General features: G+C 39.0%; 52 protein-coding genes. 18 read left to right on the top strand and 34 right to left on the bottom strand.

All coding sequences use genetic code 11. The annotated features are described in order from the left end of the window. Positions 1–102: 102 nt before the first annotated feature. The 3 genes from B7E07_RS19370 (at position 103) to B7E07_RS19380 (ending at position 3,093) form a co-directional block, all read left to right on the top strand. Positions 103–1,554, top strand: a complete 1,452-nt coding sequence (locus B7E07_RS19370) for an IS1182 family transposase (protein WP_080843532.1) — start codon at positions 103–105, stop codon at positions 1,552–1,554. Between the two features lie 338 nt (positions 1,555–1,892). Next, complete coding sequence (locus B7E07_RS19375) at positions 1,893–2,246, top strand: DUF6054 family protein (protein ID WP_080848459.1); 354 nt, start codon at positions 1,893–1,895, stop codon at positions 2,244–2,246. Positions 2,247–2,361: 115 nt separating this feature from the next. After that, positions 2,362–3,093, top strand: coding sequence for a tryptophan-rich sensory protein (locus B7E07_RS19380; RefSeq protein ID WP_080848460.1), 732 nt, complete (start codon positions 2,362–2,364; stop codon positions 3,091–3,093). Here B7E07_RS19380 and B7E07_RS19385 read toward each other — a convergent pair. The 5 genes from B7E07_RS19385 to B7E07_RS19405 all read right to left on the bottom strand — a co-directional run bounded on the left by B7E07_RS19385 (position 3,079) and on the right by B7E07_RS19405 (position 6,959). Beyond that, entirely contained in the window at positions 3,079–3,711 is a 633-nt protein-coding gene (locus tag B7E07_RS19385) for a response regulator transcription factor (protein ID WP_080848461.1), read from the bottom strand. The two genes, B7E07_RS19380 and B7E07_RS19385, sit on opposite strands and share 15 nt — an antisense overlap. Positions 3,712–3,754: 43 nt before the next feature. Continuing rightward, positions 3,755–4,777, bottom strand: a complete 1,023-nt coding sequence (locus tag B7E07_RS19390) for a sensor histidine kinase (protein ID WP_080848462.1) — start codon at positions 4,775–4,777, stop codon at positions 3,755–3,757. Beyond that, positions 4,774–5,508 carry a cell wall-active antibiotics response protein LiaF gene (liaF, locus tag B7E07_RS19395; RefSeq protein ID WP_080848463.1) on the bottom strand — a complete coding sequence of 245 codons (735 nt, stop codon included), beginning with the start codon at positions 5,506–5,508 and terminating at the stop codon, positions 4,774–4,776. The genes B7E07_RS19390 and liaF overlap by 4 nt, the downstream gene beginning before the upstream one ends. 447 nt (positions 5,509–5,955) lie before the next feature. Then, complete coding sequence (locus B7E07_RS19400; protein WP_080848464.1) at positions 5,956–6,588, bottom strand: PspA/IM30 family protein; 633 nt, start codon at positions 6,586–6,588, stop codon at positions 5,956–5,958. A 20-nt stretch (positions 6,589–6,608) separates the two neighbouring features. Then, positions 6,609–6,959: a lmo0954 family membrane protein gene (locus B7E07_RS19405; protein ID WP_080848465.1), complete on the bottom strand. Its 351-nt coding sequence runs from the start codon at positions 6,957–6,959 to the stop codon at positions 6,609–6,611. Between the two features lie 205 nt (positions 6,960–7,164). Between B7E07_RS19405 and B7E07_RS19410 the strand changes: the two genes are divergently transcribed. Next, the gene (locus tag B7E07_RS19410) at positions 7,165–7,668 is read left to right on the top strand and encodes a hypothetical protein (protein WP_080848466.1); all 504 of its coding nucleotides are present in this window, start codon (positions 7,165–7,167) and stop codon (positions 7,666–7,668) included. 58 nt (positions 7,669–7,726) lie between these two features. After that, entirely contained in the window at positions 7,727–8,653 is a 927-nt protein-coding gene (locus tag B7E07_RS19415) for a VanW family protein (protein WP_080848467.1), read from the top strand. A 36-nt stretch (positions 8,654–8,689) separates the two neighbouring features. On the opposite strand, the gene B7E07_RS19420 is transcribed toward B7E07_RS19415, so the two are convergent. From B7E07_RS19420 to B7E07_RS19430, 3 genes are all read right to left on the bottom strand, one after another. Then, positions 8,690–9,499, bottom strand: coding sequence for an Fpg/Nei family DNA glycosylase (locus B7E07_RS19420; RefSeq protein ID WP_080848468.1), 810 nt, complete (start codon positions 9,497–9,499; stop codon positions 8,690–8,692). Positions 9,500–9,726: 227 nt separating this feature from the next. Next, a complete protein-coding gene (locus B7E07_RS19425; RefSeq protein WP_080848469.1) occupies positions 9,727–10,005 on the bottom strand; it encodes a general stress protein in 279 nt (92 codons plus the stop codon). Positions 10,006–10,073: 68 nt separating this feature from the next. Continuing rightward, the gene (locus B7E07_RS19430) at positions 10,074–11,207 is read right to left on the bottom strand and encodes a trans-sulfuration enzyme family protein (RefSeq protein WP_080848470.1); all 1,134 of its coding nucleotides are present in this window, start codon (positions 11,205–11,207) and stop codon (positions 10,074–10,076) included. A 184-nt stretch (positions 11,208–11,391) separates the two neighbouring features. Between B7E07_RS19430 and B7E07_RS19435 the strand changes: the two genes are divergently transcribed. Then, the gene (locus tag B7E07_RS19435; RefSeq protein WP_080848471.1) at positions 11,392–12,918 is read left to right on the top strand and encodes an FAD-dependent oxidoreductase; all 1,527 of its coding nucleotides are present in this window, start codon (positions 11,392–11,394) and stop codon (positions 12,916–12,918) included. A 229-nt stretch (positions 12,919–13,147) separates the two neighbouring features. Here the strand turns inward: B7E07_RS19435 and B7E07_RS19440 are convergent, their stop codons facing one another. From B7E07_RS19440 to B7E07_RS19450, 4 genes are all read right to left on the bottom strand, one after another. Beyond that, a complete protein-coding gene (locus B7E07_RS19440) occupies positions 13,148–14,446 on the bottom strand; it encodes a globin-coupled sensor protein (protein WP_080848472.1) in 1,299 nt (432 codons plus the stop codon). Positions 14,447–14,573: 127 nt separating this feature from the next. Continuing rightward, on the bottom strand, positions 14,574–14,708 hold the full coding sequence (locus tag B7E07_RS24540; protein WP_257391501.1) for a hypothetical protein: 135 nt from the start codon (positions 14,706–14,708) through the stop codon (positions 14,574–14,576). Positions 14,709–15,289: 581 nt separating this feature from the next. Next, positions 15,290–16,420 (bottom strand): DEAD/DEAH box helicase, encoded by a 1,131-nt coding sequence (locus tag B7E07_RS19445; RefSeq protein ID WP_080849286.1) that lies wholly within the window; start codon positions 16,418–16,420, stop codon positions 15,290–15,292. 257 nt (positions 16,421–16,677) lie between these two features. Continuing rightward, positions 16,678–18,138, bottom strand: coding sequence for an alanine/glycine:cation symporter family protein (locus tag B7E07_RS19450; RefSeq protein ID WP_080848473.1), 1,461 nt, complete (start codon positions 18,136–18,138; stop codon positions 16,678–16,680). Positions 18,139–18,355: 217 nt separating this feature from the next. On the opposite strand from B7E07_RS19450, the gene B7E07_RS19455 reads away from it, so the two are divergent. Then, complete coding sequence (locus B7E07_RS19455; RefSeq protein ID WP_080848474.1) at positions 18,356–19,567, top strand: MFS transporter; 1,212 nt, start codon at positions 18,356–18,358, stop codon at positions 19,565–19,567. Between the two features lie 442 nt (positions 19,568–20,009). Here the strand turns inward: B7E07_RS19455 and B7E07_RS19460 are convergent, their stop codons facing one another. The 3 genes from B7E07_RS19460 to map all read right to left on the bottom strand — a co-directional run bounded on the left by B7E07_RS19460 (position 20,010) and on the right by map (position 24,087). Then, positions 20,010–21,281, bottom strand: a complete 1,272-nt coding sequence (locus B7E07_RS19460; protein ID WP_080848475.1) for a S8 family peptidase — start codon at positions 21,279–21,281, stop codon at positions 20,010–20,012. Between the two features lie 614 nt (positions 21,282–21,895). Further along, a complete protein-coding gene (locus tag B7E07_RS19465) occupies positions 21,896–22,891 on the bottom strand; it encodes a zinc-binding dehydrogenase (protein ID WP_080848476.1) in 996 nt (331 codons plus the stop codon). Between the two features lie 452 nt (positions 22,892–23,343). Beyond that, positions 23,344–24,087 carry a type I methionyl aminopeptidase gene (map, locus tag B7E07_RS19470; protein ID WP_080848477.1) on the bottom strand — a complete coding sequence of 248 codons (744 nt, stop codon included), beginning with the start codon at positions 24,085–24,087 and terminating at the stop codon, positions 23,344–23,346. Positions 24,088–24,355: 268 nt separating this feature from the next. On the opposite strand from map, the gene B7E07_RS19475 reads away from it, so the two are divergent. From B7E07_RS19475 to B7E07_RS19505, 7 genes are all read left to right on the top strand, one after another. Beyond that, positions 24,356–26,092, top strand: coding sequence for a sensor histidine kinase (locus tag B7E07_RS19475; protein ID WP_080848478.1), 1,737 nt, complete (start codon positions 24,356–24,358; stop codon positions 26,090–26,092). Beyond that, entirely contained in the window at positions 26,093–26,821 is a 729-nt protein-coding gene (locus tag B7E07_RS19480) for a LytR/AlgR family response regulator transcription factor (protein ID WP_080848479.1), read from the top strand. It abuts the gene before it with no gap. Between the two features lie 233 nt (positions 26,822–27,054). Beyond that, positions 27,055–28,512 (top strand): carbon starvation CstA family protein, encoded by a 1,458-nt coding sequence (locus tag B7E07_RS19485; RefSeq protein WP_080848480.1) that lies wholly within the window; start codon positions 27,055–27,057, stop codon positions 28,510–28,512. Between the two features lie 67 nt (positions 28,513–28,579). Beyond that, positions 28,580–29,497, top strand: a complete 918-nt coding sequence (locus tag B7E07_RS19490; RefSeq protein ID WP_080848481.1) for a ketopantoate reductase family protein — start codon at positions 28,580–28,582, stop codon at positions 29,495–29,497. A gap of 294 nt (positions 29,498–29,791) precedes the next feature. After that, a complete protein-coding gene (locus B7E07_RS19495; protein ID WP_080848482.1) occupies positions 29,792–31,057 on the top strand; it encodes an ATP-binding protein in 1,266 nt (421 codons plus the stop codon). After that, a complete protein-coding gene (locus B7E07_RS19500; RefSeq protein WP_257391502.1) occupies positions 31,054–31,806 on the top strand; it encodes a DUF3784 domain-containing protein in 753 nt (250 codons plus the stop codon). Before B7E07_RS19495 ends, B7E07_RS19500 begins: the two co-directional genes overlap by 4 nt. 80 nt (positions 31,807–31,886) lie before the next feature. Next, entirely contained in the window at positions 31,887–32,843 is a 957-nt protein-coding gene (locus B7E07_RS19505) for a calcium/sodium antiporter (protein ID WP_080848484.1), read from the top strand. A gap of 52 nt (positions 32,844–32,895) precedes the next feature. Here B7E07_RS19505 and B7E07_RS19510 read toward each other — a convergent pair whose 3' ends face one another. The 5 genes from B7E07_RS19510 to B7E07_RS19530 all read right to left on the bottom strand — a co-directional run bounded on the left by B7E07_RS19510 (position 32,896) and on the right by B7E07_RS19530 (position 39,020). Then, positions 32,896–34,176: an MFS transporter gene (locus B7E07_RS19510; RefSeq protein WP_080848485.1), complete on the bottom strand. Its 1,281-nt coding sequence runs from the start codon at positions 34,174–34,176 to the stop codon at positions 32,896–32,898. After that, positions 34,173–34,643 (bottom strand): ArsR/SmtB family transcription factor, encoded by a 471-nt coding sequence (locus tag B7E07_RS19515; protein WP_257391503.1) that lies wholly within the window; start codon positions 34,641–34,643, stop codon positions 34,173–34,175. Before B7E07_RS19515 ends, B7E07_RS19510 begins: the two co-directional genes overlap by 4 nt. Positions 34,644–35,314: 671 nt before the next feature. Then, complete coding sequence (locus B7E07_RS19520) at positions 35,315–37,393, bottom strand: catalase (protein WP_257391504.1); 2,079 nt, start codon at positions 37,391–37,393, stop codon at positions 35,315–35,317. Positions 37,394–37,621: 228 nt separating this feature from the next. Further along, positions 37,622–38,503 (bottom strand): hypothetical protein, encoded by an 882-nt coding sequence (locus B7E07_RS19525; protein ID WP_080848486.1) that lies wholly within the window; start codon positions 38,501–38,503, stop codon positions 37,622–37,624. After that, positions 38,484–39,020 (bottom strand): RNA polymerase sigma factor, encoded by a 537-nt coding sequence (locus B7E07_RS19530; protein WP_080848487.1) that lies wholly within the window; start codon positions 39,018–39,020, stop codon positions 38,484–38,486. The genes B7E07_RS19525 and B7E07_RS19530 overlap by 20 nt, the downstream gene beginning before the upstream one ends. Before the next feature lie 239 nt (positions 39,021–39,259). On the opposite strand from B7E07_RS19530, the gene B7E07_RS19535 reads away from it, so the two are divergent. Continuing rightward, entirely contained in the window at positions 39,260–40,525 is a 1,266-nt protein-coding gene (locus tag B7E07_RS19535; protein WP_080848488.1) for a sensor histidine kinase, read from the top strand. Between the two features lie 110 nt (positions 40,526–40,635). On the opposite strand, the gene B7E07_RS19540 is transcribed toward B7E07_RS19535, so the two are convergent. The 3 genes from B7E07_RS19540 to B7E07_RS19550 form a co-directional block, all read right to left on the bottom strand. Next, on the bottom strand, positions 40,636–41,106 hold the full coding sequence (locus B7E07_RS19540) for an NUDIX domain-containing protein (RefSeq protein ID WP_080849292.1): 471 nt from the start codon (positions 41,104–41,106) through the stop codon (positions 40,636–40,638). A 61-nt stretch (positions 41,107–41,167) separates the two neighbouring features. After that, positions 41,168–42,115 (bottom strand): SDR family NAD(P)-dependent oxidoreductase, encoded by a 948-nt coding sequence (locus B7E07_RS19545; RefSeq protein WP_080848489.1) that lies wholly within the window; start codon positions 42,113–42,115, stop codon positions 41,168–41,170. A 112-nt stretch (positions 42,116–42,227) separates the two neighbouring features. Next, positions 42,228–42,812, bottom strand: coding sequence for a TetR/AcrR family transcriptional regulator (locus B7E07_RS19550; RefSeq protein WP_080848490.1), 585 nt, complete (start codon positions 42,810–42,812; stop codon positions 42,228–42,230). Positions 42,813–43,122: 310 nt separating this feature from the next. On the opposite strand from B7E07_RS19550, the gene B7E07_RS19555 reads away from it, so the two are divergent. Continuing rightward, on the top strand, positions 43,123–44,802 hold the full coding sequence (locus B7E07_RS19555) for a DMT family transporter (RefSeq protein ID WP_080848491.1): 1,680 nt from the start codon (positions 43,123–43,125) through the stop codon (positions 44,800–44,802). Positions 44,803–45,014: 212 nt separating this feature from the next. Next, positions 45,015–45,896, top strand: a complete 882-nt coding sequence (htpX, locus tag B7E07_RS19560) for a protease HtpX (protein ID WP_080848492.1) — start codon at positions 45,015–45,017, stop codon at positions 45,894–45,896. Between the two features lie 53 nt (positions 45,897–45,949). Here the strand turns inward: htpX and B7E07_RS19565 are convergent, their stop codons facing one another. From B7E07_RS19565 to B7E07_RS19590, 6 genes are all read right to left on the bottom strand, one after another. Next, complete coding sequence (locus B7E07_RS19565) at positions 45,950–46,822, bottom strand: peptidylprolyl isomerase (protein WP_080849294.1); 873 nt, start codon at positions 46,820–46,822, stop codon at positions 45,950–45,952. A gap of 19 nt (positions 46,823–46,841) precedes the next feature. Next, positions 46,842–48,218: a S1C family serine protease gene (locus tag B7E07_RS19570; protein ID WP_080848493.1), complete on the bottom strand. Its 1,377-nt coding sequence runs from the start codon at positions 48,216–48,218 to the stop codon at positions 46,842–46,844. A 166-nt stretch (positions 48,219–48,384) separates the two neighbouring features. After that, positions 48,385–48,669 carry a spore coat protein gene (locus B7E07_RS19575; protein WP_066449808.1) on the bottom strand — a complete coding sequence of 95 codons (285 nt, stop codon included), beginning with the start codon at positions 48,667–48,669 and terminating at the stop codon, positions 48,385–48,387. A gap of 43 nt (positions 48,670–48,712) precedes the next feature. After that, positions 48,713–48,916 carry a hypothetical protein gene (locus B7E07_RS19580; protein ID WP_080848494.1) on the bottom strand — a complete coding sequence of 68 codons (204 nt, stop codon included), beginning with the start codon at positions 48,914–48,916 and terminating at the stop codon, positions 48,713–48,715. Between the two features lie 397 nt (positions 48,917–49,313). After that, positions 49,314–50,738 (bottom strand): HAMP domain-containing sensor histidine kinase, encoded by a 1,425-nt coding sequence (locus B7E07_RS19585; RefSeq protein ID WP_080848495.1) that lies wholly within the window; start codon positions 50,736–50,738, stop codon positions 49,314–49,316. Continuing rightward, on the bottom strand, positions 50,719–51,402 hold the full coding sequence (locus tag B7E07_RS19590) for a response regulator transcription factor (RefSeq protein ID WP_080848496.1): 684 nt from the start codon (positions 51,400–51,402) through the stop codon (positions 50,719–50,721). The genes B7E07_RS19585 and B7E07_RS19590 overlap by 20 nt, the downstream gene beginning before the upstream one ends. 178 nt (positions 51,403–51,580) lie before the next feature. Between B7E07_RS19590 and B7E07_RS19595 the strand changes: the two genes are divergently transcribed. Beyond that, positions 51,581–52,513, top strand: a complete 933-nt coding sequence (locus B7E07_RS19595; protein ID WP_080848497.1) for an aldo/keto reductase — start codon at positions 51,581–51,583, stop codon at positions 52,511–52,513. 371 nt (positions 52,514–52,884) lie between these two features. Here B7E07_RS19595 and B7E07_RS19600 read toward each other — a convergent pair whose 3' ends face one another. The 5 genes from B7E07_RS19600 to B7E07_RS19625 form a co-directional block, all read right to left on the bottom strand. Further along, complete coding sequence (locus tag B7E07_RS19600) at positions 52,885–53,256, bottom strand: hypothetical protein (RefSeq protein WP_080848498.1); 372 nt, start codon at positions 53,254–53,256, stop codon at positions 52,885–52,887. Between the two features lie 139 nt (positions 53,257–53,395). Then, the gene (locus tag B7E07_RS19605; RefSeq protein ID WP_080848499.1) at positions 53,396–54,160 is read right to left on the bottom strand and encodes a MerR family transcriptional regulator; all 765 of its coding nucleotides are present in this window, start codon (positions 54,158–54,160) and stop codon (positions 53,396–53,398) included. A 166-nt stretch (positions 54,161–54,326) separates the two neighbouring features. Beyond that, on the bottom strand, positions 54,327–54,518 hold the full coding sequence (locus B7E07_RS19610) for a histidine kinase (RefSeq protein ID WP_066449825.1): 192 nt from the start codon (positions 54,516–54,518) through the stop codon (positions 54,327–54,329). A gap of 33 nt (positions 54,519–54,551) precedes the next feature. After that, positions 54,552–55,718 (bottom strand): TraB/GumN family protein, encoded by a 1,167-nt coding sequence (locus B7E07_RS19615; RefSeq protein ID WP_080848500.1) that lies wholly within the window; start codon positions 55,716–55,718, stop codon positions 54,552–54,554. A gap of 478 nt (positions 55,719–56,196) precedes the next feature. Next, complete coding sequence (locus tag B7E07_RS19625; protein WP_080848502.1) at positions 56,197–57,174, bottom strand: ring-cleaving dioxygenase; 978 nt, start codon at positions 57,172–57,174, stop codon at positions 56,197–56,199. Positions 57,175–57,671: the final 497 nt, after the last annotated feature.

Raw genomic sequence — 57,671 nt, forward strand, 5'->3', positions numbered from 1 at the left:
GAGGGCACTGAAAAAGTCCATTTAAGTCAGTGAAACATTTACTGTTTCACTGGCTTTTTGTTTTATAATAGAGGTATTAACTTATCGCAGGTGGTATATAAAATGATCTCCAACCAACAATCCCTTAGTTTCAGCCCCTATTTACAGATATACGATCTTGTTGTTCCACAAGATAATATGCTTCGTCAAATCAATGATCTTGTGGACTTCAGCTTTATTCTAGAAGAGTTAGAATCAAAGTACTGTCTAGATAACGGTCGTAATGCCGTTCACCCGATCCGTATGTTCAAATATCTCTTGCTTAAATCCATTTTTAATTTATCAGATGTAGATGTGGTCGAACGATCAAAGTATGATATGTCCTTTAAATACTTCCTTGAAATGGCGCCAGAAGATCCTGTTATTGACCCCAGTTCCCTAACGAAGTTTCGTAGGCTTCGTCTAAAAGATGTGGATTTATTAGATATGCTTATAAATAAAAGTGTTGAAATCGCATTAGAGAAAGACATCATTAAAAGTAAAACGATTATTGTTGACTCAACTCACACAAAATCCCGTTATAATCAAAAGTCCGTTAAAGAATTTTTACAGGAAAAATCAAAGAATGTACGTCGGTCTGTCTACCAAATCGATGAATCGATGAAAGAGAATTTACCGGCCAAAACAACAACGAATAGTGTTGAAGATGAATTACAGTACTGCGAAGATCTTATTACCGCCATCGAATCAGAGCCAAGAATTTCAGAATTACCTGCGGTGAAAGAAAAGTTAAATGTATTAAAAGAAGTCGTTGAGGATTGTACAGAACAGTTGAGTTTTTCCATGGATCCAGATGCCAAAGTAGGACATAAATCGGCAGACTCCTCTTTTTTTGGATACAAAACACATTTGGCAATGGCTAACGAACGGATTATTACGGCAGCGGTGATCACAACTGGAGAGAAAAGTGATGGAAAATATCTTCAAGAATTAGTTGAAAAAAGCATCAAAACAGGAATGGAAATTAAAACGGTTATTGGAGATACGGCCTATTCTGAGAAAGAAAATATTCGTTATATAAAAGAAGAAAATTTGGAACTTGTTTCAAAATTGCATCCACATGTAACGCATGGTACGCGAAAAAAAGAGGACGAATTCACGTTTAATAAAGATGCAGGAATATATGTGTGTAAGGCTGGCCATTTGGCGATCCAAAAGAAATTTGAAGAAAGAAAAGGTCAAGATCGAAATCCAAGAATTAAATATTTATTTGATACGAATAAATGCAACACTTGTCCCTTACAAGAGGGCTGTTATAAAAAAGGAGCGAAAACAAAATCCTATTCTGTCACAATAAAATCGACAGAGCATAAAGATCAGGAAGCATTTCAAAAGACGGTTAAATTTAAAGAGCTATCTCGAAATCGATATAAGATTGAGGCTAAGAATAGCGAATTAAAACATGCACACGAGTATGAAACAGCGAAATCCTCGGGTTTATTTGGCATGCAAATTCAAGGGGCAACCACCATATTTGCGGTAAATATAAAACGAATTCTAAAGTTAATAAAGTAAGAAAATGGACAACATAGTCCAAAATTAAGGGATTCAGACAAAAATAAAGCCAATTTCTTTCTAATAATAGACAGAAATTGGCTTTTTTATCTTTATAAGATTTTACCAGGTTAAAGAAAAACGAAAAACCTTAAGAAAATCAGTGCCCTCAGCATATGCGACGAGGAGGCTCAGCACCCGCCCCGCCGGAAAGCGAGTACCCTGGAGTGGAAATCTAATACTTTTCTTAATCAAGAGCAAATACAAAAATTAATTTTTTCTTTGGAACGTTTTAGCATTTGTATCGTATATACAGACAAGAAATGTATTGGCATATTCAATGATTGGAGTCCAGCAGAATGAAGAAATATAGTGAATTCAAATTAAATTTAACGCCTTTTGACGCAGCCGTGTTATTAACAGAAATTGAAGAGTTAAAAGAGCTACTTGTCTTTCAGGATTATAAGTTAACAGAAGAACAGGGTAACCAAATAAGTATCTTAGTATTTGAAAGGTATTATTTTAGAACATCGAGCTTTACCTCTTTAACTGTAGTTTTTGATAATTTTGAAGGTGAGACCATTATGAAGTGTATTTCTGCCGGGAATGGAGACGGATTGTTTAATTTTGGGTTAGGATCTGGCAAAAACTTCATCAAATCTATCCGCTCCCCGCTGGAAGACTATATCGTCGAAGTGATTCACGAAGATTAACAGCTAATGTATTGCCCTTTTTTAGAGCATTCTCTTGCTTTGTGAAAATCATCACGAAAGGAGGATTAAGAAGGAAAAATATGTGGAATATACTCCAGAGAAGGAGGTTTTCTGCATGATATGGATTAGTTCTCTATCCTATATAGTAATGATCGTTATTAATGCCCTCTCTAATATTCTGCCGATTGGCGGTAGAACAACTGGGGAGATTTCGAATGCACTTGAAGTTCTTTTTACACCGGCTGGCTATGTATTCTCGATTTGGAGTGTAATATACATTGGGCTTGGAATCTGGCTCGTTCGGGAATGGATTCGCTACTATAAAGAACGTTCTCTAGACCGCCGTTTGCATACCCTATTTATCTTCAGCTCTATTTTGAATTCAAGCTGGATTCTCGTATGGCATAACGGATTATTTCTCCTATCTGTTGCTGTTATGATTCTCTTGCTTATCACGTTAATCATGATTTATAAAATAACCACCCATCACTCTTCTAAGATCACTAGATTTCCTTTTTCCCTTTATCTAGGGTGGATTACAGTTGCTTTCCTGGCTAATATCAGCTATTATGCCATCTTCACGGATGTTGGTTTTATTGTTGAAACACAGATGTATTGGACAATCGGATTACTATTAGTTACCGGATTAATTCCTGTTTATGTGAGAAAAACATGGAATGATTGGGTATATCCGCTTGTGTTTGTCTGGGCATTTGTTGGCATTACAGTCAGAAACATAGAAGATGCTCCATATGTAGGCAGTGTTGCCTTAGGACTGGCGATCGCCATCCTAGCCAGCATATTCCTAGTACACTCAAAGTACGACACAAGTTCAGGTTACGAGTGAATGTTTAAAAGCATAAATGACAGCTTGCGTGCGGTCCTGCACTTGGAGCTTACTTAATATATTGCTTACATGTGTCTTAACTGTTTTTAAGGCAATAAAAAGCTCGTCAGCGATTTCTTGATTCGTTTTTCCTTCAGTCATTAAGAGGAGTATCTCCATTTCCCTTCCGGTTAGTTCTTCATGGGGCAGGTACTCCTTTTTTTGGCGCATTTTGACCATCATTTTTCCCGTGACTTCAGGCTCGAGCACTGATTGTCCAGAATAGGTTTGGCGAACTGCTTCTGCAATTTCGCTTGCCTTTGAGGTTTTTAGCATATAACTAGTCGCACCTGCTTCAAGTGCAGGATAAACTTTTTCATCATCCAGAAAACTCGTCACAATAATAATCTTAGCTTCTGGCCAGCGCTCAATGATATTTCTGGTCGCTTCAATTCCATCCATTTCCTTCATTACAAGATCCATCAGAATGATATCCGGGCGCAATTCCAACGCCATCTCAATCGCTGTCCGTCCATTATCTGCCTCGCCAACCACTTCAATATCCGGCTGTGCTGTTAAATAAGAAGAAACCCCTATTCTAACCATTTCATGGTCATCAACAAATAGCACTTTAATCATACTTTCCATCCTTCCTAAGCTAAGCAATTTCTTTTCCGGCTTATCAGATTAATGGCACCTTCACTTCAAGCCTGGTTCCTTTATCTTTTAAGCTGATGATCTTTAGTGTTCCGCCTACTTCAACAGCACGTTCATACATATTTTGAAGACCATAAGAACCTGCTTTTGCTTCCTCTACATCAAAGCCTACTCCGTCATCAACAACCCTCAGAATTGCATACCCATCTCTTTCAATCAGCAGCACCTCAAGCATTTCCGATTTCGCATGACGAAGAGTGTTCGAGACTGATTCCTGCAGTATACGGAATAAGTGATCCTCTACTCCTTTATCAAGAGGAAATTCTTCAAGCTTCCAATTAATATTGATGGTCACTTTCTGCAAAAGCTCAACCAGCAGTTCTTCAACCCCTTCTTTTAGGGATTTTCCTTTTAAAGCCGCTGGTCTCAAATGCAGAAGCAAAGCACGCATTTCCAGCTGTGACTGGTGAATCATTGCTTCTACCATTTTAAGCTGTTTTGCCTGTCTGTCTTCATCCTTTGTCTTTGTTTCTGTTAATGCGGACATAAGCATGGAAGCAGCAAAAAGCTGCTGGCTGACAGAATCATGAAGTTCTCTTGCCAGACGGTTCCGTTCCTGTGAAACAATTTCTTGCATTCGGCTTTCAATATCCTCCGCCTTTTCTGTTGCAAGCTTTTGGGATAATTTTGCCTGTTCAGCAATTTGTTTTTGAATCTTGCCTACACGCTCGGATACAGATTGCAGTTCTCCAGATACCGGCAGCCTGGTCAAATCAAGCTGGCGTCCTTCTTCGAGCTGATGCAGCCATTCATCTGCCGTGTCAATCTGTTTTCTCCAATGAAAACCTGAGAAAACGCCAAAACTGATGCCAATGGCCAAACAAATACTCGGCATAAAAATGATAAAAGGAATATCCATAATATCCAGTTCCCAAAGATCCCGCCAATTGTTTAAAGGGAAAACAGTAAAAAAGGTTAGAGAAAAGGCAGCAAGCAGGAATAATGACAATCCAGCTCCCCACATAATCTGGCGCTGAACTGCACTCATACTCTTTTCACCTCTAAATTCCCAGCAAACATAGAACTCACAATTTTAACCTTTTGATGGGCATTCTCATAATCCGCTGTATGAATCTGAAGAGACTGATTAAACATCTTTTCATCCTGCAAGTCTAAAATTCGGGCTGTACCAGCAAGGGAGGTATGATTCACATAGACTTCCATATCATACGGTACCAGCACTTCGATGTTGCCTATAATATTACGGATAAAAATGATTGTTTCTCCTTTTGGCAGAACGGTGTAGCTTAAATCAATAACTGTATCCCCCAAACCAGCCTGAATATTAATATCATTCCATTCATACACAGCTTGAGGTGTTCTTTGCTTTCCGAAAAACACATTTGTAATCAGCGGTTTTTTCTTAACAAGGTTTTCATCTTTTATAGAACTTTTCGATAGATCAATCACTGGTTTAATATGAGTTGGATTCTTTTTCGTTTGTGAATATTGAATAAGAAAATGAATTAAAATGGCCAGCAATAGAAAGCGGAACGTCAGCATGCTTAATACAGAGATAACGAGAAAGATAATGCCTCCCCAAAAAAGCAGTTTACCAAGCTTTTTTGCCATTCGTTTGCTTCCAATATAAATCATGCCCACTTGTACTAATAAAGAAAAAATGAGTCCCGAATTAAAAAAGGTAAATTCTAAAAAGAGCATGACAATCCCTATGATGACCAGCCAGCTCGTATAATCACTCTTTATTTTTTCTTTCATCGGGCTTCCCTCCTTTATAACAGTGGTGCATTCTATTTTCTTTGATGATGTGAATTTATATTCGTATCGAAAAGACGCAGCATACCTGCGCCTTTAAGATTGGGCTAGCTCTAACGCCTAGCCCCTAGAGGTCTTAAATAATATCTCCAAGAGGTTAAAGAACAACCTTCTAGCCATCTCGCCTTAAGCTTGGGGCCTACAGGATGTGGGTTGTGCAGACGTTGCCACAGGACGTGGCGCTTTTAGTCTGCGTCCCTTAACCTGAGCAAGGCGTTTCCGCTTTTCTTTTTGTCTAGCCACAACGCCTAGCCCCTCGAGGTCTTAAGTCAATCTGTCCAGAAGGTTAAAGAACAACCTTCTAGCCATCTCGCCTTAAGCTTGTCGGGGCTGAGCAAGGCGTTTCCGCTTTTCTTTTTATACTACCATTTTTTTATTCTGTTTTGAGTGTTATTCTGCTTTTTTCATATCTTTTTCAAGCTGAGCGATTTTTGCATCAATGGTGCTGCGGTAGTAGGATGTATTGACTTCATGCTCTAGTCTATCAATGTATGTTTCAATCTCATTAAAGCGGGAATATGGCTGATCTGAATATTCTTCATTATGCAGGACCTTGCTCATCTGGTGATTGGCACGGGTAATATTCTCTCTGCCCATTAATTCCATTCGGCGCAAATGCATATCTTTTAATTTATGCTTCATATCCTCATAATTTCTTTCTAGTTCCAAAAGCTGAGTATTCGTCTGTTTCAGAATTTCCTGAAGGCGGCTCACCCGCTGCTCATAATGTTCATATTCCTGCTGAGCAAAAGCCTGCAGTTCTTGCTCGCCCGCAGCAGCCGCAATTTCAGCTTGCTTCTTTCTTTTCTGTGCAAGATCTGCTGCTTCATTATACTCACGTGTAAATTCTTCTTTTAGTTGATATTGGCGCTCCAGTAGCTTGCGGACCTTTTCTGTTTCTTGCTCACTTTCTCTTAAATATTGATTTAACATTGCGATTGGGTTTTTCTTTTCCTTATGATCCAATGCCTCGTTTAAATCTGCTGCAATCGTATTTTTTATGCGTGTAAATAGATTTGACATAGTGTATGCTCTCCTTTTCGTTACTTTTTATTGATTTCTGCCCATTGCTTTTCAAAATTTGCAAATGGGTCGTTATGATTTTCTTTCGGAAACGTCTGTTTTTGTTTATTCCAGTTCTTATATACTAAATAAAGTACATAAGCAGCAGCAATGCCGATAATTGCGGGAATGTTAGATGCCGATGCAAGCAGTGCCGCTAACCCGATAATCCCCCATCCTGCTTTCTCCAAATTTGAGTTTGCTTTAATAAATTGTTTATAGACGAAATATAAGATGGTGATGCTGATTGCGAGCGCGAGCATTGGACCAATGTTTCCAATCAAGATCAGCGCCGCTATGCCTCCTGCCATTAGTAAACCGAATTTTTTCATTTCGTTTCCTCCTTTCTTGATATCATCTTACCGTGATTTTAAAGCTTCTATAACGAGCCTCAGCTTTATTTTCATATAAGACTTAAGACGTATAAGTCTTTAAGACTGTAACTCATGGAACATTCATCCATGTTCTATTTCATGGTTATTTTCAATTTTGGGAGGGGTAGTAAGAGGATAATCGCACTGTAAGGAGGAGAAAAAGATGTTTGGAATCGAAGACTTTTTTCATTTCATTCAAGCATTCTTCGTGGTGTTTCCTGTTGTAACGATCTTGCATCTAATCGGACATCTAACCTTCGCCTATTTTTTTGGCTGTAAGAAAATGAATGTAGTACTTGGAGTAGGAAAAAAACTATTTTCAGTGCGAAACATAGAAGTCAGAATGTTTTATTTTTGGCATGGCAGCTGCAGCCTTGGACCTTTGAAATACACGAACAAATACTCTCAATGTCTAATCCTGATTGGAGGTTCCTTATTTAATCTACTGGGGATTCTGGTTGTAAATATATTGATCCATGAGAGTATCATTGCTCCTTCTATGCTCACATATCAGTTTATTTATTTTTCCATCTATTATGTTTTCTTTGCTTTATTGCCAATGGATTTTCCAGATGGAACGGCAAGCGATGGAAAAATGATCTATTCGACTTGGAAGGAAAAAGAGTGCAAGCAAACCTCTCAGGATTGTCAAAGTTTTACCAATTAACAAATCACATGAAAGTCCGCGCCACCGCAAATAATAAGCTTCGGAGGTGCGGATTTTCATGATAAAAGCTACTTTATTCGCCTTACTATTAAGCACACATACATATCCTTCAAATGATGATCTTATAATTAATTATCAGAATAAACCGATCGTTGAAATTCAAAGGGCAGAATATGAAATTCCATTATCAAGTATCCCGCTTTTAAATATAGAGCAATATAATACATTACTCCGTTCACTGGAAACGCAAATCTGCGTCCCTCCAGCAAACGCATATATCGGAGAATACGGACAAGTTATTGAAGAAAAAATTGGTGTGAAATTGCATCGGGAAAAATTTGCCCATCTGTTTTCTCACTTTTTCTATAATCATGATCTGAAAGAGATGGATATTCCAACCCTTCCTATTCATCCAAGAGTAGACAGTGATCTGCTGCTGCAAATAAATGTAAAGGTGATCGGCCAATACGTTACATACTTTAATAGCCGCAATAATAGCCGCACCAACAATATTACCTTAGCTGCAAAAGAGATCGATAATACAGTTGTTTTTCCTGGTGAATTATTTTCCTTTAATCAAAGTGTTGGGATGCGAACGAAAAGCCGTGGTTTTCAGCGTGCTCCGGTTATTGTAAGAGGTGAATTATCAGAGGATATTGGCGGAGGAATTTGCCAAGTTTCTTCCACCTTATTTAATGCAGTTGATCAAGCAGGCCTGTCCATCGTCGAACGCTATTCACACAGCAAGCGTGTACACTATGTTCCGCCAGGCCGTGATGCAACCGTCAGCTGGTATGGACCCGACTTTGTCTTCCAGAACCTATACACTCACCCTATCCTGCTTCGTGCAAAGGTTTACGGCGGTCAGATGGTTGTGAAAGTTCTTTCTTCAGATGAAATTGACTTAGAACCGCGTAAAGTTCCTAAAACAGATGAATTAGAAGAAGAACAACGGAAGTTAATACAGTGGATGAATGAAAGATAAGCGGATGCTGCTGCAGCCGCTTATTGTATTTATGTGCTATTTTTGACACCCTGGACAAAAAAATGTCTTTCTGGAGGAAATTTCAGTCTTAATAATCTTACTATGACATCTATTACACTCCATCCCCTCACGATCATAAACAAGACAGTGATCATTATAACCGCCTGTCAGCTGATCTCCTTTATATAAAGGATTTTCCATATACCCTCCAAGCTGAGTGGCATTCGTTAAAACGGATACCATTGCAGAATACAACTTTTCTTTCTCCTCTTTGCTCAGCTCATCTAGCCCGCGATCCGGAAGCAGATAGGCTTCATAGCAGATTTCATCGCTATAGCAATTCCCAATTCCAGCAATCACATGCTGATTTACTAGTGTCGTTTTCAGCATGCCTCTCCTTCCTTCTAATAGCTCCTGAAAAGAATCAATGTTGAAATTATTCTCTAACGGCTCTGGTCCTATGTCTGCAAGCTCTTCTTCAAGTGTCTGTTTGTTATGCAAGTGCAAATAGCCTAATCTTAATCCGATAAAATACAATTTTACGTTATCAAAAGTAAAAGTGATTTGCTTCGTACGCTTTGGTGCATCCTGATCGGTACCCACATACATCCAGCCGCCAAGCATCAAATGAAGCAATAAATATTTACCTGTGCTTAAATGAAAAATTAAATGCTTCGCTCTTCTATCAATTTTTATAATAACCGCTCCATTTAGTTCTTTCATAAATAAGTCACTTGCTACATTTATTGATTTTTCACGCTGAATATCTGTATCGATTATCCTCTTTCCTGCAAGGATTGTATGAAGCTGCTGCTTATACGTTTCCATTTCCGGCAATTCCGGCATAGTTTTTACTCTCCTTTATCACCCTTTTTGTATAGTATGTTGATTGACTTAGGGTAATTATGCGCGAAGGTTGATTGACTTGCGGGATAAGAAGGATACAGCCTTTTGTGAAGTATGAAGAAGATATTCCTTAATCACCTTAAACTAGCTTTCCCGTAAAATTCTTCACATAAAAAAATACACCTATGCTGTAGCATTTCTACAGCATAGGTGCAGTTCATATCATCTTAATATTGTTTTCGTTCTAATCCTGCTTCACCAGGATTTTGTTTTTGCTGCTGCAATAGTGACGACTGGCTATCAACAAAGACAAGAGTCTTTCCCTCTTCAATCTGCTGCTGATAAGTGTCATCTTCTACATGGATCTGCTCTAAGCTTGCATACTGTTCCCCAATGACCGCAATTTCTTCTGCTTTAAAGCCTTGGTCCTGCAATTGCTTCACTGCGGCCACTGCATCTTCTTCCGCTTCATAAGCGCCTGCAAGTCTGTATGGCTGCTGATTCATATAAACTCCTCCTTTATTAAGGAATTTATATTCTAATACCCCATTTCCTTCAGATAGAAACTTAGTCCTTAAATGGATTTTGAAATAGCTTGATTGAATGCTGCAATAATATCCTCTCCATTTTCAATCCCTATAGAAATCCTCACCACTTGATCTGTAATGCCAAGTGCCGCACATGCTTCTGGCGGTAATGCGCGATGAGAGGTTCTTAACGGGTGTGAGACCGATGTCTCCACCCCAGCCAGTGTTGGAACAATTTTAATCCACTCCAAATTTTTAAAAAATAAGCTGATGTTAACTGTGTCCGCTAACTTGATTGTTACCATGGCTCCAAATCCTTGTTCACCATGCTCTAAAGGGTAGTAGACCGTCTCAACATGTTCATTTTCTTTTAAAGATAAAGCCACCGCTCGGGCATTTGCAGATTGAGCCTTCATTCTTAACGCTAATGTTTTCGCACCGCGGCATGTCAGCCATGCTTCAAATGGAGTTGAATTGGCACCTAGATTGACAATTTTGGCTCTAGCTTTTTCTACAAGTTCTTCATCACCGACTACGACACCAGCTGTCACATCACTATGACCGCCAATGTATTTCGTTGCACTATGAACAACTAAGTTAACTCCTAACTGGTATGGCTGGCAATGCAATGGTGTTGCAAATGTATTATCAACAATTGTTTTCAGCTTATGCTTTTCTGCTAGTGCAACAAGCTGAGTTAGATCTTCTACTCTTAAGAGTGGATTGGTAATTGATTCTGTATATAAAAGCACTGTATTTGTTTGGATGGCTGCTTCTACTTCAGCCGGATTTGCAAATGAAACAAACGTGACACTAATTCCTATTGAGGAAAGCTCCTCTTTTAGCATATGAAAAGTGCCTCCATATACATCATCTGCTGCCACAATATGATCGCCGTTTTGTGCCACTGATAAAATAGCTGCCAGAATAGCAGATAAGCCTGATGAAGCAGCCGCTCCTTCTGGTGTGCCCTCAAGACGGGCAACTAGCTGGCCCAATTCATCTGTATTTGGATTGCCAACTCTTGAATAAAGATAATTGCCGTTCCCCTGGTAGAAGCCTTCTAATTCTTCTAAATCAGAAAAGGCAAAAGCAGACGTTTGATAAATTGGTGTTACTTTGCTTTTAATGGTCCGTTCCTTTTTATTTTTATGATGTAACACCGCTGTTTCGAAATTCATTTGCTTAATCTCCCTTTGAGCAAAAGACTTTAGCTCGTTAAAATATTTGTAAATTCTGATAAGGATTATAGCAACGAATCTTTATAACGTCAATGTGTGAAAGCTTCCAGCTTTGGGTACTTATCGTATACAAAGTCTTATTATAGGAAAACATACAATCAGATAATGTAAGAGGAGGATATTTATGACGAATCAAATGCCAAGATTTCCAGAATCATATTGGACAGATATTGATCTGCCCTCTTTTCAGCCCTTAAAGGAAGATACTTCTGCAGATGTGGTGATTGTAGGCGGAGGAATTACAGGAATCACATCGGCATACTTGCTCGCTAAGGAAGGTCTTAAAGTCACGCTCTTAGAAGCGGGGAAAATCTTAAATGGCACAACCGCACATACAACGGCGAAAATAACTGCACAGCATGGAGTTATTTACGATGAATTCATTCAGCATTTTGGACTTGAAAAGACTAAACTCTATTATGAGGCTTCCAAGGGAGCTCAGGAATTCATCTTAAAAGTAAAGAACGATTTAAATATTGATTGTGATTATAGCGAGCAAGACGCCATTATTTATGCAGAATCAGATGAATATAGAGAAAAGCTTCAAAAAGAGATGAGTGCCTATGAAAAGCTTGGCATTTCAGGCCACCTTGGCAATGATCTTCCTTTTCCTATTGAAACTAAGGCTGTCTTAACTATGACCAATCAAGCACAATTTCATCCTCTGAAATATTTACATAAGCTGGTTCAGGCATTTACAGATATGGGCGGCACAATTTACGAGAACACAACGGCTGTTGATCTTGAAAAAGGGGAGCGTCCAGATGTTGTAACGAGAGAAGGACATCGAATCAAGAGTAAGTACGTGATTGCTGCTTCTCATTTTCCTTTTGCAGATATGAAAGGATTCTATTTTGCGCGACTGCTTCCAGAAAGATCATATATAATCGCTATTAAGGCAGAGAAGGAATATCCGGAAGGAATGTATTACAGTGCAGATCAGCCTACAAGATCATTGCGCTATACTCCTTTTAATGGGGAGAAACTCTTATTAGTAAGCGGTGAAGGGCATAAAACTGGTAAGGGGCCAGACACCTTGAAGCATTATGAAGCACTAGAGAAATTTGCTTCAAACCTCTTTGGCATTAAAGAGTACCCTTATCGATGGTCAGCTCAAGATCTCACCTCACTTGATAAGATGCCATATATCGGACCGATCACTGCCGACCAGCCTCATATTTTTGTCGCAACAGGCTACCGAAAATGGGGAATGACGAATGGTACTGCAGCAGCACTGCTTTTAAGAGATCAAATCCTTGAAAAGGAAAATCCGTACAGTGAGATTTTCTCTCCTTCCCGTTTTGTGGCCGATCCCAGCATTAAAAAGGTCATTTCCTATAACACGGACACCGCTGGACAACTGTTAAAAGGAAAATTCGAGTATGTACCAAAAGAAATTAGCGATCTCTCGAATGATGAAGGTGCGGTTGTCATTGTGGATGGGAAAAGATCTGGAGCTTATAAGGATATGGATGGGAAATTACATGTTGTCGATACCACTTGTACACATATGGGCTGTGAAACACAATGGAATCACGGAGAAAGAACATGGGATTGCCCATGCCATGGATCACGCTTTTCCTATGATGGAGAGGTTGTAGAAGGTCCTGCAGACAAGCCATTAAAAAAATTGAATGATGTTACAGGTTAATGCACCTGCTAAAGAGAAAGGCTGGGGCATAAGTATTTAACACACTCATAGAACCGAATGATTAGGGAGTCATCTTTCTAATCATTCGGTATTTTTATGAATATAAAATATATTTTATTAACATGAGTGAAATGAAACGGACTTGTCTAAATACCCAAATCAAAATATAAAATATTCGTGTTTGAGAAATATTAATTTCATTTTGTCCCAGCCTCTCTTTAATATCCCTTTATGCATTATTAGCCGCATCATTTAATTTTTCAGCTGACGAGGCAACAGTTGTGGAGGCTGTCCCTATTTCATTAATACTATAAATAAGTTCGTTTACTTGGTTGCCAACTGAATTAAGATAGTTTGCATTTGAAGATATAGATGCTGCGATGGCATCAAATGCTTCATTGGTTTGCAGCGACGTTTCCATTCCTTCTGTAACCGATGAAGCTACATTTAATAAAGACTCACTAACTGCTTTGGTAAGCATAGAAGATGTATGAATTAATTCTTGTATTTCTCCTATTGATAATTTAGTCTGCTCAGCCAGCTTCTTTACTTCTTGAGATACCACTGCAAAGCCCTTGCCATGTTCTCCCGCTCTGGCAGCTTCTATTGCTGAGTTCAAGGCCAGCAAGTTGGTTTGGTCTGCAATACTTTGGATAAAAGCAATGACAGAGTTCACTTTTTCTGATGCTTCGTTAAGCTGGTCAACTGTTATCGTCATATTAGATGTCTCAGACTGTATCTGCTCGATTTTATTGGAAAGCTCCGACAGCTTTTCCTTTCCAACTCCGCCTTGATACTGAATGGTTTCAGAATGAGCTCCGCTATCTTTTATTAAACTATTGAACTCATGACTTCGAGCTATTAAATTCTCAACAGAGGCGCTTGTTTCTTCAGCTAAAGCGACGAGATCTTCACTGACATCCAAAATTTTATCCTTTAACTGATTTTTGCCTTGCTGGAACGTATCTTTAATCATTCTCATATTTTCATCTTCGTATGTTTCAAGAACAAGCTGCTGCTCTAGGCTTAAGAGCTTATTGACAGAGCTTATAATTTCTTTGACTTCATTAATGGACTGTGCGCTATCACAAATAACTTCTAAAATAGCATTTTGAAGATTTTGGAAAGAGCCCATATACCATGCAGGCTTTAAGCCGATTTTATAATGTATAAATGCTATTCGTAATCTCTTCTTAATAAATTCCTCTGTAATTTCCCCATTAAATAGCTCAATAATGTGCTGTCTTAAAGTTCCCCTCAATTTCTGAACAGAACTATATCTATTCACCATATCTTGAAGCTCCTGCACTTGGAGAATCGTTCCATAAAACTCTTCTGTTAACTTATCAACTTGTTTTTCTATTAAAGGCTGCACCCTTTTAATATACTGCAGATCGGTCTTCGTAATTTTAAGCATTTGCAGTTTATCTGTAATATTTTGGTTACCTTCTACGTTTATTTTTACTTGAATGTTTTGTGCAGCTGTTTGCCAGTTATCTATTTTTGGCTGTCTTTTAAACTTTAACATGTTTTCCCCGCCCCTAAAGGTTTATTAAATCTCCATATACTATAAAATATCATAATGCAATAAAAAAATATGTGAAATTTTGGTGCCAAATGCCTATACCAATCACATGATTGGTATAGGCACAAGATTAATCTTGAACATTTTTATTTTTTGGCTCTCTGCTGCCTGTTGTAAATTCAACTAATTCTTCACTTGTCCGGTCAGGATGCTTCTTGTTATTATTGCGCTGTGCATTCTGATTGCCTCTTTTCGTACGTCCCAAGACCCCTCACTCCTTTCGTTTGATCAAAAGTAGTATGAGTCAAGTAAAGAATGGTTATACAGGTGATTCTCGCAACTTCATTCCTAATATTCTGAACAATCACGGTGTTCTACATTTTTCGACACCGCTTTTAGAAAATATACCAGCCAATCCTCTTAATTTCTATAGATTTTAATTAAACTTTACAAAAAAATAATTGAAAACCTTTACTTTTTCCTGGCAAACTAAACATCGCAATCATATGTCTAAATTTTAAAAAAGAGCTGTAAAAAAGAACTGAAATAAGATAAATCATTCAATAAGATGTTAACTTAAGCCATTCCCTTGAGTTGCAAACCTTACTTTCGGCTGGAGCAAGTTGTAGCCTGAAAAGCAAGACTGCTGGGGTCCTCTATTCTATTTCCACGCCGGAGTCAAGGTTCTCTGCTCCATTTCACTCAGGTTTAAGGATTTAAATTCAGGAATAAAAAATACCCCGTAGATGTTAGTTTGATGTCTAACATTTACGGGGCAGTTCAAACGATGCTTCTAATCATTCGGAAATTTGTTTAATTACGTCATCATAGCCTCTTTATTTGTTGTCATAACTTACGTTGTTCACGAGTACTGAATTCTGTGATATGTCCGCCTCTAATCATCATTTTTTGAACAGGGATTCCTAGCTGAGTTCCATACTTTTTTAATTCTCTTTCTTCACGCTCATTGATAATGGAAAGAACCGTACCGCTGGCGCCAAATCGGCCTGTTCGGCCTGATCTGTGAACATATTGTTCCATATCCTTTGGAAAATCATAATGAACCACATGGGTAATTCCTTTAATATCTAAGCCTCTTGCAGCTACATCCGTGGCAAGCAGCAGATGAGTTTTGCCCTCTTTAAAATCTTTAAGAGCCTTTTGGCGCTGTGTTTTATCTAAATCACTATGAAGGATACTTACTGTGATATTTTTAAAGTCCAGCTTTTCCGAAAGAACCGTTAAGTTGCCGATATCTCTTACAAAAACAAGCCCCTTTATTTCATCAAGGCGGGAAATTTTCTCAAGCATTTTCATTTTATCTCTATGCTCTGCGATAAAGTAATAGTGAGAAACTTCTTCCGCTTTTATGGTCTCGTCTTTATTAATCTTAATCATATTTGGGGACTTGGCCATTTCTGCAGCAACCTTTTCAACATGCGGGGGCAATGTAGCAGAAAACATCACCATTTGCCGTTCACTTAAAGTCGACTTCACGATATTTGTGACCGTAGATGTATGCTCTGGCACAAGCAACTGGTCACACTCATCTAAAATGATGGTCTTAACTTCATGCATTTTTAGCTTTTTCTGTTTAATAAGCTCCAGCATTCTTCCTGGTGTGCCTAATGCAATATGAGGATGTTTTTTTAATTTTTCAAGCTGTCTCTTCACATTGGCTCCGCCGATAAAGGACGCTGCTCGAATTCCGCTGCCTGTTGCCCATTTGCCTATTTCCTCTAAAATTTGCATGATTAACTCCTGCGAGGAAGCAATAATAACAGCTTGTACAGCTTTTTGCTCAACATCAATTTTTTCCAGAAGCGGTAAAAGATAAGCCAATGTCTTACCAGTTCCGGTTGGAGATTGAGCAATGACGTCTTTTCCTTCAGCAATAAGAGGTATTGCCTGCTGCTGAATTGAAGTAGGCTGCTGAAAGCCGCTTTTCGTCCATGCCTCTTGAATAAATGGCTTCATTTCTTTTATAAGTGTATCCAAATTCCGTCACCTTCAGTTTTCTGTATTAATCAGTGTTTTAAATAGGATTTCTTAGCATGACCATATCTAAAAATACCACTGTTATGTTCGGTTAAACGCTAAACGTCATTTATTTGATTGTGCAGTTTTCTGCATTTCCAGTGTCATACTCACTTTTATTTACAACATAAAGCTTTTTTATTCTAACAAACTAAAAGATGCCCAGCAATAGCGCTGGACATCTCTAGTACTTTTATTTATGATACTTTATCCTTTTCTTCTTCAAGATTATAGCCATCCGCCCAATACTCAGCATTTTTTATGCCAAGCTTCGTTGAATTAAAGACAGGATCTAAGCCTTGTTTCTTTTGGGCTTCATAATCTTTCAAAGCAATAAGGGCTGGTTTTGTCAGGATCAGAATCGCTACTAAATTGAGCCATACCATTAACCCTAGTCCAACGTCACCAAGTGCCCATGCAATACCTGCTGTTTTGACTGCTCCATAAAAGGTTGCGCCTAAAAGGACTAGTTTCAAAACAAACATTGCAGGCTTGATGTTCTTGCCTTTAATTAAATAGGCAACATTTGTCTCTGCGATATAGTAATACGCCATAATCGTTGTAAAGGCAAAGAAAAATAGTGATACAGCAACAAACCCAGCACCAAATCCAGGAAGAACGGATTCAACAGCTTCCTGAGTAAAACCGGCACCAGCTTCAACTCCTGGCAGATTTTCTACGAGGAAGCTTCCATCAGGGGCAACTGTATTGTACATATTTGTAAATAAAATCATAAATGCTGTTGCTGAACATACAAGCAAAGTATCAATATATACAGAAAACGCCTGAACAAGTCCTTGTTTAGCAGGGTGTGATACCTCTGCTGCTGCCGCTGCATGCGGGCCAGTACCTTGACCTGCTTCGTTGGAGTAAATACCCCGCTTTACTCCCCACGCAATCGCACTTCCCACAATACCGCCAAACATAGAATCAGCTGCGAAGGCACTGCGGAAAATTAGTGAAATCACATCTGGAACTGCACCGATATTCATGCCGATAATAATAAGTGCAACAATCATATATCCAACTGCCATGAAAGGCACAGCATATTGAGCAACCGTTGCAATTCGTTTAATACCGCCAAAAATGATTAAAGCTAATAAGATGACAATAGCTCCGCCAGTTACATACTTGCTAACACCAAAGGCATTTTCAATCCCTACAGAAATTGAATTAGACTGTACGCCAGGCATCAGGATCGCCATTGCAATTAATGCCGCTATTGCAAATAGAACAGCATACCATTTGACTCCAATTCCTTTTTCAATATAATAAGCAGGACCGCCACGGTATACTCCGTCTTTCTTTACCTTATAAATTTGGGCAAGTGTTGATTCAACAAAAGCACTTCCTGCACCAATGAATGCAATTGCCCACATCCAAAATACAGCGCCTGGACCACCCATTGCAATTGCAGTTGCTGTACCAGCAATATTACCTGTTCCTACACGTCCAGATAACGCAATTGATAAAGCTTGAAACGATGAAACACCTGCTTCTGAGCTTTTCCCTCTGAACATCAGCAAGAACATATCTTTAATATGTCTCACCTGAAGAAACCTTGTCATGATTGTAAAAAATAGTCCAATAGCCAAACAAATATAAATAACAGGGGTACTCCATAACACATTATTAATACTGCCTACAAAATCTTCCAAGCAAAAACCTCCCTTTTATTCTGAATTTTTACCATATTAAGAATTATAGGACATATGCAAATCCAATACAATCATTTTTTTTGACATTTTCAATAGAAAAGAAATTGGACTAGTTATTGTCTTGTTAGGTCATACTTAAATCACTTTCATTTTTCTGAAAGTTCCGTTATGCTTATATTTAGGAAAACGAAATATCTTCAAGAAAGAAGTGTTTTTATTGAATCAGCAATCAAAGAGAAATCTCTTTATCATGTGGTTTGCCAACTTTTTTATAGCCGGAAGCATGACAATGGTATTGCCGTTTATCTCCTTGTACATTGAGACATTCGGAGACTTCTCCTCCGCTTATGTACAGCATTGGTCTGGCTGGACATTCGCCATTACGTTTGTAACAGCTTTTATCTTCTCTCCTATTTGGGGAAGAATTGGAGATTTATATGGCCGTAAAAAAATCCTGATTATTTCTGGTCTTGGCATGGGGTTATCGATCTTTTTAATGGGTTATGTCACTTCTGTCGGGCAGCTTTTTACATTAAGATTGTTCATGGGTATATTCACTGGCTTTATCAGTGTCTCTCAGGCTTATATTTCCACACAAACTCCTAAAGAAATTGCTGGACGTGTTCTCGGCACCCTTCAGACTGGAAGCATTACCGGCTCCTTAATGGGACCGCTGCTCGGCGGTATCCTCGCAGATACTTATGGCTACGCAAGTACATTCCAGGGGACTTCCTTTGCCATTATTCTCTCCGCGATCCTCGTGATGTTTTCAAAAGAATATGTAATCGAACGGACGAAGGGAACCAAGCATAAATATTCAAGCAAAGAAGTTATTTTACACATCATACGGCATCCGGTTTTATTAACCGTTATGCTCATTTCCTCCTTAGTTCAAATCGCGCATTTTAGTATTCAGCCTATCTTATCTCTATATGTCAGCGAGCTTCATGGACCAGAAAATCTCGCTTTCTTCGCAGGAGTTGCCTTTTCGGCAGCAGGAGCAGGAAATTTATTGATGGCACGCAAATGGGGTAAAATTGGGGATCAGCATGGCTATATTAAGGTGCTCATTGTCTTATTATTATTGGCAGGCATCTTCTATATCCCAGGGGGATTCGTCACCAATATGTGGCAGCTTGTGCTCGTTCGCTTTCTGCTCGGAGTGACCATTGGCGGTATTATTCCTGTTCGTGTCGCGTATATTCGCCAGGAGGCACCGCTCTCCATGCAAGGTGAGGTACTCGGCTACAATACGAGCCTGCGATTCCTTGGCAACGTGATTGGTCCGGCAATGGGCGGCATCATCTCTGCTTATTTTGGTTTTACAGCCGTTTTTCTTCTTACAAGTTCACTGCTGATTATAAGCGGACTAATTTTACTAGCATCCACTCATCGTCATCCTGAGCTATCAAAGGATTCTGTGACCTAACTGTTCAAAAACTATGAAAATAAATTAAACAGACCTGGCATTTTATTAACGTTCATCTACACTTGATATGAGAATTGCTTGGAATAGGTTGTTTCCAGGCTTTTTTCAAATTCGTATACACTGGAATAATCGTTGGTTTAGGAATAAACGGAGAAATTCCGCTTGTTCCGGGAAATACCTACATTTCCCGCAAAATAAGCGGAGTTTTTCCGCCTATTTACACAAAATCTATGAATTTTGCTCAAAATAACAGAGTTAACCGGAATTTATCCCTTTATTTTTGCTTCTTTAGCCCTTTTGTACCAAATAGCCGGAATTCCTCCCTCTATAATGAATCCTATGCCATTTTATGAATGTGAAAAGAGAAGAGCAGCCCAATTCAGCTGAATTGGACTGCTTCTTTTAATTACACTTCCAAAATAATACTCTCAGTTTATAGGAATTATCTTACGCGCGGGAAACCAAAACCTGATGCGTAATCATCTCCAGTTGCTGCACCTGTACCGCCTTTAATATCGTATTGCTTTGCACGATTTCTTAATTCTGTGCGAAGCTGTGTATGTGACCAAGAAGGATTAGAAGACCAGATTTTAGCAGCTAACCCTGCAACATGCGGAGTTGCCATTGATGTGCCGCTGATCGTATTGTAACCGCCGTTAATCCAAGTTGATTCAATGTTCGCACCAGGTGCAGAAACCTCAACATCTCTCTCTTGAATCAAAAAATCACCATCTGTATTCGGATTTCCTCTTGAAGAGAAGTTTGCAACACGGTAGGTACCGTTTTGCTGCACGTTTTCAAGAGCAGCAACAGCAACCGCGTTTGGCAAGGCTCCTGGATATCCGATTGTATTGCTTGAAGGACCGCTATTACCTGATGCAGCAACAACTAATACCCCTTTGCTGTATGCGTAGTTAACCGCGTTTGTGATCAATGTGTCCTTTCCGGCTGAACCTAAAGACATGTTAATTACTACTTTGGAGCCTGTTCTTGAAGCTTCATCTGCAACATGGCGGATGGCGCCAGCAATATCATCCGAGTAACCGCGGCCGTTATCACCAAGCACTTTATAGGCCCACAGCTTTGATTGAGGAGCAACACCATAAATGCCTAGTCCATCATGGCCTCCGTGTGCCAATACGCTTCCTGCCACATGTGTTCCATGTCCTTGTCTGTCTGTACATGATCCGTTTACAAGAGGATTCGATTGTGTAAAGTCTTTACACTGCTCAGCTGAACCTGCAAGGTCAATATGCGATGTGTAAACGCCTGTATCCAGAACAGCTACTTTAATGCCGCTTCCTCCTGATGTAGTTTGAATACTGCTATTATTGTAAATGGCCTGAATTCCCCAAGGAGTTTGATCACTAGGCACTGCATTTACATTATTGGAAAGACTATTCTGTTCCCTCTTTGTCGCTGCAGTTTCTACCTTTACCTCTTGAACAAGTTCTACTTTAATATTTTTATTGTTCTGCAGGGCTTGAAATTGTTTTGCATTTACTGTTGTAGTGAATCCATCATTGCCAAAATTCCAACGGGGTTCATGCTGCGACTGCAGACTTGCTTTTGCTGAAGAAGATCCTTGAATTAACACACGATAGGTTTCTTTCGCTTCTGCTGCAGAATCCTCCTTTGCAAATGCATTTCCTGCGAAAATAGATACCCCCATTGTCAAACTAAGTAACACGGCACCAAGCTTTCTTTTTTTCATCCTTTTTCTCCTCTCCATTTTTTTATTTGTGTTTCATGGATGTGACCTCAGTATAGTGAAATTTACCAAAATAAAACATATGTCAATCTATTTAACATTTACACTGTGAAAATCACGTGAAGTTTCATAGATATAAAAAAGTAACAGGAAAAAGGGATTAATTCATATTGATTTAGTGGGTTATTGGAGGAAAAACGCTAACGCATATGCTGTAAAGCTGCAAAGAATATAACCAAAAAAGAGGGCATTTGGTTGGATGAATAGTGTGTAATTACACAGGAACCAATCATGTCCAATATATACCAAAAGGGAAAGTGTAACTTTTTTCAGACACCTATATTTGCACATACTTTTTTCAGGGTTATTGTTTACATCCCTTTTTAACCAGGTGTACTTCCTGCTGCTTGTTAATTAATTTCCTTGTATTCTGGCGCACGCCAGTTGGGGGATTGAACGATAAATCGGGGAAATAGACCGAATAGGTTCTTGAATTGAACGAAACACTCTACAAATTGATCGAATACACTGGGAAATAGATCGAAAAACAGTGTTTTAACAAAAAAAAGATAGAATAGCACTCAGCTATTCTACCTTTCTAATTTTACAACTACTCGTTATTCACTAATCCGAAAAGCAATTTTACCGAGTTGTTTTGCCTCTTCAAGTCTTGTAAAGGCTGTCTCATATTGATCTAATGAGTAAACTTCATCAAGAACGGGTTTAATATTATGTTTATCAATGAATGAAAGCATATCTGCATACTCCTCAGCACTTCCCATCGTGGACCCAAGCAAATTAAACTGCCCATAGAAAAACTCCCGCAAATTAAATTGGAATGTATCGCCTGTTGAAGAACCAAATGTTACAATCGTTCCCCCTTTGCGCAGTAATGCCATAGACTGATTAAAGGTAGCAGCACCTACAGATTCAATAATTAAATCCATCCCAATGTCACCAAGTGCCTGTTGCCAGTCTTCATTGCTGTCCACGGCTTGTTTTGCTCCTAATTTCAACGCAGCATCGCGCTTTTCAGATGAACGAGAGCTCACATACACTTCAGCCCCCGCTGCAACAGCAAACTGCAGCAAAAAGGTAGCCACTCCGCCGCCAATCCCTGGGATAAATACCTTCATTCCCTCTTTTAGCTTTCCTCTAGTAAACAAGGCACGGTACGCTGTTATGCCGGCAAGTGATGTGACGCCTGCATCCTCCCATGTTAAGAAGCCTGGCTTAGCAACTGTATTTTCTGCCGGAATGGTAATATACTCGGCAAAAGTGCCGTGATAAGGCAATCCCACGATCTCGAAACCAGCTGGCGGTGCATCACTGTTCTCTCTCCAGCCAAGGCCTGGATTAATCATGACTTCTTTGCCAATCAGGGATGATTCGACCCCTTCTCCTACAGCATCAATGATTCCAGCACCATCAGATCCGATCACAAGGGCTGGATCAGCAGAATTATGGCGGTGAAGAACAAATAAATCACGATGATTTAGTCCAGCTGCCATAAGCTTTACTCTTACTTCTCCTTGAGCAGGTTCCGGTTTATCTAATTCCCTATACGAAAGGCCTTCCATTCCATTTGTGCCTTCATGTGCTAACGCTCTCATTTCTACCACTCCTTATTCAAATTCCTAGTTCCATACTACAAGGAAAAGTACTTAATGATCAACAATCTGACTTTTTATTTTTCGATTAGTGGAAATTCACAAAACCTTTCAGGCAAATAAAATAGAGGCTGGGACAAAACGAAATTAATCTTTCTAAAACACGAATGTTCACTATCTTGGTTTGGGTGTTTAAACAAGTCCGTTCCACCTGCGCTCCAGACCCTCGCTTTCCGTGGGGAGGAAGCTGAGCCTCCTCGAAGCAAAGCTTCTGTGGGATCTCACCTTTTCCTCTATTGCCCACAGGAGTCGAGGGTCCTCCGCTCCATTTCACTCATGTTAATAAAATATATTTTATAATCATAAATAAAAAACCGAATGATTAGAAAGATAACTTCCTAACCATTCGGTTCTATGAGTGTATTAAATACTTATGTCCCAGCCTCTATTGCTAATTATAACGTTAAAATAATAGGCTGATCTTTAGTAATGACAACCGTGTGCTCACATTGTGCAACAAAACTTTTATTTGGAGTCACAAATGTCCAGCCGTCGCTAAGTTCGATCACCTGTTCATCTCCCGAAGATACGAAAGGTTCGAAAGCAACAACCATGCCTTCTTTTAAAAGCTGGTTATCCCAAGGTTCAAAGTAGTTAAGGATATGATCAGGAGCTTCATGGAGCGAACGGCCAACTCCATGACCTGTGAGGTTCATTATAACCGTATAGCCATTGTTTTTTGCTGTATTGTGAACAGTTTTTCCAACTTGGCTAAGCTTTGAGCCTGCTTTTAATTTTTTTAGACCCTCATCGAAAGCCTTTTGAGCTGTTTCACATAAATGCGTTAATTTTTCGTTTTGCCCGCCAACAACAAATGAACGCCCCGTATCTGCAAAATAGCCATTTTTTGAACCTGAAACATCGATGTTGACTAAATCTCCATCTTGGATGACCCGGCTGCCAGGAATTCCATGAGCCACTTCTTCATTCACACTAATGCATGTAAAGCCGGGAAAGTCGTATTCCCCTTTTGGCCCTGAGATCGCACCGCTTTGTTCAAATAATTCTCCTGCGTAATCATCAAGTTCTTTTGTTGTTACACCCGGCTTAGTCATATCAATCATTTTATCTCGAATGTCCGCAACAATGCGGCCAATCTCCTTAAGTGCTGTTAAATCTTCTTCCGTTTTAATAATCATTTTGCATCCTACCTTTTTAGAATTTGTATCATTATTATAGTCTATTTTGCCAGTGAGTAGTAATGAATGAACTTATACAATCAAAGAGATGGTTAGTGTCAGTCCACAGATTAGGCAGACATAAGCTATTTCCGTTCCTGAAAATTATTTTACCATCGGTTTTGTTCTGTGGAGAATCCTATTCTTGAATCATGTTAATATGTAATATAATGTATGATATTCAACCAGTATAAGAAGATGCACATTACTTTTCAAGAGGAGGCTTTTCATGTTTGAGCTCCTGATTACGATGGTTGAGCGCCTTGGGATCATTGTTACGATTGCTTTTATTTTAACAAGGTTTAGATTTTTTCGAGACATGATTCATCAGGAACAGCTAAATAAACAGCAGCAATATAAAGCAATTATTTTTTTCGGATTCTTTGGGATTATCGGCACATATTCTGGAATGACGTTAGATACAGGCACACAGCAATTTGACCGCTGGGCGGCAGAGCTTACATCTGATGAAGCAATTGCCAATTCACGTGTGGTTGGGGTTGTTTTAGCAGGTTTGCTCGGTGGATATAAGGTTGGAATTGGTGCGGGAATCATAGCAGGTCTCCATCGTTTTACACTAGGCGGATTTACGGCAATTGCCTGTGGTCTGGCTGCCATGTTAGCCGGGATCATTGCGGGTTTCTTCCACAAGAAGGACCGGCATGTAAAGCTTCCTGCATCATTTTTGATTGGTGCATTGGCTGAGACTGCACAAATGCTGATTATCCTCTTAGTGGCCAAACCATTCGATAAGGCTTTAACGCTTGTAGAAATCATTGGCCTTCCGATGATTTTAGCCAATGGCCTCGGCTCTGCTCTCTTCTTATTAATCATTAAAAATGTTATAAATGAAGAAGAAAAGGCAGGTGCCTCACAAGCCCAAAGAGCTCTTCGTATTGCAGACCAGACACTCGCATATTTGCGAAAAGGGATGAATACAGAATCCGCAACAGCAGTTTGTCAAATCTTACATACAGAAATACAATCGAGTGCTGTCGCTATCACAAATACGACAGAAATTCTCGCTCATTTGGGACTTGGAGACGATCATCATAAAGCGAACAGCACGATCCAGACCCAGATCACTCGGGATGTTATTCATAATGGAGAACTCGTTATTGCTAAGGATGATACAATTCATTGCCGCAATCAGGACTGCCCGCTTGGAGCAGCAGTAATTGCCCCTTTAAAACAGCGGGGAGAAACAATTGGCACACTAAAGTTTTACTTCAGCTCAGAAAAAGAAATTACCAATCTATCCATTGAACTGATTACAGGGTTGAGCCTGCTTTTAAGCAACCAGCTTGAAATTGCTCAAGCAGAAAAAGCTTATCAGCTGGCACAGGAGGCAGAAATAAAGGCATTGCAAGCACAAATTAGTCCGCACTTCTTATTTAATACATTGAATACCATTATTTCTTTAACCAGGATTGATCCAGATAAAGCACGCAGCCTGCTCGTATCACTTTCTCATTTTCTCAGAAAAAACTTAACGGCCACGACCGTAACAATGACCACCTTAGAGCAGGAACTAAAGCATACAAAGGCTTATTTGGCCATTGAAGAAACCCGATTTTTCCATAAACTTTCGGTAGAGTATGATATTGATGAGGAAGTGCTTATGGAAAAAATCCCTCCGTTAACTCTGCAGCCTATTGTAGAGAATGCCATTAAGCACGGAATTAAGGATAAAGAAGAAAATTGTGTTATTTCTGTCTCCATCAAGCGTGATCGTGATGCTGTGGTCGTGACGGTTACAGACAATGGAAATGGTATGCCTGAAGAAAGAATCAAAGAACTTGGTCTTAAAACAGTGCAGTCGCAGGCAGGGTCGGGACTTGCATTGTATAATGTGAATCGCCGCCTCACCATGATGTTCGGTAAACAATCAGCTTTACAAATACATTCCAAAGTGAATGAAGGAACGAAGATTCATTTTTTATTAAATAAGTTGGAGGAATCTTAATTGGAAAAGCAAATTTCCGTGTTGATTACTGATGATGAGCATTATAGCCGTGAAGAGCTAAAGCATCTCCTCTCCTCCTTTCCGTCCTTAAATGTGATTGGAGAAGCAGAGTCCGGAGAAGCTGCTGTGATGAAGACCGTTCAGCTCCAGCCTGATGTTGTTTTCCTAGATGTGGAAATGCCTAAGATGAATGGAATGGAAGCAGCCAAAATCTTAATGGAACTGAAAAAAAAGCCTTTGATTATTTTTGCAACCGCTTATCCTCAATTCGCGGCTGAAGCATTTCGCTACGAAGCAACCGACTATTTACTCAAACCCTACGATGAGGAGCAGCTTGCCGAAACCATCGGGAGGATTTCTAAGCTGTTAAGTGTGAATGAGAGCACTCAGCTGCGCCCAGCAGGAAAGCTCGCCGTCGAAGAGGATGGAGAAATCTTATATGTCGATCCAGTCGATATCTTATATGTATACCGTGATGATAAAGTGACAAAAATCATTTCCAAGCAAGGATCCTATGATTCGAAATTGCCTTTAAAAGATTTAGAGTATCGCCTTTCATCCTATAATTTCTTCCGCATTCATAAGAGCTATATCGTTAATCTCGATTATGTTACCAAGCTTAGTCCATGGTTTAACGGAGCCTATCAGATGGAAATGGAAGGAAGCAGTGATAAATTATCGGTCAGCAGAAATTATGTAAAAGCACTTCGCGCAAAATTAGAAATTTAAATATAGAGAGAAAAGGTGAGTACATCCTTGCTCAACTCACCTTTTCTCTCCTTTTCTTATAAGGCCTACTAAGCTCTTAACAGAGCACCTACCCACTTATCAATAAATAATTGCATCTTAGAAAGCCTTTTCAACATATTAACCTCTTAAACTTACATCTTAGTCACAAAATGTTCATAATTCCCTCTTAATCTTCTATACTTATTGTAAACGCATACAAGGGGGATTTATATATGATTACTTTTCTTGCCTCTATCGCACTTTTAATTATCGGATATTTTACTTACGGTAAGTATGTAGAAAAAGTATTCGGCGTTAAAACGGCGAGAGCAACTCCAGCATACACCCATTCTGACGGAGTTGATTATCTGCCAATGAGCACTCCGAAAAACTCATTAATCCAGCTATTAAATATTGCTGGTACGGGGCCAATTTTCGGGCCAATCATGGGAGCGCTTTACGGTCCCGTTGCTTTCATTTGGATAGTTATTGGCTGTATTTTTGCCGGTGCTGTTCATGATTATTTAACAGGAATGATCTCTATCCGCAACCGCGGAGCCCATTTACCAGAGCTTGCGAGCAAGTTTCTTGGCAAAGTGATGAAGCACGTTGTTAACGCATTTGCAGTCCTTCTTCTTTTACTTGTCGGAACTGTTTTCGTTTCTACACCAGCAGACCTGTTATATGTGCTTTCAGACGGAAGTGTTGCTTTATGGATTATTATTGCAGCTATTTTCTTATACTATATTTTGGCTACTTTACTGCCAGTGGATAAAATTATCGGCCGCTTATACCCTTATTTCGGAGCACTTCTCATTATTAGTGCACTAGGAGTAGGAATTGGTCTAATTGTAACAGGTGCAAAAATTCCTGAGATTTCATTGTCAAATTTCCACCCTGACAATTTACCAATCTTCCCGCTTATTTTCTTTACGATTACTTGCGGTGCTTTATCTGGATTCCATGCAACACAAACACCAATCATCTCTAGAACAACTCAAAAAGAACACCAGGGTCGTAAAATTTTCTACGGTATGATGATTGCTGAAGGTATTATTGCGATGATCTGGGCAGCAGCTGCGATGAGTATGTTTGATGGTTATAACGGTTTAAGTGACATGCTTGCAAACGGTGGTCCTGGTGCTGTTGTTTCAGAAGTTTCTACTACACTTCTAGGCGCAATCGGCGGTACACTTGCCATTTTAGGAGTTGTTGTTTTACCAATTACTTCTGGAGACACAGCTTTTAGAAGTGCACGTATGATTATTGCTGAATATATCAACATGGCTCAAAAGAAGATTTCTTCTCGCCTGTGGATTGCTCTTCCGCTTTTTGCAATCTCAGTTGTTCTGACTCAAATTGATTTTAACATCTTATGGAGATACTTCAGCTGGGCTAACCAAGCGACAGCGGTTATTGCATTATTTGTAGGAGCTATGTATTTATATATCGCTAAGAAAAATTACTGGATATCATTAATACCAGGAACATTTATGCTTGTGATGGTTTGGACCTATATTTTAAATGCTCAAATCGGATTTAATCTTCCAATGAATATTTCTTGGATTGTTTCTGGCATAGCGTCTGCCCTATTGGTTGTGTTATTCTTTAGAGCAGCGAAAAAAGCGCGAGCCAATAATCTTCCACTTGAGATTGACATCTCGGATTACAATAAAAATATCGCATCATAAAAATTGCTTTGGAAGAAGGGCACGTGCAGAAAGCATGTGCTCTTTACCTTTTAAGGAGGAATTCAAATTGAGAATTTTAGTTGTTGGCGCAGGGGCGATCGGCGGATATTTCGGCGGCAGACTTGCTGAAAAAGGCGAGGATGTAACATTTTTAGTAAGAGATAAAAGAAAGAAATTTCTTGAGCAGCATGGGCTTTCAATTGAAAGTGTGAATGGCAGTATTGAACTTGCTCCTAAAATGATTTTAAGCGGAGAGAAGGCGGATCCATTTGATGTCATTTTGCTTTCTGTAAAATCCTATCACCTCGATCAGGCAGTCACAAGTATGAAACCTTATGTTGGAGATCATACATATATTCTTCCTCTCCTAAATGGGATTGCTCATCTAGATGTATTGCAGGATGTTTTTGGCAAAGAAAAGGTCCTAGGCGGGTTATGCTTTATTGAAACCACCATCGGCGAATCCGGAAATATTGTTCAAATGAGTCCTCTTCACGAGCTCGTATTTGGAGCACTGCCTTCAACGGATCAGGAGAACTTGCCCCAATTGAAAGAAGCTTTGTCGGGTACAAAGGCAGATATACGATTCTCAGATTCTATTGAACAGGAGATGTGGCACAAATATGTATTTATCTCTGCCCTCTCTGGAGTCACTTCTCTCTTTCGATCACCAATTGGGCCGATTCGAGATGATCTGAACGGCCAAGCCGCCATTCAGTCTGTTGTAGATGAAGTCGTATCGATTGCTGAAAGGCTCAATGCTCCAGTAGCAGACAATATCAAAGAGATCGTTTTAAACAAACTTCATATACTTGGACATTCAATGAAGTCATCACTGCAGCGTGATATGGAAAAGAACCTTCCAACTGAAGGAGACCATTTCTTTGAGTATTTGCTCTCTCATACAGAGCATACACAAATGCCAACACCTCTTCTTTCAACGATACTTGCTAATATTACAATATATGAAAGAACTCTTTCTTAATATAACGCTGAGACTTCACTGTTTCAGCCAATAATCAGTCCGGACGATTAGAGGATTTTCCATACATCTTCTTTCTAATCGTTCGGATTTTAATTTTCCACTTTGGATCCATTCGAAATAAAGAAAAGGATGTGACCATTCATCCTTAACCGTCCTCCCTTTGAAAAATAGTGTTAGTTCAATGAATAAATGAAAATTTTTGTAAGTTTTCTTTACTTCACGATGGAACTCCCTTTATAATTTTGATAGCCTATTATTGATTCATTTTGCAGTTTGTTTTTTTGGAGGATTCTATTGCTTACACTAATTAAACCGCTTCTCGTGAATATAACCATCCTATTATCCTTTACCTTTAATGCAAATCTGTTTTTTCCTTTCCAATCCAAAACAATTATGACCATAAAACAGAAAGTCATCTACGGTCTAATCGGCTCTTTTGGAGCACTCGTTTGTATGATGTATCCTATAGAAACATTAGGAGAAACACATTTTGACTTTAGAATGATCGCAATCATGATTACTGTCTTATATGCTGGGATTTTATCAGGCTCAATCGTTTTAGTCAGTGTTCTTGTGTTCCGTACTATTGTCGGAGGCGATTTTCTTTTCATTGGTTTACTTGTTTCGTTTCTTCCTTTTCTCATTGCAGCTGTGTTTAGAGCAATTATTTTAAGAAAGGCACAGCATCGCAGACTAATCGGCACTTTAATGGTGTGTACTTACATGGTGATTTATATTCTAATTATTTCTTTCTATATTGAAAATCTCCAATTCTCATTTTATGCTGTTTATTTCTTCGCCTTATTTTGCACCATTATGGCGCTGTTTTATATTATTGAACGCCTCTTTGCTGCGAATAAACAAATAGATGAAATGGTTTATGTTGATAAATTAAATATGGTAGGACAGCTTGCGGCCTCCATCGCTCATGAAATTCGCAACCCTCTATCAACTGTCAGAGGCTTTATCCAATTTATGAGCAAGGATACTCAAGATGAGAATCTAAAAAAATACTCTCCCCTGATTTTGGATGAACTTGACAGGACGAACGCAATCATAACAAACTATTTGCAGGCAGCAAAACCAGAAAAATTTCAGCAAACCGATATTCCCATCCATACGGTTATTGAAGAAAGTGTAGAACTGTTTAAACCGCTTGCAGCGTTTGAAAATGTAGTGATTGATTATCAGTATCCAGGCAGCTTTTATGTACGGGGGGATGCACATTATTTTAAGCAAGCATTTATGAATATTATTAAAAATTCTATTGAATCTATTGAGCACTCTGGCATGATCCATGTAAAGCTTATCGGTGATTATACAAATCGTCAGCTAAAAATCGTTATAAATGATAATGGTAAAGGAATGTCAGCAGAGCAGCTGAAACTGATTGGACTTCCATTCTACACAACAAAAACAAAGGGAACTGGTCTTGGCAGCATGGTCACCAATAAAATCATCCGTGAAATGAATGGAAGAATTGAATACAGAAGTGAGCTGCAAAAAGGGACAGAAGTGACCATCATTCTCCCCTTGCTTATACTAAATAACAACGGTTGACCGGTAGAATGGGAGGGGATTTAAGATTGATTGGTTTAGTCGTAACTTTAATCATTATGATCATGATCTTTAGTCTTCTTGGGTGGGCAATTCGGTATAAACAAGCATACTTTCTATTATCGGGATTTGCCACTATGACCGAGGACGAGCAAAAAGAATATTTGCAAAATGGATACCCGCAAAAAGCAGGAGGCATGCTGATCATTACAGCAATTGGAACACTGCTGCTATTACCTTTGCTCTTTACTTCATTCACGTATGCAGGTGAAACTCTTTTTGGCTGCATTTTGCTCTTTTTGTTTGGAGGATTTATTTATCTGTCAAAATATGAACTTAAGCATAAACGGAAAAAAAGCTATATTATTAGTATCTCCTTATTTGTTATAGTTGTTGGTGGAGTTAGCGCATTAATGATTTTCACTTACCAGGATTATGAAGTAACCGTGGAGAATGATCAGCTCGAAATTACCGGGATGTATGGACAGCAATGGCCAATTGATGAGCTGGAATCAGTGGAGCTGCTGGATGAAATGCCTGAAATTACATTAAAAACAAACGGTGTTGGCGTTGGAACATTAGCAAAAGGGAATTTCAATGTAAAAGAATACGGAAATAGTTTGCTATTTATTCATAATGATCGCGTGCCTGTTATTTTGATTGAAACAAATGATAAACCTATATTTTTGAATAATAAGGCACCCGCAATTACACAAAAATGGTTTGAAGAGCTCCGCCTGCTCATACAATAAAGATGCAGTGTTTTCACGGATATTTTTTTGGGAATGATATAGTTATCAATAGAACAAGAATATTGGGAGGATCATAATACATGTCTTACATACTGTTAATCGCAGGCTTTGCTCTTTTAATTTTTGGAGCTAACTTCTTTGTTGATGGGGCTTCAAAAATTGCAGGTTTCCTGAGAATATCTCCTCTTTTAATCGGTTTAACCATCGTTGCTTTTGGCACGAGTTCCCCTGAGGCAACCGTTAGTATACTGGCAGCTTTAGATAATAGCGCTGATGTCGCGATTGGAAACGTGGTTGGAAGCAATATCTTTAATATCACTCTTGTTGTTGGATTAACAGCAGTAATCTTTCCTTTACAAGTTGAAAGTACAACAATAAGAAAAGAAATCCCATTCACCCTGCTGGCAAGTACTGCCTTATTCATTTTTATAAGCGATATACTCCTTGACGGAGGTTCGGCTAATGTCATAACAAGAAGTGACGGTTTCATTCTTTTGCTCTTCTTTGCCGTTTTTCTCTACTATTTATTTGAAGTGGCCAGAAAAAATAGAACAGAAGCACCTGCGGATCACGTTAAACCAACTACTGCTGTATGGGTAAAGCAAATTGTATTCACTTTGCTGGGTCTTGCTGCGATTATCTTTGGCGGAGATCTGGTGGTCAGCAGCAGCACTGAAATTGCTTATTCCTTAGGCATGAGTGAAACCTTAGTCGGGTTAACCATTGTTGCTATTGGTACTTCCCTTCCTGAGCTAGTTACTTCTATTACCGCTGCAATTAAGAAAGAAAGTGAAATTGCATTAGGAAATATTGTGGGCAGTAATATTTTTAATATTTTATTTGTGCTTGGTACTTCTGCTGCAATAGCTCCTTTACCGGCAGATCCAAAGATTTTCATTGATATTACGATTATGATTTTGCTGACAATCGTCCTGCTTATTTTCTCCCGCTCCCACTATAAGGTTGGAAAATTTGAAGGAATTGTATTGGCTGCAGCCTATGTTGTTTATATTGTTTATATAATAGGAAGAAATTAAAGAAAAGAGCCGGTACCGTTTATTCGACCGGCTCTTTTTTGCACACTATTCCTTAAGCTTCTGCACTTAGAACGGGGTTAGTCTTTTCATCTAAATCCCTTAAGTGGTTGATCAGAGTACGTTTCCAAAGATGATAACAAAGCATCAGAAAAATACTCAAACCACATATAGCCAATAATATCCAAACAGGCACACTCTCGAGCAATGCTCCAAATATGATATAGCCTAACGGTGTCATGGCACTGGCACCCATCTCCATAATGGACATTACTCTTCCTCTAAACGCGTCTGGTGTACTCTTTTGCAATAAGACCATTACAGGCATATTAATGAGCATAACAAAGCTCGACAGCAGAAGCACCATCAAGATTAAGTAAATAAACACGACGTTATTGGAGATCTCAGTTAACCCTGGCATACTAGGAAGACCCAGCAATATTAATACCAGTGATAATGAAATCATTCCGCCAAAAATGGCATTCTCTTTCTTTTTGATCTCTGGTCTTGAGGATAAGTATATGGCCATAATTAGCATTCCAACAGAAAGGGACCCTTCAATGATGCCTAGCTGAAAAGGCTCCATCCCCTTAACTGTCAGCACTAAATATGGCATCGCAACTGGGAAAATAGCAAACCAGAAGTTAATCCATATACAAACTAGGATTAGATTAAAGATAAATGGCTGATTTTTCACATAAACAAAGCCTGTTTTTATATCTTTAAAGAAATTGCTAGGTTCATTTCCTTCTTTTTTCTCAGAGAACAGATGATAGTTAATCAGAATACTGGCAATTCCAGATATCGTGAAAGCAACAATGTTAATCATCATAAAAAAGGGAAGCTTCATAAAACTGAATAAAACTCCTCCTAATACGGGACCTAAAATAGTCGCCATTGATGCTGCTGCTTGGTTGAGAGACATGGCCTTTTGTAAATGATCTGAACCAATCATATTGTAGATGGATGAGGTCACTGCAGTAGAGTAAAATGTGTTGAGGGTACTTAACACAGCTGTTGCCGTATAAAGAAGCCAAATTTCAGGAAATACAAAATGAAATAGAAGTAAAATGATCGTTAGCCAAATGGCACAAGCAAAGTCTGAAATAACAATGATCTTCTTGCGGTCCAGTCTGTCACTGAGCGCTCCAGCCACCGGAGCCAGAAGAATACGCGGGAGAACACTCAGCATTAATGTAATCGCAAAATTTAAGCTTGATCCTGTTTCAGCAAGGATGTATAAACCAATCGCAAACCCATAAAGAGAAGATCCTAAAACTGCAATCATCTTTCCAGAGACAAAAAGGATTAGATTCTTTTTGACTGCCCCATTCATTCTTTTTCCTCCTCAGTCATTTCCTCGACCCTAAAATCAAAAACATACGGTTTTCTGCCTTCACGCTCTTTAACCGTCATTTTAATGTACTTCATAATTAATGCATCAATATCATCATCAAATGCTTGTTTCTCCTCCTCTGTTAAGGACAAATTCGTTCTGCTCGTTCCTTTTTTTACATCTGAAATCTCCACCCCTTTTAACATAAAGTGAGTGGCTTTAGAACGATAATACTTTTCCACAATTCCCCGGTTTTCTTTTGTTTCTGTCATTTCTAGAATGCCGCCATTGTATAGCTGCTGTATATGGTAATGAATACTGCCTGGCGTTTTCCCCATTTCATCTGCCACTTGCTTTGCTGTCATCTGATTTTCAGCGAGCAGGTAAATGATTTTCACACGCAAAGTGCTGGAAATAAGCTTCTGCTGTTCTAGATTGATTTCCATAGATTTTTTTTCAAATTTCATTTTTTCACATCCGCTTTTTTCTTTTATGTTGCTTATTAAAGCTTTGCCAATGAACTTTCTATAAAAACTTTACAATCGGATTTGATTGTTTATTTCAAAATTATTATATGTTCTAATTTTTTAGAATGCAATAATAAGTTAGAACAAAAATTCGACAACTCTAACTCACTCAATTAACAAGGTTCTATTTTGAGTGAGTATCGTTCTTATCTGATTTTTTCTTGCTCTTCATTTGAAGGAAGTGGTGAAATAAGCGGAGATTTTTCCCTTATTTATAGAATTGAACTATATTGGGGTGAAATAAGCGCAGATTTTACGGTTATATAGAATAAAATCACCTGTTTGCAAGATTTTTGGATAGTTAGAGGGAATTTTTCCGTCTATTTAAGCTCAATTTATGTGATTTTATGATTTAAGCGGAATTCTTCCGCCTATTTATGAGAATTTAATTCTTGAGTTTTGGAATAAATGTAACATGCCTGTTAATTGAAACAAAAGAGTGCGAGGCAGCTGCTTAGACTCCGCACATCCGCCCAGTCGGAAAGAGAATTCTAAAGTGGAAAAAGGTTTTCAAAAACAGCCCAAAAAATTGTCTACAAAAAAAACCAAATCATTAGACAGATGAATATCGACTAATGGTTTGGTTTTTTAATAGCTGTAATAATTATAGCTTACACTTTTCTATTCCAAAAACGATGTTGAGCAATAGCCTGAATAAAGGCTTTATTAAAAGTAGTCAGTTCTTCTGCGTTTGTGATGCAAACGACTCCCTCTTGCTCACATACCTTTCTAGGTTCTAGTTCAAGATCGTTTAATCCAGCTGCCTGTGCAAACTCGACACCCTCGTTTACGAATCCTATCGGTTTAAAGTGCTTATGTGCTTGTCGGAGAAAATCTATTGCTTCTCTTTCTATCTTTAGCTGATCAATACTTTCTTGACCTCCAGGAACAAAGACAGCATCATAATGAACAGAGTCCGCTGTAAGGAATGTTTGGTGAGCTTCTACTTGTTCTTCTGTTTCACTCATCAGCATCCCCTGATGTGTACTGACAATCTCAGCAAGAACACCTTCTGATTTAAAGGCTTTCATCACTTCCATTACTTCCTCAGCTCGTACACCACCGGCAGCAAGTATAGCCACTTTTCTAGTTTGCGGCCGTTTTGCTGTATTCTCCTGGCTCAATGCAGGAGAGGATGCTGTTACTTTTGATTCCTCTGCATTCTCAGGCATTGACACGCCAACAGCTTTAGCAATTTGCTCTGCCAAATACGTATCAACCTGACTGAACATATTTACAACCTGCTGCCGTACGTCTTTACTTTTCACCCTGCCGACTTCAAATTGAAAGGCTCCAATCATATGCATCTTTTCAGGCTCTGTCATACTATTCCAAAAGAGTTTTGCCTGGCTGAAATGATCCTTAAAGCTGTCGCTGCGTGCACGAATTTTTCTGCCCTCAACCTTTTCCTGATAATGTACATATCCGCCTTCTTCCTCTGTGGCAGGGCGAGGATCATTATTCTGCAGGGAATTCTTATGATAAGCTACTTGTCCCTTATTAATGGTCATCCGATTGTAGCCGTCGTATTGATTGTTATGGAATGGACAAACCGGGCGATTGATTGGCAATTCGTGAAAATTCGGACCGCCAAGACGGATTAATTGTGTGTCGGTATAAGAAAACAGTCTGCCCTGCAGCAGCGGATCATTGGAAAAATCGATTCCCGGCACTACATTACCCGGGTGAAAGGCAACCTGTTCTGTTTCTGCGAACACATTGTCCTGATTGCGATTAAGTGTCATTTTACCAATCTTCTTAACAGGAACAACTTCTTCAGGCCAAATTTTCGTCGGATCTAAGATGTCAAAGTCAAAATTGAATTCCTCTTCCTCATCAATCATTTGAACACCTAGTTCATATTCTGGAAAATCGCCTCTTTCAATGGCTTCCCATATGTCTCTTCGATGAAAATCCGGATCTTTTCCAGCTAAAGTAAGGGCTTCTTCAAAAACAAGCGAATGAACACCAAGCACCGGCTTCCAATGGAATTTCACAAAGCGTGCTCTCCCCTGTTCATTAACAAATCTGAAGGTGTGCACACCAAAGCCTTCCATCATTCGTAAACTTCTCGGTACTGCACGATCTGACATCGTCCACATGATCATATGTGCTGACTCTTGGTTATTGGCGGCAAAATCCCAAAAAGTATCATGAGCAGTAGAAGCCTGTGGCATTTCATTATGAGGCTCTGGCTTGAACGAATGTACAAGGTCAGGAAACTTGATCGCATCCTGTATGAAAAACACAGGAATATTATTGCCGACAAGATCGTAATTGCCTTCTTCTGTATAAAACTTCACCGCAAAACCTCTCGCATCACGCACGGAGTCTGCTGATCCTTTTGAGCCTGCCACTGTGGAAAAACGGACAAAGACAGGTGTTTTCACATTTGGATCCTGAAGAAAACCTGCACGTGTATATTCTGCCATTGATTCATACGGCTGAAAGAATCCGTGCGCTCCAAAACCACGGGCATGCACAACCCGCTCAGGAATACGCTCATGATCAAAATGTGTCATTTTTTCTCTAAAATGAAAGTCCTCCATTAACGTCGGACCTCTGCTGCCTGCTTTCAAGGAGTGCTCGTCCTCTGAAACCTTTACACCTTGATTGGTCGTCATATATTGGCCTTTATTATCACTGCGGAACTGCTCTAATTGTTCATCCTTGCGATTTTCATTACTCAATTGAACTGTACCTCCTATTAGCCGCCAAATATGCTGCTATGTATATTTATTTCATCACATACCCGCACATTTCTTTCAATAAACAAAAAAAGATGAGTCTGGGATAAAATAAAAAACCGAATGATGAGAATATATTTTTTCTCATCATTCGGATGTATTAATGGTTTGAACACTTATGACTCAGCCTCTTTATTTGTTAACCCTCTATTCATTTATCAAGTGTTTCTTCTATGGCCCCGCAGTTATATTTTCATAAATGAGTTTTCCTTGTTCAAAGGAGATCAATATAGTATTTTCATATCGATCTCTATAACGGACCTCTGGGCCACCATCCTTAATCAGTTCCCAGCCAATGGCATGTGCCTGCAAGTAGGTTAAATAAGAATAGTAATCTTCTACTGCTGCTCCTCTCCAGTTGTACACCTCTCTTTCATGAGTAATTTCTACAGGTTCAAGTGTGGCAGGATAATAAAAGTGATCATAACCAAATGTCACATAAATAGGTTCATCATGAACATACGGTTCTTCGTCTTCAATGGAAATCGTCGAGATCGCATGAAATATTTCAGCATATTCCGCTTTCGGGTAATCGAATGAAGCATATACTGTCTGGCTGCCAGCCTCTATAACAAAATGATATCTTTGAACAATTTCATTTTTCTTCACATGCTCAATATACATTTTTGTCGGATATGGAAAATAAGGTAATTCTTTTTCCATGAATATAGGAATCTTATTGAGAATGTCTTCTAGTTCATGAGCATTTACTCTTTTTAATACTCCAACTTGTGCATGGTCACTTTTTCTATATAGTGTGTTTTGAGTTCCTGCTGTTTCACTAATAATAGAGTCCACCTTCCATGAAAATGAGACATTCGACTTTTCAGCAGTTTGATCATACCATCCACCATTCAACAATGCATAGATAGATATACTGCATACAAAAACAGTTAAAAATGCTACTGCAAACCCCTTCCATTTTTGAGTTTTTCTTTGCACATTAGACGTTTGAAGGGATGTTGCCAGTCTTGTGCGGACAGCCTGCTTTCTTTTCTCAGAGGGCGTGATTGCTTTAAAATTATTTAATTGCTCATTCATTTTCCTGTTCAAATGAATTACCTCCTTCCTTTTCGTAATGTTTTCTTACTGCTTTCAAAGCTCTTGATAAAGTTTTACGAACTTTTGTTTCTGACCATCCCAATAGTTCAGCCATTTCTTTAGCAGAGCACTCTTGCAGTCTTCCTAATACAATTACGATTCGGTAATTCGGCTTTAATGCTTGAATATAGTTTAAAATCTGTGCCATTTCCATTTTAAGTTCTACTTCATTCTCGACACTGCTTACACCCCGTAATTCTTTGTTATCAATTAAAAGTGAATGAAGCTTCCTTCGCTTTCTTTTTCTAATTTCATCAATCACTAAATTCTTTGCGATCCCAAACAACCATGTTTTTACACTTGAACGATTCTCAAATCTTTCAAAAGCCTTAAATGCCTCTACAAATGTGTCGTGCACTATATCCTCACATTGCTGCTGATCTCCGAGCATGTAGAAGATAAAACGATACAAATCATCATAATACTGATCATACCAGTTTAATATAATCTCATCTTTCCGCGCCTCCATTACTTCCCCCCAATTAGCTCTTTTATCATAAGTCGAATGAAACTTATATTTGTGACGGTTAAAAAGAATATGCAGATATAAATTTTAATAATAAGCGGAAATTAAATAGGAAAATTGAGTCATTTTTCTCTAAATCAGCGATTTATCGACATTTATTTTATCTTTTGACGGAATATGGTGTTGTTAAATATTGAAAAACAATATAAAATTTTCTTAATACTTCAATAGGACGTGAAAAAATGGAAATAACAACTCATTTTTTCTTTAATCTCTCATTACTCATTATCGTGTTATTTTTTTCGCTGGTCATTGCCAGAAAACTAAATTACACAACTCTGCCTAAGTTTTGGGCTTTATGCTGTGTGATTGTTATGCTCATCATTTGCTTCCAGTTATCCTATAAACCTCATCCTGAACTTCATTTTGATTTACGGATTATTCCTATTGCGATCGCTGGATTATATATCGGAATTGGTCCCAGTGTGGCCGTTTGCGCTGTTGTATTACGGGGATTTTATGGGTTGGATGAAGGCTTTATTATGCACACTGTTTTATTCATCGTATTCGGGCTGACCACATGGTTCTATTATTCGCATTTTTGGAAACTCTCAGCTTCGAAAAGAATCTATTACTCTATCATAAAAACCATTATTTTCTCACTTATCACCTTATTTGCCATTGAGCTATCGATTACAGTAGAGAATCGTTTTGATATTTGGTTTGCATATTTAGTTATTCCTGCCTTGGGTGTCGGCATGATTGCCTATATAATTGAATTTGTTCTGCAGAATGAGGATATTCAGAAAAAAGTAATTCGTACCGAGAAAATGGAAGCGGTTGAACAAATGGGTGCGGCTATATCTCATGAAATTCGCAATCCACTTACAGCTGCGATGGGATTTGTGCATTTAATGAAGGAGCCAGCTATTTCGCCTAAAAAAAGAATGGAGTATTTATCCATTGTAAAAGAAGAACTTGAATCAGCAGAACGAGTGATTCAAAACTATTTAACTTTCTCTAAGCCCTCGCTTGGATATATTGAAGAAATACCTGTTAAAACAGAACTATTGAAAATTATCAATATACTAAAACCCACTGCCAATCAGAACTCTGTAGAAATCAAGACTAATTTTGCCATACTGGGTTCAATTGAGGGAGATCGGCAAAAATTTCATCAATGTTTCTTAAACGTAATAAAAAATTCAATAGAATCGATGCCTCGAGGAGGGCACATTATCATCTATACACATTATACTAAAACACATATTACTATTGAAGTTGAAGACACTGGGGTTGGCATGAGCTCAGAGCAAATAAAGCGCCTCGGGGAACCATATTATTCTACAAAGGGATCTAAAGGTACTGGACTAGGTATGATGGTTGTTTTCAGTATCGTAAAGGCCATGAAAGGCACAATAAAGGTTGAAAGCGAAATAAATCAAGGCACCACATTTACGTTTACTTTTCCTACATACAATCACTCAAGTAAGAATGAAAGGTTTTAATCACCTCACAAAGGTACCTGCATATTTTCATACATACAAAAAAGGATCCTTTTTGATGACTTGGATCCTTTTTCTGTTTTTATCCAGTTTTTAAGCTGCTAATTTCCAAGTTATATATTTAGCTGGCTTTCCTCAATGATTGGCAAACTTCTTTTCTCCCAAGCAAACTCAAGTATCTGCTCCTTAATATCAGGGTATAGGATAATATCCTTTAAATGGGCTAAATGTATCCACTTAACATCTGTTTGATTGGAATCTGGGTACTCTGGCATCTGAGCTGTTTCTCCATCTGGGATGGTACATTCAAACATCAGGCAGATGCTATGCTGCAGGCCATATTTTGATTGATTTTCCACTGGTTCATATTCGTAAACAAGAGCAAGATCACCGACTTCCACTCTAGCCGAAACCTCCTCCATAGCCTCACGCCTGACTGCTTCAATGATTGTTTCCCCAGGCTCTGCACCCCCGCCTGGTATATTATAATGAACTCCATTTTCATCTTCATATTCCACTAACAAAATCTCGTTATTTTTATTAATGATCATTGCAGCAGCTCTGACTCTAATATGACTGTTCACAGCAGGCCCCCATTTCAGCTGTATTGGTTTCTTGTCTACTGTAATCAAATGTTCCCTCTAATCACTTATTCGTTTTCTCTGCTAAATATTCCTTCGCCCATTCCAATGTTTTGCGGATCCCTTCCTTGTAGGAGGTTCTTGGAACTGGTCCCACTTCAGCTTCATACTTTTCTCCATTGAGAAGGACGGGCTTTTCCGTTAGATACATCATCTCCTTCATTTCCCGCATGAGCGGATTGAAAATTCCCAGTAAGGCAATCACCCCCGCAGATACGGACATGATCTTCTTTCTGTATTGTTCCTCTCGTAAAATGGATTCAATTTCAATTCCTGAAATAGGATGTGCAGAGGGGATATTCCAGTTTTGATTATAGGCTTTATCCTTAAGCGCAAGCTCAATAATCGCTTTTGCTCCATCGATTGTATATAAAAACTCTCTTCGTTTTTGTTTATTCCCTACATAAATAGCATTCTTATTCTGTGCAGCTCCTTTAATCGTTTCAAAAAGGATAGTATTAACCGCCAGTGGCCCATATAAATCCGGCATATGAGCAATAATCACATCTATATTGCTGCTTAATAGCCTTTTCTCCATTTCCAGTCTAATCTTTCCCTTTTTTGTATGGGGATTTTTTGCACTGCTCTCTTTAACAGGTTGATCCTGAGGGCCATAGGCGTAAATATTATCGGCAAGCACTATTTTTGCTGAATGTGTCTGTGCTGAAGTCAACATGTTTTCAATACATAGAGGATGCTGTGACTTCCAGTTTTGATACGGAAAGCTGACCGCATGAAAAAGAATTTCAGCTCCCTCTGCTGCTTCTATCATTTCTTCCTTCATAAGAGCATCCCCTGGAAAAATGGTCACCAAATGATTGTCATTAAATAACGCGCGAAGTTTTTGTTCATCTCGTGCAAAGGCAATCACCTCAATTCCTCTAGCAGTCAATTCATTTACCAGAGCATACCCTATTCCTCCAGTTGCTCCTGCTACAAGTACTCTTCTCATCTTTCCATCTCCTTTATTAACCTATGGTCAATTAATAGTGAAAATATAGAACTGAACAAAATGTCCGGTTCTATATGTCTCTTATTTGCATGCATTTCTGTTTTTCACACCTCTAGTCAGAAGCTTCACTGCCTAAGCCTCTTATAACAAACGTAACATGATTCTCAGCTGCCGCTTCAGCTTCTGAGTAGGATTGGGCATAGCCTATAAAATGTGAAACAAATCCATGTAAAGAAAGAAAAGCAGACCATACCAGATAAATGGCCGGAGGTTGATCCATCAGTTTAAATACCGCTTGAGCGAATTTTTCATAGCTTTCATTTGCAGGAGACTGCATTAACCCATCCACTCCTTCACCCTTCATCAAAAACATAAACTCATACTGATTTTGATTATTTAATCCATATTCGATAAATCTCAGGAAGAGTGTCCGAAGTTTCTGTTCCTTATGTTCTTCACTGGCCATAACCATATGAATGATCTGATTAAGTTGTGCGAAATCTTCTTCAATCATGCCATAAAAGAGCTGTTCTTTATTTTTAAAATGATAATATAGAGCTCCATGACTGCACCCTAATTCTGCAGCAATACTGCGCATAGATACTGCCCGAAATCCTTTTTCTTCAAATAAACAACGTGCTTTATTAATAATTTTATCCCGTGACAACTCATCTGCATTTATTCTTCTTGCTGACATTCTAATTCCCCTTTATTAACCAGTGGTTAATAACTAATATACACATTCGAAAAAAAAAAGACAATATTTTCTTTTTTTATCTCATAACTCCTTGTTATAAACAATATCTTTACAGTGTACAACTCCCAGCTCAATCACTCTCCTTTAACTAAAAATTGGTTAAATGAACCTCTAAATAAAAGTTCACAAAAAAATCTTGAAGTGATGATTCCCGTGTCCCTTAACAGTTCATCCTATTAGGGTGTTAATCTTTGAAACTTTTCCTCCAGTTTTGCGTAATACCTATTAGTCAATTGAAAGAAGGGATCTTATGAGTCAATTTTTATTATTTTCAATCATAGCAGGCCTTGCTGCTGCTTTAATTCTTGTGCCTTTTTCTCCCAAGGTGAAATCAGACGATAAGAAGAAAACAGTTAATATCAAGCTTTTAGGTGCTGCGGTGATCTTATTTACTGCCGGGGTATTCGCACTATATTATCTGACAAACCTAGATCGGAATTTTACTTCTCTATGGGGACTTCTGATTGTTGTTTCTGCTCTTGGTGCTCTGCTTTCCACTGGAGTAGAGCGAATGGCAAAAACAGTCCTGTTTATCGGCAGTCTCCTGTTCGGAATTTACTTGCTGACTGCTTTTGTTTTTAATGCGGATGAAAAGTACGAAATAGCTAACATGGATGAGCAAACTGAAATTGAAGCTTTTGATGAAACAGAAACACCTGCTAGCGTACCGCCTCAGTTTGCCCGAAATAAAATGAAAAAGGCTTTCGGTCAGGTTCCGAATACAAGCTACTATGAACTAGGCAACCTGCAAATTCAAAAGGTAAACGGTGAATATGTATATATTGCTCCAGTTGAATTTTCTGGTCTTTTTAAATGGCTAAATGGAGATACCACACCAGGATATTTTACGGTTAGTGCCACTGATTCAACAGCAAACCCGAAGTTTATGAAGACAGAAATGGAATATACACCATCATCCTATTTCCATAAAAATATCGAGAGACATATCCGGATGAAGCACCCTGAATATATCTTTTATGGTGATCCGCAACTTGAAATAAATGATGATGGCAAACCTTTTTATATTCGCTCATATGGTGAATTTGTATCTGCCCGAAACGGCTTTGATGTGAAAGGAATTGTAATGGTTGACCCTGCAAACGGTGATACAGAAACATACAAACTTGCAGATGTGCCAGCCTTTATCGATGGTGCTGTTTCTCCTGAAGCGGTTAGCCTGAATAATAGCTATTACGGAAACTTTATTCACGGATTTTGGAACAGCAAGTTCGGCAAATCAGATGTGAAGCTTCCTTCTGATGAAGGAACAGAAGCAAATGTCAGTCCAATCTTCGACGAAAACGGTGATATGTATTATTTCACTGATTTTACGAGTCCAAAAGAGGGCGTCGATTCAATGCTAGGCTATTCCTTAACAAACTCCCGTACTGGTGAGGCGGTGTACTACACTGGCAACCTGGAAGAATCATATATGGATTCGCAAGGGGCTCTGCAAATTATTGAAAAGAGATTTATTGAGAAGAAATGGGAAGGCAAAATGCCGATTCTATACAACTTTTACGGAGAAGCAAGCTGGCTGACACCTGTTCTTGATGCCAATGGCTTTTTACAGAATTACTTTATCGTCTCAGCAGCAAATCCCGAGATTTCTGCTTATGGCACGACACCTAATGAAGCATTAAGGTTATATAAAACAGCCCTGCAGCGCGGTGGCGGTTCTGTTGATGGCAGTTCAGAAGCAGAAGAAAAAACAGTTAGCGGTTCGGTTGTACGGGTTTACAAGGAAAAGGTAGGAGATTATACAACGATTTCCTTCCTGCTCGATAATAACAATAACTTCCTAATTTCTTCCGAAAGCAGTCCGCTTGCCATCTATTTGCAAGAAGGTGACAGTGTAGAAGTGACCTACTTGGATACAGGAGAAACCTTCCTGCCTGTAAAATCGATGACGATCGAAGGGCTGGAATAACATGAAGGGCGATTGATCTTCAGCTGAAGGTGAATTGCCCTTTTTGGTAAAACTTTTTTCATTTAATTTGAAACCTTTTCCCTCTAGATTCGTAACATAGTATGATTTCGATTGGAGATAAATAGATTTGAAACAACTGTGAATGGACAGAATCTGCTCTTCTCGTATATTGTAAAAGTATGATCTTTAAAAAAATATAAAAGGGTGAAAACATGGGTAAACGTATTTTTTACTTTTTACTGACAAATGTTTTAGTTCTCGTAACGATAAGCATAATCTTCTCGTTAATTGGCGGGGGGAATTATATTAATGGAGCAGGCAATATTGATTTTACATCGTTATTAATCTTTAGTGCTGTCATTGGTTTTTCTGGCTCCTTCATCTCTTTGGCAATGTCACGCTGGATGGCAAAACGCATGATGAATGTCCAAGTGTTAAATCCGCAGGATGCACTATCTTCTTATGAAAGAGACATTGTTGAAAAAGTACATCGTCTATCAAGAGCAGCGGGTCTGACACATATGCCTGAAGTTGGGATTTATGATTCTCCTGAAGTAAACGCATTTGCAACTGGACCGTCTAAAAAAAGGTCTCTAGTAGCAGTATCCACCGGGCTGCTGCGAGAAATGGACGAGGATGCTGTTGAAGGGGTTATTGCCCACGAAGTTGCACATATAGCAAACGGTGATATGGTTACAATGACGCTACTGCAAGGTGTCGTCAATACATTCGTTGTCTTTCTTTCACGCATTGCGGCATGGATTGTATCACGTTTTGTTAAAGAAGAGCTAGCGCCAATTGTCCATTTCATTGCTGTTCTCGTTTTCCAGATCGCCTTTTCAATCTTAGGAAGCTTAGTGGTCTACGCATATTCAAGACATCGCGAATATCATGCTGACCGAGGCGGAGCTGACTTGGCCGGCAGAGATAAAATGACACACGCACTGCAAATGTTAAAAGCCTATTCAAACCGTATGAGGGGTGAAGAGCAAACAGCCATTTCTACTTTAAAAATAAACAACAAAGGCAAATCCATGCTGTTTTCAACACACCCTGACTTGGATGAGCGAATTAAACGATTAAATAGCAGATAAAATAAAAGCAAAGCCATTGGCTTTGCTTTTTTAGTTTCTGTCGACATTATCAATTAATCCTGCAGATAATTTGTAATCTCATATTCTTCATATTTTTCATCAAGCCAAGTCGGATATTCTGTCTGCATCTTAGTATCCAGCAATGCCGTTTTGATTTCATCTTTCACATCTTCAAATACTGCTTCCTTCGCTTCCTTTTTTCCTGTTGTTTTAATAATGTGATAGCCGAATTCTGTCTTAACAGGTTCACTAATAGTCTCTGCTTCTTGAGAGAATGCTACCTCTTCAAAAGCCTCTGCCATTTCCCCTCTTCCAAAGTATCCCAATTCACCACCTGACTCTGCTGTCGCTTCGTCTGTTGAATACTCACTGGCCAGTTCAGCAAAATCACCGCCATCATTTAACTTTTCCAGCACTTCTTTTGCTGTTTCTTCATCTTCAACTAAAATATGACTTGCTTCCACTTGCTCTTCTTGACCATAGCTATCCTCGTTTTCCTCAAAGTATTCTTTCATTTCTTCATCTGTAATCTCAATAGCAGGTTCAATCAGCTTTTTGGTAGCCAAATACATTTTAATATCCTTCTCAATAGCTGATTTTTCAATGCCATTTGTCGCTAGGATTTCATTAAAAGCATCTTCTCCGCCATATGAATCCATATAAACCGTCATCTCTTCATCTATTTCCTCTTGGGTGATCTCTATCTTTTCCTTTTTCATTTCCTGCTCGATGATATTATTTGTAATCAGCGCATCTAAAGCAGTTGTTCCATATTGGGAGACAAGCTGCTCTTGCAGCTCATCCATACTAATCTCTTCTCCATCTACCTTGGCAGCCAAATTTTTAGGAGTAAAGAATATAGCGGCCCCCATCCCGATTACTAACAATGCTCCAATAACAACGTATATCCACTTTTTATTCTTCATAAAAACTCCTTTATATTCCTTATTCTGTTTCAAGCTGTTTGCTGGCAAGCGTTACTTCCACTTCTTTTAATTCGCCTTGTCTGTAATACTCAACTGTTACGTTATCGCCAATTTTAAAATCGGTATATAGTGCTTTCCGTAAATCATCTGGACCCGTAACCTTTGTTCCGCCAATGGACACAATAATATCCTCTGCCTGAAGTCCTGCTTTCGCTGCAGCAGATGATTCATCAACATTGGTAATAATAGCACCTGCTGTTACATTCTCTGGTACATCTCTTAAGTAGAATTGCGGAATCTCCTCTAATGCTGCAAGCCCAACACCTAAGTACGGACGTTCAACCTGCCCGTTTTCAATCAATTGATTGATTAATGCCTCTACATCATTACTTGGAATTGCAAATCCAAGCCCTTCCACACCGCTTTCAGAGATCTTCAAGCTGTTAATGCCAACAAGTTCTCCGGAAGCATTAATAAGGGCACCGCCGCTATTTCCCGGATTGATAGCGGCATCTGTCTGAATTACATCTAAGTCCCATTCACCAGCAGATGTTGATACAGCAATGGAACGATCTACCGCACTTACAATTCCTTGTGTAACCGTTCTTGATAGATCTAGTCCAAGCGGATTACCAATTGCTAATACTTGATCCCCAGCTCGAAGCTGTGATGAATCACCAAATGGCAGAACTTCTGCTGATATATCTCCTTTTATTTTAATAACAGCTATATCTGTTAACGGATCTGTTCCTACTAATTCTGCAGATAGCTTTTCTCCATCATGAAGGGTGACCTCCACTTTGCTGGCATTTTCAATGACATGATTATTCGTTACAATATATGCTTCATCATCTGTCATTTTAAAAATAACTCCAGAACCGGATCCGCTCTCTGCTTCTCCACCAGACATCGCTCTCCCAAAAGGATCAACCTGCTGCTGATCTTGATAGTTTACGATTCCCACTATTGCCTTGGAGGCTTGTTCGATGGTGTCAGCTAAATTCCCAGTTGCTTCAGAATTTACTTTTTGAACGTTGACATCTGATACTGCAGTTTCACTTTGACTAACTTCTGCTGCTGGTGTTTCATCCTGGGCTGATTCAACAAAAGGCAGAGCTGATAAAGTAAGTGCTGAGCCAATAACTCCGGCAGCAATGGTTTTCATAAATCCTCCCCATCTGACTGGCTTTTTTGGTTCTTTTACAGAAGAACGGATTTCCCCGCTGTTTTCTGTTTGAAAAGAGTTTTCTTGAATAAGCTCATGTTGAGCATTTTCCTCGTTGTCATGTTCCTGTTGAACATTAAATGATGTGTCATATTTATTTTCGTTTTGATTCTCGTTTGTATTGTTTTGATCTGAGAATGGATTGTTTTTGTTTTCGTTTTGGTGTTCCATAATCTATTCATCCTTTCATATGTGAATGGTTTTTGTTATATAAGCTGTTCCTTACATTTCATACTTTACACACGTAATGTGTCAGGAATATGTCAGGGGAAAATAGATAGTAAAAATAAAAAAACCTTTCATCTATGAGGCTGATGAAAGGTTTTCGTGGATATTGTTAATTTGGATGCAGATTGTTTTGCATTAGTTCTTGAACTTTTACGACTTGTTCTTGTGCAGCAAGTTCTGTTTCATACCAGCCTTTTTGCTCTAAGTAGCTGAAAATTTTATATTGATTGGTACTGGCATGCTCAAAACATTGGTTATATATATCACGAAGTTCATCATGAGCTGATTCTAATAAACTGCGTCCGCTTCCAGTGCATCTTGCTTTTTCAAGCTCTAGACAAAGCTGGAGAATCTCACGCTCTGTCAGACTTCTCTCATCCATATTGTTAGGCATTTGGCATTTGCAGCTCCTATCTTTTAGTAACTTATAATTTCGACTATTGCATCATTTTTGTTCTGTTAAAATATTGAGAAAGGTTTGCGACATTTAGCTGATGACTTTCTGCGATCGCTTCCAGCATTTGCTGCACTTGCGGATCTTCACACTGGGTGGCACACCAGTTAAGTGTTTTGGCTGTTATCGCTTCTGCCCGGATTTCATCTTCTATTAAAGCAAGCTCCTTCATCGTTAGCTGATGCATGGCTTTCACCTCATATGTATTTAATATCCTTATTAGTATGGTTGAGGGAATTTACTTTATACCAACATCTGCTTTCATTCTCCTAATAAAAAAGATAAGGCTGGGACAAAACTAATGGTTTGCGTCTACACGAGCCCGTTCCACCTGCGCTGCGGACCCTCGCTTTCTGAGGGGAGGAAGGTGAGCCTCCTCGGCACGCCTGCGGGGTCTCACCTTTTCCACTATTTCCCTCTGGAGTCGAGGGTCCTCCACTCCATTTCACTCATGTTAATAAAATATATTTTATAATCATAAATAAAAAAACGAATGATTAGAAATATGACCTTCCTAACCATTCGCTTCAATAATCGTGTTAAATACTTATGATTCAGCCACACACACTATTATTGATCTACATTTAAACGGTATATTTTGGCAAAACCACCATAAAGGATGTGCCGGCAGGTGAGCTTTCTGTTAACTCCAAGTCTCCTCCAAGTGCATTGGCAATCATTTTGCTGAATGGCAGGCCAAGTCCCAACCCCCGCACTTTGTATTTCTTTCCTTCGCCTCTGTAAAATCGCTCAAAAATCAGTTTCTGTTCTTCTGGAGGTATTCCAGAACCTGTGTCTTGTATATTAATATGCACATTGTTTTGCTCTTCTTTAATAGAAACACGAATTTGACCGTGATCCTCAATGGCCTGACGCGCATTATTGAGCAGATTTGTTAATACTTGCTGCAGCCGGATTTTATCAACACTTACCACCGCATCCTCTGATAGATACTCCCTTGTTAGGGTCACTCTCTGATCCTCTTGAACGATTTCCCAGTCATGCGTAAATTCCCGGATTAATTCATTTATATGATATTCTTCCTTGGCTACAGGAATCGAATTTGCTGCAAAGGTATTAAAAGCTAGCAAATCCTCCACCATCTTTTTCATTTTAGCTGTTTCTTTTAGTGATAATGTTAAAAATTCCTTTGCATCTTCACCGGTAACCACATCATCATTAATCGCTTGAAGAAGACCGCTTATAGATGTAACAGGTGTTTTTAGCTCATGTGTCACTCCAGCAAGCAGTTCCGTTCTAAGTGATTCGAGCTTTTGCAGCCTTGTGGACATTTCCTGGAATGAATGCACGAGCTCATAAACTTCCTGCTCATTGATATTGCTCGGGAGATGAATATTGTAATCACCCTCTTTTACCTGCTTTGCGGCAAAAGCAACATCCTTGATCGGATTAGAAAGCCGCCGCGATAAAAAGTAAATGGCCGCCCAGCCAAGGAGCGCTAAACTGATAATCATTACCCCAAGCAGCGTATATTCCTGATCTACCTCGGTCAGATTATCTTCCAGCTCAATAAACACCACCCAGCCGTAAGAAATCGCTTCTGACTGAATCGGCGTTTTAACAATGTAAAAATCTTCACCACTGTCAGTTAGCTGCAGTTTCTGCACCTGTTCTTCATTCGTTAAAATGGCACCCGGAAACCTTGCAAATATACGTTCATTAGAGCGATTGCTTGTTAATATTCTTCCATTGACATCCACAATGTACATATATGGGTCTTTTTCCAGATCCATATATCTTCCTCGTTCAGAAAGCAGGCCAGGAACATCTCCATTTTGCACTGGCCGTCCTTCACTAATATCTATAAATCGGTCTGCCACTTCTTCAGACATGAGTGTCATAATTTTCAAGCGGTTTTCCAGTGTGGTATGCCGAATCCAAACAGCTGAGATAATTGCTATCACAATTAGACCGATACATAAAGTAATTAAATATCTTGTGGTCCAGTACCGAAGCAGTGAAACCCTTTTATGATTTTTTGTAAACACTGAGCTGATACCCCAATCCGCGTAATGTTTTAATTTCTCCTTCGTCCTCTGGCCAGGATTGCAGGCCCTTGCGGAGACGTTTAATTGCCAAATCTACTGCACGATCGCTCCCATCATATTCCCATCCCCAGACATGCTCAATCAGCTGATCTCTTGTGAATGTCTGGTTAGGATGTTCGGCAAGAAAAAGCAGCAAAGACAAATCTCGGGGAGTTAGGTCCACCATTTGATCCTTCACCTTTACTTGATGAGCTTTCATATCGATCTGCAGACAGCCGAATTGCTTAATGTCCGTATCGTCTGTCTGCGCTCGTCTTAATACAGCATTGATTCTGGCAATTACTTCATCTGCTATAAATGGCTTTGCAATATAGTCATCGGCACCGCCATTCAGTCCATCCAATTTATAATTCACGTCACCTAGCGCTGTCAGCATAATGACAGGACAGGTGCTGGTTTTACGAATTTCTTTTAAAATGGTCCAGCCATTTTTTCCAGGAAGCATTACATCTAATAGGACTAGTGATGGGTTATGTTCTTCAAATTTCTTGATGGCTTCATTGCCTTCAAAAGCTTGTACAGCTGTATAGCCTGCTTTCTTTACATATACTTTCAATACTTGGCTTATCGCTAATTCATCTTCTATAATTAGTATTGTTTTCACTACTCATCCCCCGCAAAACATTGTACTAGTTTGTGTATATGATACCCCTTCTTTTTTACCTCCGTCTACCTGAGTTTACCCTTTTATCATGTCAGCAGGATGTCAGGCACGATAGTTTCATTTTCTTTCCTATTTTGATAGCATAAAATTATCCAGAAAATGAAGGAGAGTGGAAGGTTTGACGAATAAAGTTCAGATTGGCAAAACTGGTTTATATGTAAATCCAATTGGTCTTGGTACAAATGCTGTTGGCGGCCATAACCTGTATCCAAATTTAAATGAAGATACTGGGAAAGAATTAGTCCGCATTGCTTTGAAAAATGATATTAATTTCTTGGATACTGCTTATATCTATGGACCAGAGCGCTCTGAAGAATTGATTGGGGAAGTTTTAAAAGAAACTGGGCTTCGTTCCGAAACCATTATTGCTACAAAAGGCGCACATAAATTTGTAGGAGAAAACACGGTTTTTGATAACTCTCCAGCCTTTTTAAAGCAGTCTGTAGAAGATAGTTTGAAACGCCTGCAAACAGATTATATTGACCTCTACTATATTCATTTTCCTGATGAAAGCACGCCAAAGGATGAAGCTGTCGGCATGCTGAAGGACTTGAAGGATCAAGGCAAGATTAAAGCAATTGGGGTTTCTAACTTTTCTATGGATCAGTTAAAAGAAGCAAATAAAGACGGGTATGTTGATGTGTATCAAGGTGAATATAGTTTATTGGCTCGAGATGCAGAGAAAGAGCTGCTTCCATATGCATTAGAGCATGATATTTCATTTGTTCCTTATTTCCCACTTGCATCCGGGTTGCTCGCAGGTAAATATACAAAGGATACAGCCTTTAACGATTTACGTGCGAACTCTCCTCATTTCCAGCCAGGCGTTTTTGAGCGTAATTTAGAAAAGGTTGAAGAATTAAAGAAAATCGCAGCGGTGAAAAATGTTGAAGTGGCCCATCTTGTTCTGGCTTGGTACCTCGCACAGCCGGCAATTGATGTTCTTATCCCTGGTGCTAAGCGCGCCGAGCAGGCGATAGACAATCTGAAAACATTAGAAGTCTCTTTAACAGCAGAAGAAATCAAGAACATTAGCAGTATTTTTAACTAGATAAATCCCCTTAAAAATGCCTGAAACCCGCTGAATATGGGTCCAGGCATTTTTTTAGAATGATTCCCTCGACTTAGTCTCCAAGCGGATTTCGCGAGTTACTTTCCCTTTGCATTTCCCGAAACTTTGTCTCCTAGCGGATTCCGGGAATTACTTTCCCTTTGTAATTCCCGAAACTTTGTCTTCTAGCGGATTTCGGGAGTTACTTTCCCTTTGTAATTCCCGAAACTTTGTCTTCTAGCGGATTTCGGGAGTTACTTTCCCTTTGTAATTCCCGAAACTTTGTCTCCTAGCGGATTTCGGGAGTTACTTTCCCTTTACAATTCCCGACAATCCCGATTTCAGAAATCACTTTCCCTCCTTCTTACACACTATATTGACTGCTTCACATAAATAGCTTGAGTCTTTTTAACAGTTTTACAATCTTGCAAATCTTCGTTAGTTAAAAGGCCCAGTTCAATCGCTGATTTTATTTTAGCTTCGTCCGGGCTTTTTACGATTAGATTATTCAAATTAAGCCCTTCTAACTTTTCTACGGTCGATTCCTGCTCATATTTTTCAGTCGTTCTTATTTGCCGCTGCAGTTTGAAATCATGTACAACAATCTCACCTTTTTGTCCTTCTCCGACTGTATGATCAAAATAACTGTTAAAGGCTGTCTTCAAATGCGCCAGCTCGTCATCTAACTCTTTTTTCCGCTTTATTAGCTCTGTATAACGGGCAAGCATTTCTCTCGTGATCATCGTTTTCCTCCATTTCAAAAAAGAATACTACATTGTATTTTTGAAATGAAGACTATATTCATCATGATTAAGAACATGCCAAAATATAAATTTCTACAATAAAAAAACGACCAGCATTTCACCGGTCGCTAAATCATCTCTACTGCTGTTTGGCTGTATAAATCAATATTGCATCACGCAGGAAAATCGCGGTTCCCTTCTTCTGTTTATCATAATAGGCCGTAAACCTTTCATCATCCACATACATTTTTGCAAGACCGGCATGAGCATCACTGTTGTATTCTTTCCAATGGAAGCATAGCCACTTCTTATGAAGCTCTGCTGCCTGTTGAGCTATTTCTGAAGATGGATCTCCTGTTTCAATTGCCTCAGCAAGCAGTGTAAACATGTTTTGTTCCAGCGTCTGTAAGTCTTCATAATCCTCTTCAGACATGTTCATTAATTTACGGTTAGACTCATCAATTGCTGTATCCCCATACTTCTCACGAATCTCTGCACCATATTTTTTCTCATTATCATCAACTAGTTTCTTCTTAAAGCCTTCAAACTTTTCTTGATCAGACATGGTCTTTCTCCCTTCTGCAGACAGGATTGTCGCATTCACATTTTTGATTAATTGATCCAGCTGTCTTTGTTTTTCTAGGAGCTTTTCACGATGTCCCTTCAGTGCAGCTATTGAATTAAAGTCTGGACTGGACACAATCTCCTTGATGTCTTCGAGACTGACACCCAATTCCCGATAAAAAAGAATCTGCTGAAGTGCATCTACTTCTTTTTCCCCATAAATACGATATCCAGATGAATTGATTCTTGCCGGCTTCAGAAGTTCAATTTCATCATAATACCTTAAGGTTCTTGTACTTACTCCAGCCAATGCTCCCAGTTTTTGCACTGTATATTCCATGTAAATCACTCCTATACAAAGTTCAGCTTAGAAGGCCGCCCCTGAAACCTGCCTTCTATCAAAAATGTTACACGTTTCCGCTGCGTAAAGGTCAACCGTATTTTTCACATTTTTTAATGATCTAACAAAAAACTCCCTAAACCAAAACGGTCTAAGGAGGCTTGTCTTATTTTCTTTGGTCCCGATGATCAAGGAAAAATAGTGTATAGGATATAAGCCCAGACAGCAATGAAGCGCCAATGGCAATCAAAAATCGAATACCAAGTTCTATATCAGAAAAATCCTTATCGAGCATCCATAAGGCGGCAATCGCTACAAGAATCATGATTGCGATTACTGCAGGCAGCTTTTTTTTCAAGATAAATAACTTCCTTTCAAAGCAATGGTGTGATTAAAAGTTTTGGAAAAACAAACGCACAACGTCTGCACCGCCAATAAAAGTACCTAATGAACTGCCCAAATTCGCCAGCACGACAATCAGCAATATCCGCGTCACTTTATTGCGCCAAAATCCTTTAAACGTGAAGACGTCTTCCGTCAGTTTCTCAAAATCACTTACATTTGGTTTGACTAAAAAGGCTTGTGCAATACCTGCAAACCAGCCCGCAGCAAGCAGCGGGTTTAAAGATGTAATGGGAGCCGCAATGAAAGCCGATAGAATGGTAAGCGGGTGGCCGAAAGCTAATGCAGCTCCCAGAGCAGATAAACCTCCATTCCATAATACCCAGCTGAGTGTTTGCTGAAGCCCGGCATCTGGATTAGCAAAAAAAGTATAAGCTATAATTGCCAGAATAAGGATTGGAATACTCCAGCCAATGATTTTTGGAGCTTTTGATTTTGGCGGCAGTGCCGTCAGTTTTTTCAAATCATGTTTTTTATGTATCTCCTTTGTAATTCCAGGTACATGGGCAGCCCCAAGAACAGCAACAACTTTTTCACCTGGTGCCTTTCTGATTTTTTCAGCCAGATACTGGTCACGTTCGTCAATAAGCGGCACCTTTAACTGCGGGAAGGAGTCCGTAAATTCATCTAAAATAGCATTAATGGTATCCTGCTTTTTCATTTTTTCAAGTTCTTCCTCTGATATACTTTCATCACTGAAAATACTGGCGATCACTTGAGAGAGCAGCATAGCTTTTCCTTTAAAGCCCAGCCCTCTCCAAATACGGGAAAACGTAATCTGGATATTTCGATCCGCTAACACTAGTTTTGCGTCTACTTCCTTTGCTGATTCAATCCCTTGAATCATTTCTTGTCCAGGCTTAATATCAAACTGCTTAGCCATACGGTTCTGAAAAGATGAAATGGCTAAGTTCATCAGCAGCAAAGTTGCTTTTTTTTCTTTAATGACCTTGAAAATATCCATTTCTTTCCACTTGTTACCTTCCATAACAGACTGATAACGGCCAGCATCCAGTTCAACACAGACAGAGTCAGGTCTTTCTTGTTCTATTACTTCTTTTACCTGTTCAGCACTATTCTTAGAAATATGAGCGGTACCAATTAATATGTATTCTTTTCCATCTAAATGAAGTCTTGTAATATTTTCTTCAGACATATATACCTTCCTTTTTAACCTATTACCAATCTTTATAGGTTTAGTCGCAAGTCATTTTCAGAAATTAAATTAGCTTTCTATCTATTTTTAAAACCTACTATAAGAGTACAAAATGTATGTGATATAAACAACAACTTTATTAGCGCTTAATATCATTTTACATCATTTTGGACAATGGTACTTGAAAATACGTTTATGAACAAAGTAAATATCTGACTGATAAAAAAAGTTGTATTCGCAAACTTTGTTGCTTTTATATAATGTACAAAGATTCCCACTTCAGAGTACTCGCTTTCCGGCGATGCGGTTGCTGAGCCTCCTCGTTCCGCTGGAGTCTCACACTCTTTCGTTTCAATCAAACAGCCATATTTTCTAAATGCCCCTTTACATTGTAATGATTAAAACAAAAATCGCTAAGAAAAGAGCCTAAAAAAAAGAGCCAGCAGCAACACGCTGACTGGCTCCCATGGCAGAGTAATTATTCTTTTGTAAAGGTTTGGGTGCTTCTGACTGTATCAATGGGACGAACTAGCTTTTCAATTTCTTCCCGTTTATGCTCTAAAAATGGCGGCAAAGACAATTTCTCACCAAGTGTTTCATAAGGTTCATCTCCCATGAAACCAGGTCCATCTGTAGCAAATTCAAAAAGAATCTGCGGTGCCAGCCTTGAATATAGTGATTCAAAGAAAAAGCGATCCACGTGGCCTGAAGTACCAAAACCAAATTGGCGCAGTCTCTCATCCCAATAATCAATAGCGGTGCGATCCTCTACCCGGAAGGCGGCATGGTGAACTGTTCCATATCCTTGGCGGCCCTGCGGCAATACTGAATTATGTTCAGCAATGACCCTAGCACCATTTCCACCTTCTCCTGCTTCAAATAAATACAGGTCCCCTTCGCTGGCAACCTCTTTAAACTGTAGGACTTTCTCCATCATCTCTTTAAAGTAGTCGATATTGGCAATACGGACAGTAATTGGCCCTAGACCAGTGATCGCGTATTGCGTTGGAATCGGTCCATTTTCCCAAGGAGCTCCTGGAGCAACACCAGTAAGATTTTCATCTGAAACAAGTGCATATTGCTGATCATCAAAGTCTACAAAAGAAAGCGTTTTAACGCCAAATTCTTCTTTTATTCCACTGTGTGTGACATTCAGACGGTCAAAACGTTTTACCCAATAGTCAAGGGCAGCATTGCTCGGAACACGGAAGGCTGTTTTATAAATTTCATTTGTGCCATGCGTGCCTTTCGGAATACCTGGAAAATCAAAAAACGTCATATCAGTACCTGGACTGCCTAAATCGTCCGCAAAAAAGAGGTGATACGTTTGGATATCATCCTGATTGACCGTTTTCTTCACAAGACGCATTCCTAATGTATAAGTAAAAAACTCATAGTTTTTCTCCGCACTGCTTGTAATGGCTGTTACATGATGGATGCCTTTTAAAGGATGCATTCGAATATACCTCCATTTTGAATATCTTTAATTAATTTATTTTTAATTCGAGATAAATATAACATTGAAATCTTCTCCTTGTCAAATATGTAACATTTACATATTTATTTAATAACTTCCTGTTTCTTTACATAGTTCCCCTCCATTTATGCAAAACTATTTACAATCACAAATAATGTAATTGGAGTCCATTATATGATTACTCGTGCTACCTTATTATTTTTCATGTTAACCCTAATTCTCATTGTCTCTTTAGATTTCCCTATTAAAAACTTCGATTATAAAAAGGTATTGGGTGATCTATTTGATTTTAGCAAAAACCCAGGAAATATATATCTTGTGGGGATTGTGGTTATTGCATTGATTTACAGCTTCATTATCGATCTGAGATTAAAAAGGAGTTCTTCTCATTCCAATGGCAAAAAGAACAAAAATAAGAATTCATCTACTTGAATATAGGAGAGATGAAGGTTCGCCTGCTTAAATAACTATTTTTA

The organism is Cytobacillus gottheilii (genome assembly GCF_900166665.1).
GTDB classification, from domain to species: domain Bacteria; phylum Bacillota; class Bacilli; order Bacillales; family Cytobacillaceae; genus Cytobacillus; species Cytobacillus gottheilii_A.

Excerpts from the sequence above, each read along its gene's own strand:
- B7E07_RS19475 (WP_080848478.1), top strand. The coding sequence starts at position 24,356 with ATGTTTGAGCTCCTGATTACGATGGTTGAGCGCCTTGGGATCATTGTT.
- B7E07_RS19430 (WP_080848470.1), bottom strand. The coding sequence starts at position 11,207 with ATGAATTTCGAAACAGCGGTGTTACATCATAAAAATAAAAAGGAACGG.
- B7E07_RS19505 (WP_080848484.1), top strand. The coding sequence starts at position 31,887 with ATGTCTTACATACTGTTAATCGCAGGCTTTGCTCTTTTAATTTTTGGA.
- B7E07_RS19580 (WP_080848494.1), bottom strand. The coding sequence starts at position 48,916 with ATGCATCAGCTAACGATGAAGGAGCTTGCTTTAATAGAAGATGAAATC.
- B7E07_RS19370 (WP_080843532.1), top strand. The coding sequence starts at position 103 with ATGATCTCCAACCAACAATCCCTTAGTTTCAGCCCCTATTTACAGATA.
- B7E07_RS19380 (WP_080848460.1), top strand. The coding sequence starts at position 2,362 with ATGATATGGATTAGTTCTCTATCCTATATAGTAATGATCGTTATTAAT.
- B7E07_RS19550 (WP_080848490.1), bottom strand. The coding sequence starts at position 42,812 with ATGTCAGCAAGAAGAATAAATGCAGATGAGTTGTCACGGGATAAAATT.
- B7E07_RS19605 (WP_080848499.1), bottom strand. The coding sequence starts at position 54,160 with ATGGAATATACAGTGCAAAAACTGGGAGCATTGGCTGGAGTAAGTACA.
- B7E07_RS19420 (WP_080848468.1), bottom strand. The coding sequence starts at position 9,499 with ATGCCGGAATTGCCGGAAATGGAAACGTATAAGCAGCAGCTTCATACA.
- B7E07_RS19510 (WP_080848485.1), bottom strand. The coding sequence starts at position 34,176 with ATGAATGGGGCAGTCAAAAAGAATCTAATCCTTTTTGTCTCTGGAAAG.
- B7E07_RS19410 (WP_080848466.1), top strand. The coding sequence starts at position 7,165 with ATGTTTGGAATCGAAGACTTTTTTCATTTCATTCAAGCATTCTTCGTG.
- B7E07_RS19400 (WP_080848464.1), bottom strand. The coding sequence starts at position 6,588 with ATGTCAAATCTATTTACACGCATAAAAAATACGATTGCAGCAGATTTA.
- B7E07_RS19425 (WP_080848469.1), bottom strand. The coding sequence starts at position 10,005 with ATGAATCAGCAGCCATACAGACTTGCAGGCGCTTATGAAGCGGAAGAA.
- B7E07_RS19405 (WP_080848465.1), bottom strand. The coding sequence starts at position 6,959 with ATGAAAAAATTCGGTTTACTAATGGCAGGAGGCATAGCGGCGCTGATC.
- B7E07_RS19440 (WP_080848472.1), bottom strand. The coding sequence starts at position 14,446 with ATGTTAAAGTTTAAAAGACAGCCAAAAATAGATAACTGGCAAACAGCT.
- B7E07_RS19600 (WP_080848498.1), bottom strand. The coding sequence starts at position 53,256 with ATGATCACGAGAGAAATGCTTGCCCGTTATACAGAGCTAATAAAGCGG.
- B7E07_RS19555 (WP_080848491.1), top strand. The coding sequence starts at position 43,123 with ATGAGTCAATTTTTATTATTTTCAATCATAGCAGGCCTTGCTGCTGCT.
- B7E07_RS19570 (WP_080848493.1), bottom strand. The coding sequence starts at position 48,218 with ATGGAACACCAAAACGAAAACAAAAACAATCCATTCTCAGATCAAAAC.
- map (WP_080848477.1), bottom strand. The coding sequence starts at position 24,087 with ATGATTATTAAAACGGAAGAAGATTTAACAGCACTTAAGGAGATTGGC.
- B7E07_RS19535 (WP_080848488.1), top strand. The coding sequence starts at position 39,260 with ATGGAAATAACAACTCATTTTTTCTTTAATCTCTCATTACTCATTATC.
- B7E07_RS19415 (WP_080848467.1), top strand. The coding sequence starts at position 7,727 with ATGATAAAAGCTACTTTATTCGCCTTACTATTAAGCACACATACATAT.
- B7E07_RS19530 (WP_080848487.1), bottom strand. The coding sequence starts at position 39,020 with ATGGAGGCGCGGAAAGATGAGATTATATTAAACTGGTATGATCAGTAT.
- B7E07_RS19515 (WP_257391503.1), bottom strand. The coding sequence starts at position 34,643 with ATGAAATTTGAAAAAAAATCTATGGAAATCAATCTAGAACAGCAGAAG.
- B7E07_RS19575 (WP_066449808.1), bottom strand. The coding sequence starts at position 48,669 with ATGCCTAACAATATGGATGAGAGAAGTCTGACAGAGCGTGAGATTCTC.
- B7E07_RS19625 (WP_080848502.1), bottom strand. The coding sequence starts at position 57,174 with ATGCATCCTTTAAAAGGCATCCATCATGTAACAGCCATTACAAGCAGT.
- B7E07_RS19615 (WP_080848500.1), bottom strand. The coding sequence starts at position 55,718 with ATGTCTGAAGAAAATATTACAAGACTTCATTTAGATGGAAAAGAATAC.
- B7E07_RS19565 (WP_080849294.1), bottom strand. The coding sequence starts at position 46,822 with ATGAAGAATAAAAAGTGGATATACGTTGTTATTGGAGCATTGTTAGTA.
- htpX (WP_080848492.1), top strand. The coding sequence starts at position 45,015 with ATGGGTAAACGTATTTTTTACTTTTTACTGACAAATGTTTTAGTTCTC.
- B7E07_RS19545 (WP_080848489.1), bottom strand. The coding sequence starts at position 42,115 with ATGAGAAGAGTACTTGTAGCAGGAGCAACTGGAGGAATAGGGTATGCT.
- B7E07_RS19465 (WP_080848476.1), bottom strand. The coding sequence starts at position 22,891 with ATGAGAGCGTTAGCACATGAAGGCACAAATGGAATGGAAGGCCTTTCG.
- liaF (WP_080848463.1), bottom strand. The coding sequence starts at position 5,508 with ATGAAAGAAAAAATAAAGAGTGATTATACGAGCTGGCTGGTCATCATA.
- B7E07_RS19460 (WP_080848475.1), bottom strand. The coding sequence starts at position 21,281 with ATGAAAAAAAGAAAGCTTGGTGCCGTGTTACTTAGTTTGACAATGGGG.
- B7E07_RS19385 (WP_080848461.1), bottom strand. The coding sequence starts at position 3,711 with ATGATTAAAGTGCTATTTGTTGATGACCATGAAATGGTTAGAATAGGG.
- B7E07_RS19435 (WP_080848471.1), top strand. The coding sequence starts at position 11,392 with ATGACGAATCAAATGCCAAGATTTCCAGAATCATATTGGACAGATATT.
- B7E07_RS19485 (WP_080848480.1), top strand. The coding sequence starts at position 27,055 with ATGATTACTTTTCTTGCCTCTATCGCACTTTTAATTATCGGATATTTT.
- B7E07_RS19390 (WP_080848462.1), bottom strand. The coding sequence starts at position 4,777 with ATGAGTGCAGTTCAGCGCCAGATTATGTGGGGAGCTGGATTGTCATTA.
- B7E07_RS19445 (WP_080849286.1), bottom strand. The coding sequence starts at position 16,420 with ATGAAGCCATTTATTCAAGAGGCATGGACGAAAAGCGGCTTTCAGCAG.
- B7E07_RS19375 (WP_080848459.1), top strand. The coding sequence starts at position 1,893 with ATGAAGAAATATAGTGAATTCAAATTAAATTTAACGCCTTTTGACGCA.